The sequence below is a fragment of the Pseudonocardia sp. GCM10023141 genome, from assembly GCF_042653605.1.
Map to the genome: position 1 here is coordinate 1 of NZ_JBHSIR010000060.1, position 55,540 is coordinate 55,540.

Genomic DNA, 55,540 nt, shown 5'->3' on the forward strand with positions numbered 1-55,540 from the left:
TGATCAACGACCACCTGCAGCTACCAAAGCTGCCACGCCGTCACACCACCGGGTTCGACAACACCCTCTGAGCGCCGGTGCCCCGGGTCCCGTGATGGCAGGAGGCCACCACGGGGGTGCGTGCCGCGGGCCACACCACCCCGTTCCGTAGGCTGAACAGCTGTGACGTCCCTTTCCGCAGCCGTGCACGCCACCGACACGGTCGAGCGCGCCGCGCAGACCCCGGACCAGCCCCAGCCCTACCGTGAGCTGGGTCTCAAGGACGACGAGTACACGCGCATCCGGGAGATCCTCGGCCGCCGTCCCACCGACGCCGAGCTGGCGATGTACTCGGTGATGTGGAGCGAGCACTGCTCGTACAAGTCCTCGAAGGTGCACCTGGGCTACTTCGGTGAGACCACCACGCCGGAGATGCGCGAGAAGATGCTCGCCGGGATCGGTGAGAACGCCGGCGTCGTCGAGATCGGCGACGGCTGGGCGGTCACGTTCAAGGTCGAGTCGCACAACCACCCGTCCTACGTGGAGCCCTACCAGGGCGCGGCCACCGGCGTGGGCGGCATCGTGCGCGACATCATGGCGATGGGGGCGCGGCCCGTCGCCGTCGCCGACCCGCTGCGATTCGGCCCCGCCGATGCACCCGACACCCGCCGGGTGCTGCCCGGCGTCGTCGCCGGCGTCGGTGGCTACGGCAACTCGCTCGGCCTGCCCAACATCGGCGGCGAGGTGGTCTTCGATGCCGGATACGCCGGAAACCCGCTGGTCAACGCGCTGTGCATCGGGTCGATGCGGGTGGAGGACCTGCACCTGGCCTTCGCGTCGGGTGCCGGCAACCAGATCATCCTGTTCGGTGCGCGCACCGGTCTCGACGGCATCGGCGGCGTCTCGGTGCTGGCGTCGGAGACGTTCGCGGGTGACGCGGGCGGCGGCGGCAACAAGAAGCTCCCCGCGGTGCAGGTGGGCGACCCGTTCACCGAGAAGGTGCTCATCGAGTGCTGCCTCGAGCTCTATCACGCCGGCATCGTCGTGGGCATCCAGGACCTCGGTGGTGCGGGTCTGTCCTGCGCCACGTCCGAGCTGGCGAGCGCCGGCGACGGTGGCATGCGGATCGATCTCGATGCCGTGCCGCTGCGCGCCACCGGGATGACCCCGGCCGAGATCCTCTCCAGCGAGTCGCAGGAGCGGATGTGCGCGGTCGTGCGGCCCGAGGACGTCGACGCGTTCATGGCCGTCTGCCGCAAGTGGGACACGCTCGCGTCGGTGATCGGTGAGGTCACCGACGGCGACAACCTCGTGATCACCTGGCACGGCGAGACCGTCGTGGACGTGCCGCCGCGCACCGTCGCGCACGACGGTCCGGTCTACCGGCGCCCGGTCGAGCGTTCCGCGACACAGGACGTGCTGGTGGCCGACGGGCCCGACGCCCTGCCCCGGCCCGCCGCGCCCTCCGAGCTGCGCGACACGATCGTCGCGATGGCGGCGTCGCCGAACCTGTGCAGCCGCGCTTGGGTCACCGACCAGTACGACCGCTACGTCCGCGGCAATACCGCTTCGGCGCAGCCGGCCGACTCCGGCGTCGTGCGCATCGACGAGGAGACCGGTCGTGGCGTCGCCGTCGCCACCGACTGCAACGCGCGGTTCGTCGCGCTGGACCCGTACGTCGGTGCGCAGCTCGCGCTCGCCGAGGCCTACCGCAACGTCGCCACGTCGGGGGCCGTGCCCACCGCCGTCACCGACTGCCTGAACTTCGGCTCGCCGGAAGATCCCCACGTCATGTGGCAGTTCGAGCAGGCCGTGCACGGCATCGCCGACGGCTGTGCGCAGCTGGGCATCCCGGTCACCGGCGGCAACGTCAGCTTTTACAACCAGACCGGGGCCACCGCAATCCTCCCGACACCCGTGATCGGTGTGCTCGGGGTGCTCGACGACGTCGCCAAGCGGGTGCGCTCGGGATTCACCGCCGCGGGCGACACCGTGATCCTGCTCGGCGACACGCGCGACGAGCTGGGTGGCAGCGAGTGGGCCCATGTCGTGCACGGTCACCTCGGCGGTCGCCCGCCCGCCGTCGACCTCGCGGGGGAGCAGCGCCTCGGTGGGCTGCTCGCAGCCGCTGCGGCGAGCGAGCTGCTCACCGGTGCTCACGACCTGTCCGACGGCGGCCTCGCCCAGGCGCTCGTCGAGGCCTGCCTCGTCGGCGGCCACGGTGCCGAGGTCACGCTGCCACCCGCCCTCGACCCGTTCGTGGCGCTGTTCTCCGAATCCGCGGGCCGCGTGCTCGTGACGGTCGCACCGGATCAGGCCGACGCGGTGCTCGCGCTGGCCGGATCGGCCGGTGTTCCCGCCACCACCATCGGCGTCACCGGCGGCTCGGAGCTGGCGATCGGCGGCATTCCCGCACTTCCCCTGGACGAGGTGCGCATGGCCTGGGAGGCAACCCTGCCAGCGCTGTTCGGCTGAGCTGTTGCGGCACATGGCGTAAGGACCACCTGGCCTAAGGGACAGGTAGTCCACTCTGCGTTACCGTCGGTGTGGTGTCCGAGCAGAGTCACACCCCCACGAGCGAGCCGGGGATCGAAGCTGTGGTCGCCTGGCTGACCGGAGGTCCCGAGCCGGACCGATCGGTGCTGCGTGCGGCCGTGAAGGAAAGCCTTGCCGCACTCGTCGAGGCGGCCCCGGGCCGCAGCGTCGAGGTTCGCGTTCCGCCCTTCGGTGCGGTTCAATGCGTCAGCGGTCTCCACCACGGACGAGGCACCCCTCCGAACGTCGTCGAGGCCGACCCCCGTACCTGGCTCGCGCTCGTCACCGGGCAGCTGAGCTGGGAGGGAGCGCTCCGCACTGGGCGACTCGCCGCATCCGGCAGCCGCACCGGCGAGATCGCGCGGCTGCTGCCGTTGGGCTGACCGCGTCATGAGGCGGCTTCCGGTTGGAGGGTGAACACCCACACCTCGTGGTGGCGTAAACACTCGCGGAGACGGAAACTTGGTCCGAACAGGGCCCATCCGCACCGAACGGGCGACAGGATGAGGCAGCGTTGGTTGCTCCGCGCAGTCTGACCGAGCCTTCAGGGCGACAGCCCGTCGGGTCGGTGGGCGGGATCGTCGGAGAGCGCGCGGCCGCGGCTGATCGCCTCGCCCGGCTCGCCGTGCGCTGGGCCGCCCTCGCCCCGGCCGGTGACCCGTCGATGATCGGGAGGCTCAGCACCCTGCTGCGCCGGCTGGCCGCCATCGTGGTGTCCGAGCCGTTCTGGCCGCTCGCCGCCCGCGACCTCGGGGCCGAGCTGCTGGCGAGCGGCCTGTGCGGTGATACGGGCTCGCCGACCGTCGACGCGGAGGACGCCCTGCCACTCAGCCTTGGCCTGCTGCGCAAGGAGGGTCCGGCCGCGTTCGGGATCGCCGGCCCGGACGGGGAACGACGGGTGGCGATGGCTCTCGACGAGGTGGCCGCAGGTTTCGCGCGCGCACTGCACAGCCAGGGCGGCGAGGCGCGGGGCCGGAAGCCGGAGCACGGCCTCGACGGGGCGTCACGCGGATTCACCGTGCGTGACCTGCACTATCGCGCGGTCTACGACCATGCCGGCGTCGGCATCTGCATCTGCTCGCTCGACGGGTACCTGCTCGACGCCAACCCGGCGCTGAGCCGGATGTTCGGCATCACCGAGCCGCTCGACGAGCCGCGCCCGGTGTCGGACTTCATCCACCCCGACGACCTCGCCGACGTGATCGAGCGCCACCGCAGGCTCATCGTCGGGGAGCCGGACGTGATGCGCCTCGAGGTGCGGCTGGTGCGGCCCGACTCGGTGGTGCTCTGGGCGCACGTGGCCACGTCGCTCGTGCGGTCCGAGGACGGCACGGCGTCCCACATCATGGCGCTCGTCGAGGACGTTTCCGAGCGGCACCGGCTGCGGTCACGGCTGCAGCAGGCCACGAGCCTCGACCAGCTCACCCGGCTGCCGAGCCAGGCCCTCACCGACCAGTGGCTACACCGCGCGTTCGCCGGAGAAGCCACGCGGATCGGGATCTGCGCGATCGACCTGGACGGCTTCCACAGCATCAACGACACGCTGGGTGGGCAGGTCGGCGACCGGCTGCTGCTCGGCGTGGTCGGTCGCCTGCAGCTCGCCGCGGGCGACCACCTCGTCACCCGTACGGGAAGCGACGAGTTCACGGTGCTGGTGGGTGATCCGGAGAGCGCGGGCGAGGTCTGCCGCATCGCCGATCGGGTGCAGGCCGCGCTCGCCACGCCGTTCGACATCGGCGGGCACTCGGTGTCGGTCACGGCCAGCATCGGGGTCGCGGAGGCGGAGGTGGCGCGCAGCAGCGCCGCCGAGCTGCTCCGCGCCGCCGACATCGCACGCTCGTGGGCGAAGGCGCTCGGTGGCGCTCGCAGGGTGGTGTTCGACCACGAGCGCGACGCGGGTGAGGCGGCGCGGTTCGAGCTGCTCTCCGGGTTGCGCGGGGCCATCGACCGGGGCGAGTTCCGCCTCGCCTACCAGCCCCTCGTCAGCCTGTCCGACGGCAGGCTCCAGGGCGTCGAGGCGCTGATCCGCTGGCAGCACCCGGTGCAGGGCCTGATCGGCCCCGGCCGGTTCATCGAGCTGGCCGAGCACAGCGGCGCCATCGTCGCGCTGGGCCGCTGGGTGCTCGAGGTGGCGTGCGCGCAGGCCACCGCATGGTGGCAGCAGTTGGGCCCGGCCTCGCCCTACGTGAGCGTCAACGTGTCGCCCCTGCAGCTCGCCGAGCCCGGCTGGGTGCGCGAGGTCACGGATGTGCTGGCCGCCACCGGGCTTCCGCCTGACCGCCTGCAGCTGGAGATCACCGAGCAGGCGGTGCTCGGTGACGAGGCCACCGCACTCGACGCGCTCACCTCGCTGCGCGACGTCGGCGTCCGGTTGGCACTCGACGACTTCGGCACCGGATATTCGAGCCTTGCCTGGCTGCGCAGGTTGCCGGTGCACACGCTGAAGATCGACGGCTCGTTCATCGACGGTCTGCGCCACCCTGTCGCCGACCCCGTCGACTCGTCGATCGTCAAGGCGCTGGTGGAGATGGCCCACGCCCTCGGCCTCGAGGTCACGGCCGAATGGGTGGAGACGATCGTCCAGGCGGAGCGGCTGTCCGCGCTCGGGTGCGACACCGGTCAGGGGCGGTGGTTCGGTGACGCTGGTCCCGGAGAGTGGGTCCCGGAGCTTTACCGGCGTAGCATCGACCACTGAGTCAGCCTGCACGGAAACCGATCGTCGAGTGTTGCCGCCTGCGCTAGGAGCGTTGTTGTGCGCCCGAGTTCCTCTCGGAACAGCCGCCACCCCGTCACCGACCTGCACCCGGACTCCGCCGATCCGCTAGCCATCGATCCGTTGGCAGCTGATCCTCTCGCTCTCGATCCGCTCGCACCCGATGCCGCACCCGGTGAGGAATGCGGTGTGTTCGGGGTCTGGGCACCGGGCGAGGACGTCGCCAACCTCACCTACTACGGCCTCTACGCGCTGCAGCACCGCGGCCAGGAGGCGGCCGGCATCGCCGTGTCCGACGGCCGTCGCATGGTGGTCTTCAAGGACCTCGGGCTGGTCAGCCAGGTGTTCGACGAGCAGACGCTGTCCTCGCTCAAGGGGCACATCGCCGTCGGGCACTGCCGGTACTCCACCACCGGCGGCGTCACGTGGGAGAACGCGCAGCCCACGTTCCGCACCACGGCGGCCGGCAGTGGCATCGCGCTGGGCCACAACGGCAACCTCGTCAACACCGCCGAGCTGCGCGACGAGGTGGCCGCGTTGGGTCGGAGCACGTCCTCGGCCGGTCGGGCCCGGATGGAGTCCAGCACCGACTCCGACCTCATCACCGAGCTGCTGGCCGCCACCGCCGCCGACATCGGGGTCGAGGAAGCGGCCATGCGGCTGCTGCCCCGGGTCCGCGGCGGGTACTCGCTCGTGTTCGCCGACGAGCAGACGCTCTACGCGGCCCGCGATCCCCACGGGGTGCGCCCGCTCGTGCTGGGCCGCCTTGAGCGCGGCTGGGTCATCGCGAGCGAGACCGCGGCGCTCGACATCGTCGGCGCCTCGATGGTGCGCGAGGTCGAGCCCGGTGAGTTGCTCGCGATCGACGCCAACGGCCTGCGCAGCTCCCGCTTCGCCGCACCCGAGCCCAAGGGCTGCGTGTTCGAGTACGTCTACCTCGCCCGCCCCGACACCACGATCTCCGGACGTTCGGTGCACGCGGCCCGCGTCGAGATCGGCAGGCGGCTCGCCGACGAGTTCCCGGTCGAGGCCGATCTGGTGATCCCGGTTCCCGAGTCGGGCACACCCGCCGCCATCGGCTACGCGCAGGGTTCCGGCATCCCCTACGGCCAGGGCCTGGTCAAGAACCAGTACGTGGGGCGCACGTTCATCCAGCCGAGCCAGACCATCCGACAGCTCGGCATCCGCCTCAAGCTCAACCCGCTGCGCGACGTCATCCGCGGCAAGCGGCTCGTCGTCGTCGACGACTCGATCGTGCGGGGCAACACGCAGCGCGCACTGGTGCGCATGCTGCGGGAGGCAGGCGCACTCGAGGTGCATGTGCGCATCGCGTCGCCGCCCGTCAAGTGGCCGTGCTTCTACGGCATCGACTTCGCGACCAGGGCCGAGCTCGTGGCCAGCGGTGTCGACGCCGAGGGCGTGCGGCGGGCCATCGGGTCCGACTCGCTGGGCTACATCTCCCTCGAAGGGCTCATCGCCGCCACCGAGCAGCCGCGTTCGCGACTCTGCGCCGCCTGCTTCGACGGCGAGTACCCGATCGCGCTGCCCGACGAGGCCCGGCTCGGCAAGCACCTGCTCGAGAAGCTCTCGGTGACCCCGATCGACCGGCCCCCACTCGACCGGGCGGCCACCACCGCTACGGCCGAGCCGGAGCTCGAACCGGTCCTGCCCGCCGATCGGGCAGAGGCCCTGTTCGCCACCTACGGCGCCGCCGACGCCGTGGCGCGGCCCTGAACCCGCGTCACTTCCCCGCGTACCCGACCAGCGGCGGCGCAGCAGCGCGTCGCCAGACACCCGCCAGGAGCGAGACCGACCATGTCGCCGCACACGCCCGGATCTGAGGGGTCCGGCGCCAGCTACTCCTCCGCCGGGGTCGACATCGAGGCGGGCGAGCGCGCCGTCGATGCTCTGCGCCCGTTCGCGGAGAAGGCCACCCGGCCCGAGGTGATGGGCGGTATCGGCGGCTTCGCCGGGCTGTTCGCGCTCAAGTTCGGCAAGTACAAGGAGCCGGTGCTCGCCGCGTCCACCGACGGCGTCGGCACCAAGGTCGCGATCGCGCAGGCGCTCGACAAGCACGACACGATCGGGCTCGACCTGGTCGCGATGGTCGTCGACGACCTCGTCGTCTGCGGCGCCGAGCCGCTGTTCCTGCAGGACTACATCGCCGTCGGCAAGGTGGTGCCCGAGCAGATCGCCACGGTGGTCAAAGGCATCGCCGAGGGTTGCCAGCAGGCCGGTTGCGCGCTGCTGGGCGGTGAGACCGCCGAGCACCCCGGCCTGATGGAGGACGGCGGCTACGACATCTCGGCCACCGGCGTCGGCATCGTCGAGGCCGACGCCATGCTGCGCCCCGACCTGGTGCGCCCTGGCGACGTGCTCGTGGCGATGGCCTCGTCGGGCCTGCACTCCAACGGCTACTCGCTGGCCCGGCACGTGCTGCTGGACATCGCGCGGATGCCGCTGGAGGGCCACGTCGAGGAGTTCGGCCACACGCTCGGCGAGGAGCTGCTGGTCCCCACCACGATCTACGCGCGCGACTGCCTGACCCTCGCGGCGGAGACGAGCGTGCGCACCTTCTCGCACATCACCGGCGGCGGGCTGGCCCGCAACCTGGAACGCGTGCTGCCGCCCGGCCTCGATGCCGTCGTCGAGCGCAACACCTGGACACCGGCGCCGGTGTTCAAGCTCATCGCCTCGCGGGGCCGCGTCGAGCGGGCCGAGATGGAGAAGACGTTCAACATGGGCGTCGGGATGGTGGCCGTGCTGCCCGCCGACGACGTCGACCGGGCGCTCGCCGTGCTCACCGCTCGCCACGTTCGCTCGTGGGTGCTGGGTGAGGTGCGCCGCGCCGTGGAACCCTCGGCGAACCCGGAGATCGGGTCCCGGGTGCGGCTCAAGGGGGAGCACCCGCGGTTCTGAGGCTGCGCGCGCTGACATCCGGAGGCCGCAGGGTCAGGCTGGATCCCGCAGCATCGGTGGGTGCAGGCCGGTCGCCGGGCCCCGCTCGAACAGCTGCGCCGGGCGGCCGCGCCCGCTGCTGGTCATCTCCTTCGTGGGGATCAGGAAGCCGGGGGTGCTGGTGACCTTGCGCTGGAAGTTCCGCGGGTCCAGCGCGGTGCCCCACACGGCCTCGTAGACCCGGCGCAGCTGGGCCACGGTGAAGCGGGGCGGGCAGAACGTGGCGGCGAGGGTTGTGTACTCGAGCTTCGCGCGCGCTCGCTCGATGCCCTCGCCGAGTATCCGGCCGTGGTCGAACGCGAGCGCCCCGATCGCGGCCACCTCGTGCCAGGCGCTGGCGGCGGCGTCGGAGCCGGCTTCGGGGTCGGGGAGGTCGGGCACCAGCGCCAGGTGGCCGACCGACAGGACGCGGCCGCGAGGGTCCCGGTCGGGAGCGGCGAAGCTTGCCAGCTGTTCCAGATGGTGATCGCCCAGTGACAGCCCGGTCTCCTCGGCGAGCTCGCGGCGCGCCGAGTCGAGCAGGTCCTCGTGCGGGAGCACGAAGCCACCGGGCAGCGCCAGCTCGCCCTGGAAGGGTGGGATGCCGCGTCGGACCAGCAGCGCCGCGAGCCGGTCGGCCCGGACGGTGAGGATGACGAGGTCGACCGCCACCGCGAACAGGTTGCCACGCATATATGTCACCTTGACGAGAAGTAGGTTCCGGAATTATCGTCGCTGTGACGATAGCGGAGGCATCATGGCTGACATCACCCGAACCCTGTTCCTGCACCACCTGCGCAGTGGCCCGACGAGCTGGGTCCGCCACAGTGCGGGCGGCAAGGTGCGCCGCGAGGGCGTCGGGCTCTCGTTCCGGTTCCGGCCACGGACGGCGGTGCTGTCGGAAGTGCCCAGCGACGACCGCGAGCTCGCCCTCGTCTGCCACGCGCGCACGATCGACCACGCCGAGCTGAGCGTGCCGGTGGGCATCACCCACCGCATCGCCGAGCCGGGGCTCGCGGCGCAGCGGCTCGACTTCGGCATCGACCCGCGCACCGGTCGCTGGCGCGGCTCCCCGCTCGACGCGCTGGCGACGCTGCTGGGTGAGCTGGCCCAGCAGCCGGTGCTCGCGCTGCTCGCCGGCACGACGTTGCAGGCGGCGCTCGCGGCCGGCCCGGACCCGGTGCAGGCGGCGATCACCGCCCGCCTGGACGGGGCCGAGCGGCTCGCCGAACTCGGTGTCGCGGTGGTCGGGGTGCGCGTGCTCGCGGTGCGCGCCGCTCCCGACCTGGAGCGTGCCCTGCAGACCCCGACCCGGGAGGCCGCTCAGGCCGACGCCGACCGGTCCACCTACCAGCGTCGGGCCGATGCCGTGGAGCGCGAGCGCGCCATCGCCGAGAACGAGCTGCAGAGCAAGATCGAGCTCGCCCGCCGCGAGGAGCAGCTCGTCGAACAGCACGGCGTCAACGCGCGCAGGCGCGCCGAGCTGGACGCGGCGGCCGCGCTGGTGGCCGCGGAGGCGGAAGCGGGCCGGGCCGGGCTCGCCGCCACCGCGGAGGCCGATCGAACCCGCGTGCTGGCCGTTGCCAACGCCGAGCGCGTGCGGTCGATGGGCCTGGCGCAGGCGGCGGGGGAGGAGGCCCGGCTGGCTGCGCTGCGCGACCTGCCCCCTGCTGCGCTCGGGGCCGTCGCGCTGCGCGAGCTGGCCGGCAAGCTGCCGTCGATCGGCCAGCTCACGATCACCCCGGACGTCCTGACCGGCCTGGTCACCCAGCTGACGGCGCGGCCGGAAGGGTCGTGAGCACGCTCGAACCGCGCGTCGTCGTGGTGACGCGGCGCAGCGGCTATCGCGAGCTGCTGGATCGGCACGGCACACCGGGAGCCGTCGCGTTCTTCCTGCGTGACCGCGATCCCGGCGAGCTGGCGGCGCTGCGCGCGCAGGACGACGCGCTGACGGCGGCGCTGGAAATCGTGCGGTCGGCCGTTCCGGTGACCTGGCGGACCGGGCGGGCCGACCGCTCGGAGCTGGCGGCCTTCCCGTTCGCCGACGGCGATGTCGTGGTGGCGGTTGGCCCGGACGGGCTCGTGGCCAACGTCGCGAAGTACCTCGACGGCCAGCCGGTGATCGGAACGGATCCCCAGCGCGTCGGGGTGCTCGCCCGGCACCGGCCCGACGGGGTGGGGAGCGCGCTGCGCGCGGCGGTCGACGGGTCCGCCGTGGTGGAGGAGCGCTGCACGGTGGTGGCGGAGCTGGATGACGGGCAGCGGTTGCTCGGGCTCAACGAGGTGTTCGTCGGCGACCGCGGCCACCAGTCGGCGCGCTACCTGCTCCGCACGCCGGACGGGCGCGGTGAACAGCACAGCAGCTCGGGTGTGGTGGTCGGCACCGGCACCGGGGCCACCGGCTGGTGCGCGTCGCTCGTGCGGGCGGTGGCCGACCCGCCGCCGCTCCCCGCGCCCGGTGCGGCCGCGCTCGCCTGGTTCGTGCGCGAGGCGTGGCCGTCACCGACCACCGGCACGTCACTCGTGTCCGGAAGGCTCGACGGCGGGCAGCGCCTGGAGCTGACGGTCGGCTCCGACGCGCTGGTCGTCTTCTCCGACGGCGGCGAGGCCGACCGCCTCATGGCGGTGCGCGGCCAGCGCATCACGGTCGGGGTGAGCGAACGGCGGCTCCGGCTGGTCGTTCCGGCGTAGGTGCGCCGGATTGCAGGAAGCCCGTCATGGCCTACGGGGCGCCATGAAGGATGACCACCCGGCGTGCGCGAGCCGTCCACCAGGGGCCCTCGCGTTGCAGGAAAGCCACTTTCCTGCAATGTCGTTGCGGCAAAGTGGCTTTCCTGCAACGGGCGGCGGGCGGGCGGCTACCCCACCCTCCGCACCTCCTCGATCCGCACCGGCCGGTGCTCCTTCAGCGACAGGGTGGCGGCCTCCGCGATCCACGCCACCTCCAACGCGTCGTCGACCGTGCACGGCGCTGGCGCCCCGCCCACCACGTCGACGAACGCGGCCAGTTCGGCCCGGAACGCCGAGGCGAGCCGGTCCATGAAGAACCCGTGCGGCGGCCCGGCCGGGAACGTGACCCCGGGCTGCGTGGAGCGCAGCGGGAGCCCGTCGTCCAGGCCCGCGGCCACGCTGTCGAGCGCGCCGTGCACCTCGAGGCGCACGTCGTAGCCGCGCGCGTTGTAGCGGCTGTTGGAGACCACGCCGATCGTGGCGTCGTCGAGCGTGAGCAGCACCGACGCGGACGCGACGTCGCCGACCTCGGCGAAGAACGCTTCACCCCGGTTGGCCCCGACGGCGTAGACCTCGACGACCTCGCGGCCGGTGACCCAGCGCACGGCGTCGAAGTCGTGCACCGAGCAGTCGCGGAACAGCCCGCCCGAGCCTGCGATGTAGGCCGCGGGCGGCGGGGCCGGGTCGAGCGTGGTGGAGCGCACGGTGTGCAGCGCCCCCAGTTCCCCGTTCACGACGGCGGCCCTGGCGCCCAGGAACGCGGCATCGAAGCGGCGGGGGTAGCCGATCTGCACGCGCGCGCCGGCCACCTTGCCGGCCACGGCGATCGCGTCGGTGATGTCGGCCGCCAGCGGCTTCTCGCAGAAGGTCGGCAGCCCGGCGTCGACCGCCGCGAGCAGCAGTGCGGGATGGGTGACCGTGGCGGCGGCGATGAGCACCCCGTCGACCCCTGCCGCGAGGAGCTTCTCGACGGAGTCGACGCCCTGTGCGCCGACGCGGTCGGCAACGAGTGCGGTCACGCCGGGATCGGCGTCGTGCACGACGAGCGAGTCGACGGTGTCCAGGTCGGCGAGGGTCTGCGCGTGGAACGCGCCGATCCGGCCCAGCCCGATGAGTCCCAGCCGCAGTCCGTCGGCGCGCATCAGTCCAACCCTCCGAGCACGTTCTGGTCCCAGTCGATGACGGAGCCGGTGACGACCCCGCTGCGGTCCGACAGCAGGAAGGCGACGAAGTCGGCGATCTCGTCGACCTGCCCGAGCTTGCCCATCGGCACCTTCGCCGCCGCCTGCGCCAGCCAGGTGTCGTCGGCGTCGTGGAAGGTGCGCTGGGTGGCGTCCTCGCCCTCGGTCTCGGTCCAGCCGATGTCGAGGCCGTTGATCCGGATCCGGTCGAACCGGTGCGCGTGCGCCACGTTGCGGGTGAGCCCGGCGAGGCCGGCCTTGGCGGCCACGTACGGCGCGAGGAACGGCTGCCCGCCCAGCTCGGACGAGGAGATGATGTTGACGATCGACCCGGTCGCGGAGCGGCCGAGCATGTCGCGCACCACCGACTGCATGAGGAAGAACGGGCCGCGGAGGTTGATCGCGATGTGCCGGTCGAACAGCTCCGGGGTCGTGTCGATCAGCGTGCCGCGATCCGTCAGGCCCGCGGAGTTGACCAGCGCGTCGACGCGTCCGAACTCCGCGATGACGGCCGCGACCGACGCCTGTGCCTGCGCGACGTCGGCGACGTCGGCTGCCACGAAGAACGCGCCGATGTCCGCGGCCGCCTTCTCACCGATCTCCCGGCGGCGCCCGGTGATCGCTACCGTTGCGCCCTCCCGGACGGCGGCGCGGGCCACACCGGCGCCCACCCCCTGGGTCCCTCCACTGACCAGTACGACCCGGTCGTCCAGCAGTCCCATCAGCTCGTTCCCATCCGCTCGACATCATGTTGTCCACAGGGTTGTCCACATGTGGGTCAATCTCGTTCATGCAGGTCAGAGGCGTGTGTCCGCGTCACAGGTCGAGGACCAAGCGGAGGCACCGGGCCCGGGAGACGCAGATCATCATGCAGTCGCCGACAGCCTGTTCCGCGTTGGTCAGCACCGAGTCGCGGTGGTCGACCTCGCCCTCGAGCACCGGTGTCTCGCAGGTGCCGCAGGTGCCCTCGCTGCAGGACGAGAGCACGCCGACGCCCGCATCCTCGGCGACGTCGAGGATCGAACGGTCGGGCGGCACGGTCAGCGTGAGCCCGCTGCGCACCAGCTCCACCTCGAAGGACCCGCTGAGCACCGGTTCGGTCAGGGGTTTGGCCGTGAAGCGCTCGACGCGCAGTGACCCGGCCGGCCACGCGGTGCAGCGCTGCTCGACGGCGCCGAGGAGGGCCTCCGGCCCGCAGCAGTAGACGAGCGTGCCGGCGCGCGGCACGCCCAACAGCGCGTCCAGGTCCAGCAACCCGGTCTCGTCCTGCGGCCGGATCGCCACGCGCGGGTCGCGCAGCTCGTCGAGGAACGCCATCGACGTGCGGCTGCGCCCGCCGTAGACGAGCTCCCACTCCGCACCGGCGGCCTCGGCCGCGGCGACCATCGCCAGTATCGGGGTGATCCCGATGCCGCCCGCGATGAACAGGTACCGCGGCGACGGGGAGAGGGTGAAGTGGTTGCGCGGCCCGCGGACCTGCACCGATGCGCCGGGGTGCAGCTCCCGGTGGATGTAGCGCGACCCGCCGCGACCCGCGGGCTCATCGAGCACGCCGAGCCGCCAGCGGTGCGGGTCGGCCGGATCGCCGCACAGCGAGTACTGGCGGGCGGATCCGTCGGGCAGCACCACGTCGACGTGCGCCCCCGGTTCCCACTCTCGCAGCTCGCCGCGCAGGGTGAGCACGACAACGCCGTCGGCGGCGTCGTGGCGGCTCTCGACGACGGCGGTGGTCTCGATCTCCAGTGCGAGCGTCATGGCGTGGCCTCCGGGTTGAAGGAGATCGGGAGGCTGTCGAGCACGCGCATGTTGGGCGTGCTGCGGTACTGCCGGATCGGACCGGAGATCGTGTAGTCGCCCAGCCGGGGCAGTGCGACCTCCAGCGCGACGCGGGCCTCGAGCCGCGCCAGCGGTGCGCCGAGGCAGCCGTGCAGTCCCTCGCTGAACGACAGGTGCCGTTTCGGGGCCCGGCGGACGTCGAAGCGGTCCGGGTCGTCGAACTGGCGCTCGTCGCGGTTGGCGCTGCCGTGGATCAGGAAGACCCGGCTGCGCTCCGGGATCGTGACGCCGTGCAGTTCGACGTCGCGGGTGGTGGTGCGGCCCGACACCTGCAGTGGCGCGTCGAAGCGCAGCGCCTCCTCGACGGCCGCCGGGATCAGCGCCGGGTCGGCGGCCAGTGCGCTGCGCTGCTCGGGGTGCAGCGCGAGCTGGTGGAACGCCGTGGACAGCAGTGCCGACGTGCTCTCGACGCCCGCCATGAACAGCACGAAGGCCAGCCCGACGACCTCGGCGTCGCGGTCGATCACCGGCGGCGCGAACGGGGTGCCGCCGTGATCCTCGACGGCGACCGTGACCAGCGTGGAGAGCAGGTCCTCGCGGGGGTTGCGGCGACGCTCGGTGAGGATCGCGGCCAGGTAGTCCTTGGTGTTGTGCAGGGCGTCCCAGGCGACGGGCGTGAGGCGCGGGTCGTCGTTGTCGCGGTCCTTGAGTCCGTGCGACCAGCCGACGAGGTCCTCGCGGTCGGATCCGGTGGTCGGCAGCCCGAGCACGTCGAAGAACACGGCGTAGGGGATGGGCCAGGACAGGTCCTGGGCGATGTCCGAGTAGCCGGCGTCGGCGAATCGGTCCACGAGCCCGGTGATCACGCGCCGGACGTCGTCCTCCAGCTTCGCGATGGTGCGCGGCATGAAGCTGCGCTGCACGATCCGGCGCAGCTGGTCGTGGCGGGGGTTGTCGACGTCGGGCAGGAACCCGGGCGAGCTCATGTCCTTCGCGGTGTCGTCGATGTCGATGCCCTCGTAGGACAGGTACGTCTCGTGGTCGCGGGCTGCGGCGCGCACGTCCTCGAAGCGCGAGAGGGCGTAGAAGCCCCACTTCTCGCTGCGGTAGACCGGGGCGTCGGCGCGCAACCGCTGGTAGACGGGCCACGGGTCCGCCTTGAACGCGGCGGAGAACGGGTCGTAGACAACGGGCGGAGCGAGGGTTGCCATCGTTGGCCCTCCGGTTCTTAAAGCGCTTTAATGGCGAGTATGATCCGGTCCGGCAACGACTCGTGTCAAGGGGGAAATGTGGGCCGCAGGCCGCGTCTGGAGGATGTCGCCGCAGACGTCGGCGTGTCCACCGCATCCGTCTCCCTGGTGCTGCGCGGGGTGGCGGGACCGAGTGCGGAGACCCGGGAACGGGTGCTGGAGTCGGCCGCCCGGCTGGGCTACCGCGCTGACCGCACCGCGAGCCTGCTCGCTCGCCGCCGCACGCACCTCGTCGGTGTGCCGGTCGCGCTGCGCGACGCGTTCCGCGCCGAGCTGGCCGAGGAGGTGCAGCTGGCGGCGGACGCGCGCGGCTACACCGTGGCGCTGAGCGCGATCACGGCGGTGCACGACGAGGAACGGGTGGCCGAGACGCTGCTCGACCTGCGCTGCGAGGCGATCCTGCTGCTCTCACCGGATCTGGATGCGGCGACGCTCGACAAGCTCGGCGCGCGCGTGACGCTGGTGACGATCGGTCGCCACGTCGAGCCCACCACCTTCGACGTGGTGCGCGTGGCCGACGACGACGGCGTCGGGATGGCCGTGGAGCACCTCGTCGGGCTCGGGCACCGCCGGATCGTCCACGTCGACGGCGGTGCGGCCCCGATGGCCACCGACCGCCGTGCCGGCTTCCTCGCGGCGATGGCCCGCCACGGCCTGCCGACGGGGCGGATCCTGCCGGGCGGCTACGACGAGGAGGCGGGCGCGCAGGCCGCCCGCGTGTTGCTGCGCGAGGGGGAGCTGCCGACGGCCGTGGTCGCGGCCAACGACCGCAACGCCATCGGCCTGCTCGACGTCTTCCTGCGGGCCGGCGTGCGGATGCCCGAGGAGCTCTCGGTGGTCGGCTACGACGATCGCGAGCTCGCCCGCCTCGCGCACATCAACCTGACGACGGTGAGCCAGGAGGCGAGTGAGCAGGCGAGCCGGGCGGTGGAACTGGCGCTGGAACGGCTCGACGGGAACCGGACCGACCCTGTCGAGGTCGTCATCGCGCCGCGGCTGGTGGTGCGCGGCACCACCGGGCCGGCAGCGGGGTGCTGACCTTCGCCGCTGCCGACGAGACCATGCTCGCCTACCGCGTGACCGGTGTGGGCGAGCCGTTGCTGGTGCTGCCCGGCGGGCCGATGCGCGACGCCGCCTACCTCGGTGACCTCGGCGGACTCGGATCCCGGCGCACCCTGCACGTCCTCGACCCACGGGGTACCGGTGCCTCGGCCAGGTCCGCCGAGCCGGCCTCCTACCGCTGCGACCGGCAGGTGGCCGACGTCGAGGCGTTCCGCGAGCACCTCGGGCTGGAGCGGGTCGACGTGCTCGCGCACTCGGCAGCGGCGAACCTCGCCGTGCTGTACGCGGCGCGCCACCCCGAGCGCGTCGGCGCGCTGGCCCTGATCACACCGAACCTCGCTGCGCTGGGTGTCGACGTCCCGGTGGCCGATCGGCGCGCGGTCGCGGCCGCCCGCGCGCACGAGCCATGGGCCGCGGCTGCGATGGCCGGACTGGAAGCGTTGGCCGCGGGTGAGCTGGCCCCGCAGCACTGGGCGGCCACGACGCCGCTGCAGTACGGCCGCTGGGACCGGGTCGCGCAGGCGCACGCGGCGGCCGAGGACGCGCAGGCCCATCCGGACCTCGCCGCCCAGTTCTTCGCGCCGGGTGTCTTCGACCCCGCCGCCACGGCAGCGGCGGTGGCGACGTTCACCGCGCCGGTGCTGGTGCTCGCGGGCGAGCTGGACAGCGGCCCGACGCCGGTGGCCGCCGCGACGATCGCGCGGTTCTTCCCGGATGCCGTCGTCGCGGTGCAGGACGGCGGCGGCCACTTCCCGTGGCTGGACGATCCGTCCGCGTTCGTGCGGGTCGTGGCCGGGTTCCTGGGCTGAGGCTTCCTGGGCTGAGCGCGTCAGTCCTGCCGGGACGGGCGCTCGGCACGCTGGACGCGCCCGCGTCCGAGCTGGCGCATCTGCTCGGCGAGTGCCGCCTCGACGGCAGCGTGGACGGCCGCGGGCGAGACATCGGGATCCACCGACCGGGCCGCGGCCAACGATCGTGATGACACGGAGATGTTGACCATGCTGCTCGCCTCCCAAAGGCTGTCGGCCACAGTGTGAGCCATTCATGCTCCAGGAATCATCGCCGCGGCGGGCCGTCTCGTGTCACCTTCGGGTGAGGTGTACGTCACTTTCCCGAAACGTCACCGACGCATTGCACCCGCTCGCCCCCGGACGTCAGGAAGGACGCCCTCCTGACATCCGGGGCGGGGGCGGGCGGCGCTCAGGTCGCCGGAACCTCGCTGCGCGGCCGCGGGGCGAAACCGGCCGCCACGTACCCGTCGTCGATCAGCTCCGCCGTCGCCACGGCGTCGTCGAGGTCGACGGGGAACGGGGCGCCGTCTCGCAGGTGCGCCCGCAGCGCCTCCAGCTGGTAGACGTAGCTCGGGCGCGTGCCCAGGTGCTCGACGCGGGTGCCAGCCGCAGCCGTGATCTCCACGGTGTCGTCGTACTGGGGCAGCACGAAGTTGTTGGCCGTGACGGATCCCAGCTCGCCGGTGACCCGCAGCGTGATCGTCGAGTCGGGCGCACCCATGTGGCAGCGGGCCCGGCCGGTGACCCCGGACGGGAACACCAGCCGCGCGTCGATCCACTCGTCCACGCCGGGGTGCGGCGGGTGTTCGGCGCCCGTGGCGGACACGACCGACGGGGCTCCACCGGCCCACGGCGCGAGCATCCGGTGGGCGTGCAGCGCGTAGCAGCCGAGGTCCATCAGCGCGCCCCCGGCGAGCGGGAGCGACCAGCGCACATCCGTGTCGGGCGGCGCCGGGATGGCGAACACCGCCTCGACGCTGCGCAGCGCGCCGATCTCGCCGGAGTCGACGACCGCCAGCACCCGGCGCAGCACCGGGTGGTGGACGTAGTGGAACGCCTCCACCACCGTGACGCCGGCCTTGACCGCAGCGTCCCGCACCTCGCGGGCCTCCTCGGCGTTGCTGGCGAACGGCTTCTCGCTCAGCACGGCCTTGCCCGCCTCGATCGCACGGCGGTTCCACGGCCCGTGCAGCCCGTTGGGCAGCGGGTTGTAGACGAGGTCGATCTCGGGGTCGGTGACGAGCTCGGCGTAGCTCGCGACGATCCGCTCGACACCGTGCTCAGCGGCGAAGGCGGCCGCCCGCTCGGTGTCGCGGGCGGCGATCGCGACGAGGCGGTCACCGGTCTCGTGAGCAGGGGCGACGATCGCGCCGCGCGCGATGCGCGCGGCGCCGAGGATGCCGATCCGCAGTGGATCCGGGTGGGTCATGAGCCCATGATCGCGCGCAGCTGCTCCACGCTGGTCCGGACGTCGACGAGCGGGCCCTCACCCGCGGGCTCCTCGGTGAGGATCGTGTCCTGCTCCAGCACGTACCAGCCGTCGTAGCCGCTGGCCGTCAGGTCGCTGACGATCGAGGCGAAGTCGACGTCACCGTGCCCGACCGGCCGGTACATGCCCTCGCGGACGGCCTCGGTGTAGGTCCGGCGCCCGGACTGCACCTGCCTCGCGAGCCCGAGGTCGACGTCCTTGATGTGCGTGTGCGCGATGCGCTGCGGCGCCTGCCGGGTGAGCTCGGCCGGGTCGGTGCCGCCGATCAGCAGGTGGCCGGTGTCGAGGCACAGCGAGATCGCCGAGCCGTCGAGCACGTTCTGCACGTCGGTGCCGTTCTCCACCATCGTGCCGACGTGCGGGTGCAGCACCGCGCGCACACCCTGCTCGGCCGCGAGCGCCGAGAGCCGGTCCAGGTTGGCCAGCAGCGTCCGCCAGCCGTCGGCGTCGAGCTCGGGGCGGGCGTCGTAGCCGTCCTGCCCGGTGGCGGCCGAGAGCACGAGCACGTCGGAGCCGGTGGCCGCGTAGGTCTGCAGCACCTTCTCGATCTCCGGCAGCGGGTCGTGATCGGAGGCGTGCAGCACGACGGGGACGAAGCCGCCGATCGCGTGCAGGTGGTGCTCGGTGAGCACGGCGGCCATGGCGGCCGGGTCGGCCGGGAGGAACCCGTCGGGCCCCAGCTCGGTGGCGGCCAGCCCGACCGCGGTCATCTCGGCCAGCACGCGCGCGGGAGCGAGCTGGTAGCCCCAGCCGGGCACCTCGCAGACGCCCCAGGAGATGGGGGCTCCGGCGATCTTCTGCGCACTCATGGTTGGTCGTTCTTCCTCTCGGTGGCAACGGTCACGGTCTGCCCGGTGCGGTAGGACGTCTCGGCGGCGGCGGCCAGGTCGAACGCGGCCAGCGCGTCCCGCCCGCCGGCCCGCGGCGCGGTGCCGGTCTCCACGGCGTGGGCGAACGCCTCCAGCTCGGCCACGTAGGCCAGCCGGTGCCGCTCGCCGAAGTTGCTCAGCAGGTCCCGCGACGCCCAACCCGGGGTGCGCCACTCGTAGTTGTGGCGGTGCGCGCCGTCGACCTTGGCGGTGGCGAGCGTGCCCATCACCTCGGTGGAGCACTCGTAGCCGTAGCGGGCCGAGCGGCTGTTGTCGATCACGCCGAGCGCGCCGTTCTCGAACCGGAGCACGACCACCGCGGTGTCGAGGTCGCCGATCTCGGCGAACGCCGGGTCGGCCGCCGCGCCGTGCGCCGTCACCTCGACGACCTCACCCACGAGCCAGCGGGCGACGTCGAGGTCGTGCACCGTGACGTCGGCGAAGAACCCGCCGGAGTTCTTGAGGAACGCGGGGTTGGGCGGCGTCATGTCCCGCAGCGTGGTGCGGAACAGCGTGACCTCGCCCAGCTCGCCGGCGTGGATGCGCTCGGCGACCACGACCCAGTCAGGGTCGAAGCGCCGGTGGAAACCCACCTGCAGCACCACCCCCGCCCGTTCCGTCGCCTCGATGGCGTCGACGGCGGTGGCGCGGTCCATCGAGATCGGCTTCTCGCAGAACACGTGCCGGCCCGCGGCTGCGGCCGCCACGGTCATCTCGGCGTGGGTGCCGGTGGGCGTCGCGATAGCGACGGCGGGAGCGGCGTCGAGCAGCTCCTTGTACGTCGCCACCCACGGCACGCCGAGCTCCCCGGCAACGGTCCGCGCGACGTCGGGATCGGCGTCGTAGACCGCGGCCAGCCGGGTCGCGGCGCCGCGCGCGATGTTGTCGGCGTGGATCCGCCCCATCCGGCCGAGCCCGGCCAGTCCGACGTCGACCGTCATGAACCCACTCCGTACTTGGCCACGTACCCGGCCACCTTCTCCCTGTTGGCGATGAGCGACTGCCGCGCGCGGTCCTCCCACGCGAACACGCAGACGGTGGCGATCCCGTCGAAGCCGACCTCGGCGAGCGTGGCGAAGAACAGGTCCCAGTCGACCTCGCCCTGCCCGATGTCGAGGTGCTGGTGCACGCGCGCGGTGGATCCCGGCGGGTTGACGATGTAGCGCAGTCCCGACGAGCCGGTGTGGTCGAACGAGTCGGCCAGGTGCAGCTGCGTCAGCATCGGTCCGGCGTAGCGCAGGACGTCGGCGAGATCGCCGCCCTGGTGGAACGTGTGCGGCGCGCAGTAGAGGAACGACACGAGGTCGTTGTCGATCCCGCGGATGAGGTCGACGGCGCCGCGGCCGTCCTCCATGAAGTCGTCCGGGTGCGGTTCCAGTACCAGCCGCACACCCTCGGCCTCGAAGACGGGCAGCAGCTCCTCCATCGAGCGCCAGAACTGCGCCTCGCTCGCCGCAGCGGCCTCCGGACGGCCGTTGAGCTCGGAGTTCATGACGTCGCAGCCGAGGTCGACCGTGATCTGGATGGCCCGGCGCCAGTACCGCACCGCGGCCTGGCGCTCGGCCTCGTCGGGGCCCGACCACTTGTAGAGCGGCAGCACCGACGCGACCTCGACACCTGCCGCGTCCAGCTCGCGCTTGAAGGCCGTGATCTGGGCCCGGTTCGCCCGCGGATGCACGAAGAAGGGCATGAAGTCATCACGCGGGGAGAGCTCGATGTGCTCGTAGCCCAGCTCCGCGACCAGCCCCGGCAGCTCCAGCAGCGGGGTCGTGCGCAGCATGTACGGGTCGACCGCGACCTTCACCGCGTCACGCCTCCTTGTAGAGGTCGGGACGCTCGCGCAGCACCACCGGCTCACGCTGTCCGGAGTGCAACGCGGCGGCGGCCGTGTCGCAGGCGACCGTGGCGGCGTAGCCGTCCCAGGCGCTCGGTCCGGTGGTACCGCCCGCGGTGACGGCGGCGATCCAGGCGCGGAACTCCGTGTCGAAGGCCGGAGCGAAGCGCTCCGGCCAGCTCTGCGGCACCCGCCCGGCGAACTGCGCGGCGCTCTTGATGATCGCGCCGGCACTCTCCGACAGCTCGACGGTGCCGTCCTCGCAGACGACCTCGCCACGGATGTCGTAGCCGAACCCGGCGTTCACCGACGCCTCGACGTCGACGAGCACCCCGCTCGCCATCTCCATCAGCACGAACAGCGGGTCGTTGAAGCCCTCCCGGGCCTTGGTGCTGCGGCGCGGCTTCAGCACCGTGATGGCGGCGATCTCGTCGTCGAACATCCAGCGGGCCACATCGATGTCGTGCACGGTCGAGTCGTTGATGATCATGTCGCTGGTGTAGTGGTCGGGCACCGACGGGTTGCGGTGCGCGGCGTGCATGAGCAGCGGCAGCCCGATCGCGCCGCCGGTCACGGCCGCCTTCATGGCGCCGTACTGCGCGTCGTAGCGGCGCATGAAGCCGACCATCACCAGCCTGCGCCCGGCAGCGACCTCGGCGTCGACGATGCGCTCGCAGGCCTCCCGCGTGGTGGCCAGCGGCTTCTCGCAGAACACCTGCTTGCCCGCGGCGATCCCGGCCAGCACGTACTCCTCGTGCGTCGGGCCCCACGACGTGACGATCACGGCGTCGACACCCGCATCGGCGATGAGGGCCTGCCCGGTCTCGTGCACCACGGCACCGGGCAGGTCATCGGCCACCGTGCGGGCCCGATCGAGGTCCACATCGGTCACCGCGGCGACGCGGGCCCCCGACAGCACATGGGTGATCCGGCGGATGTGGTCCTGCCCGATCATCCCCGTGCCGATCACGCCGACGTTCAACGTCACGTCTTGTTCCTCTCCAGCTCGTGGGCGAGTTCCTCGAGCTCCTGACCGCCCGCCATCTGGGTGGTGAGCTCCTCGAGGGTGACCTCGGAACGCTTCTTGTCCAGGACGCAGCGGCCGAGCTTGAGGATGATGAAGTGGTTGCCCACCATGTAGGCGTGGTGCGGGTTGTGCGTGATGAACACGACGCCCAGGCCGGCGTCGCGGGCGGCGGCGGTGTACTTGAGCACCACCCCGGACTGCTTGACGCCCAGCGCCGCGGTCGGCTCGTCGAGGATCAGCACCCGCGCTCCGAAGTAGACGGCGCGGGCGATGGCGACGCACTGGCGCTGCCCGCCCGAGAGCGTGCCGATGGGCTGGTTGATGTCCTTGACGGTGATGCCCATCTTGCGCAGCTCTTCGTCGGCGATGCGGCGCATCGCCTTGATGTCGAGCGGGGCGAGAGGGTAGTTGCCCTTGCGCAGCTCGGAGCCGAGGAAGAAGTTGCGCCACACCTCCATCAGCGACACCACGGCGAGGTCCTGGTAGACGGTGGCGATGCCGTGGTCGAGCGACTCGCGCGGCGAGCCGAACTGCACCACCGCGTCGTCGACCTTCAGGACGCCCTCGGTGTGCGGGTGCAAACCAGAAATGATCTTGATGAGCGTGGACTTGCCCGCACCGTTGTCGCCCAGCACGCAGGCCACCTCGCCGGCGTTGACGGTGAGGTTGATGCCCTCCAGCGCGCGGATGGCGCCGTAGGCCTTGCCCACGTTCTCCATCTGGACGAGCGGGGTGCCGGCCTGCAGGTCGGGTGCCGCGTGTTCGGCGATCGTGTCGGTCATGGGGTCACCGCCTCTGGTTCGCGTACTTGCGGACGTACAGGTTGACCACGACGGCGAGCAGCAGCATCGCGCCGAGGAAGGCCTTGAACCAGTTCGGGTCCCAGCCGGCGTAGACGATGCCCTGGGTGACCATGCCGAAGATGAACGCGCCGAGTGCCGAGCCCAGCGCGGACCCGTAGCCGCCGGTGAGCAGGGCACCGCCGACGACCGCGGCGATGATGTAGACGAACTCGTTGCCGACGCCGAGGCCCGACTGCACGCTGTTGAAGTTGAAGAGCAGGTGCATCCCGAGGAACCAGCCCAGGAACGACACCCCCATGAACAGGCCGATCTTGACCTTGGGCACGGGCACGCCGACGGCGCGGGCGCTGTCGGAGTTGCCGCCGGAGGCGAAGATCCAGTTGCCGGTGCGGGTGCGCAGCAGGATCCAGGTGGCGAGCGCGACGAACAGCGCCCACCAGATCACCGTCACCTTGATCGTGATGAACCCGAGCGGGATGTCGGAGGCGAAGATCGCCTTGGCCGCGGCGAACCCGTCGAGCTGGTCCACGTTGGCGGTGGCGACGGTGCCGGTCACCAGCTTCGTGACGCCGAGGTTGATGCCCTGCAGCACGAAGAACGTGCTCAGGGTGATCAGGAAGCTCGGGATGCCGGTACGCACCACCAGGTACCCGTTGAGGAACCCGATGCCCAGCGCGATGGCCAAGCTGACGATGATGCCGACCCACATGTTCAGGCTGAACTGGTAGCTGATCATCGCCGAGGCCAGCGCGGCCGTGGTGACGGTGACGCCCGCGGAGAGGTCGAACTCCCCGCCGATCATCAGCAGCGCCACGCCCACGGCGACGATGCCGATGGTGGAGCTCGCGTAGAGCACGGTCGAGAACGCGGGCAGCGTGCGGAACGACGGGGCGACGGCGAAGAAGAAGATGAAGATCGCGATGGCCGCGGCGAGTGCGCCCACCTCGGGCCGGCCCAGAATCCGTGCCGTCAGTGACCGCTCGACACGCGCCGGTTCAGGGGCGGACGGCGGCGGTGACGTCGTCATGGTGAGACTCATGACTTGCTCCATGGGTTGAGCGGTGCGGGGGAGCCGGCAGACCTGCCGGCTCCCCCGCAGCGGGGCCTATCGGGTGTTGTTGGCCGCGTAGGTCGCGATCTTGTCGACATTGGACTTGTCCACGAACGACGGTCCGGTCAGCACCGGCTTGCCACCGCCGAGGTCGTTGCCGTTGGTGAGGTTGAGCCACAGCGACTGCACGGCCATGTAGCCCTGGACGTAGGGCTGCTGGTCGATCGAGAACAGGATCCCGCCGCTCTGGATCTGCTTCGCGACATCGGCATTGAGGTCGAACGTGGCGACCTTCGCCTTGCTGCTGCCGCCCTGGGCAGCCTGCAGCGCGGCGAGCGCGATGGGCGCGCCGAGTGTCACGACGTAGGCGATCGAGGGGTCCTGCTGCAGCTTCGCGCCGATCGTCTGCTGCACCGACGGCAGGTCGGTGCCGTTGACCTGCAGGTTCTCGGTGTTCGGGAACGTCGCCTTCACACCGGCGCAGCGCGCCTCCAGCGCGACGCTGCCCTGCTCCTGCAGCACGCAGATCGCCTTGCCGGGACCGGCGGCGGTGAGCTTCTGGCCCAGCGCCTGGCCCGCGACAGTCTCGTCGGAGCCGAAGTACATCGAGATGCCGTACTTCTGGTAGTCGTTGATGCCGGAGTTGAACGCGACGGTCGGGATCTTGGCGTCCACGGCCTTCTTGGCGGCGGGGCCGACCTGGTCGGCGTAGGCCAGCGTCACGGCCAGGCCGTCGACCTTGCTGTCGATCGCGTTCTGGATCAGCGTGGCCTGCTGGCCTGCGTCGTTGTTGTTGGAGTACTTCAGGTTGACGTTGAGCTCCTTGGCGGCCTGCTCGGCGCCCGCCCGGACCTTGTCCCAGAACGAGTCGCCGGGCGCCTCGTGGGTGACCATCGCGATCGTGTACTGCTTGCCGCCCGCGCTGCCGACGGCAGGAGCGCCGCTGCTCGGAGCGTTCTGCGCCGCACCGCCCTGGCTGCTGCAGGCCGCGAGGGCCACAGCCAGCGCGCCCGCTACGGCGAGCGCGCGCACCGCCTTCGGGGTACTCCTCATCGAGTATTTCCTCTCATCGGTGCAGCCGACCTGCGGGCAGCTGCGTGTTCTCGGGGGCGAACGGGTTCGGGCACGTCAGTAGGGCCAGCGCCGCGTCGGGCGCAGGCCGCATCCGGCGAAGTAGCCGGCCGTACGCGCCCCGATCGGGAGCGGGATGTGCGGCTCGACGGGGTAGAGATCCTGCTCGACCACGGTGAAGAGGTCGGTGTCGATCGCCGCCAGTGCATCCAGCAGCGGTGGCATCGCGGGGACGCCGTAGGGCGGCTCGCACATCACCCCGAGCGGCACGGCCTCGGCGAGCGAGAGCTTGTCCGCGGCCACGCGGGCCCGGATCGCGGGGTCCACCTGCTTGAGGTGCACGTAGCGGATCCGCTGCGGGAAGCGCTCGATGATGGCGATGTTGTCGCCGTCGCAGTAGGAGATGTGCCCGGTGTCGAGGCACAGGTTGACGTAGCGCGGGTCCGTGTCCTGCAGGAACCGCTCGACGCGCTGTTGCGTGTCGACGTGGGTGTCGGCGTGCGGGTGGAACACGAGGTCCACGCCGTGCTCCTCGAGCAGCACCTTGCCGAGCCGGTCGTAGCCGGTGGTGAGGTTCTTCCACTGTTCGGGATCGATGTCGGCGCTGGCCACCAGCGAGCCGCCGTGCATGTCGGTGTACTGCTCGGGCAGCAGCACCAGGTGCCGCGCGCCCAGCGCGGTGAGCAGGCGGGATTCCTTGCTGCAGGCCGCGATCGCGTCGTCGAGGGCCTCGGCTCCGCGGTGCAGGCCGGCGAAGATCGTGCCGCCGCACAGCTTCAGGTCGCGGGAGTCCAGCTCGTCGCGCAGCTGTGCGGGGTCCTGCGGCAGGAAGCCGGAGGGGCCGAGCTCGGTCCAGTAGTAGCCGGCCTGCGCGATCTCGTCGAGGTACTGCTGCCAGCCGACCTGGTGCTGGTCGGACGGGAACCAGACGCCCCACGAGTCCGGTGCGGTGCCGAGGGTGAGCCGGTCGATAGCGGCCATCTCAGGTGGCCGTCGGGAAGTGGAAGCTGGAGTCGCTGGCGGCCTCGACACGCGGCCACCGCGATGTCACGACCTTCGCGCGCGTGTAGAACGAGACGCCCTCCGGCCCGTGGATGTGCTTGTCCCCGAACAGGGAGTCCTTCCACCCGCCGAAGGAGTAGTAGGCCATCGGCACCGGGATCGGGACGTTGATGCCGATCATCCCGACCTTCACACCCCGCTGGAACCGCCGCGCCGCCTCCCCGGACGAGGTGAAGATCGCGGTGCCGTTGCCGTAGGGGTTGGCGTTGATGATCGCGATGGCCTCGTCGACGGAATCGGCGCGCACCACCGAGAGCACCGGGCCGAAGATCTCCTCCGTGTAGACGTCCATCGACGTCGTGACGTTGTCGATGACCGTCGGGCCGACGAAGAAGCCGTCCTCGTGGCCGGGCACGGTCAGGCCGCGACCGTCGACGGCCAACGTCGCGCCCTGCGCCTCGCCGGTACCGATCAGCCCGATGATCCGGTCGCGGGCGGCCGCGGTGATGACCGGTCCCATCTCGCTGGTGGCGTCCCGACCGGGGCCGACCTTGGTGGCGATCGCCTTCGCGCTGACGGCCTCGACGATCGCGTCGGCAGCCGAGCCGACGGCCACCGCCGCGGAGATCGCCATGCAGCGCTCGCCCGCCGAGCCGAACGCGGCGGCGACCAGGTGGTCCGAGGTGTAGTCGATACCGGCGTCGGGCATCACGATGGCGTGGTTCTTGGCCCCGCCCAGTGCCTGCACGCGCTTGCCCGCCGCGGTGCCGCGCTCGTGGATGTAGCGCGCGATCGGCGTGGAGCCGACGAACGACACGGCAGCGACACCCGCGTGGTCGAGCAGCGCGTCGACCGCGATCTTGTCGCCGTGCACCACGTTGAACACGCCGTCGGGCAGCCCGGCCTCGGCCCACAGCTCGGCCGCGAGCATCGATGCGCTCGGGTCGCGCTCGCTGGGCTTGAGCACGAACGTGTTGCCGCACGCGATGGCGACCGGGTACATCCACATCGGCACCATGGCCGGGAAGTTGAACGGGGTGATGCCCGCGCAGACGCCGAGCGGCTCGCGGAAGGAGAACAGGTCCACACCGCTCGAGACCTGGTCGGAGTACTCGCCCTTGAGCAGCGACGGGATACCGCACGCGAACTCGACGACCTCGAGCCCACGCTGCACCTCCCCGCGCGCGTCGGAGAGCACCTTGCCGTGCTCGTCGGAGATGAGCGCCGCGAAGTCGCCGATGCGGGCGTTCACCAGCTCGCGGAACGCGAAGAGCACCTTGACCCGCTGCGACAGCGACGACTGCGACCAGGTCTCGAAGGCCGCTGCCGCCGCGCTGACCGCCGCGTCGACCTCGGCCACGCTCGCGAGCGGCACCTCCGCCTGCTGCGCCCCGGTGGCGGGGTTCCACACCGGGCTGGTGCGCGCGGGGTCGCCCGTGACCGGCTTGCCGCCGATCCAGTGCGTGATGGTCCTCAAGGTCGGTCCTTCCCGATGAGCGGCCGCTGGGCCGCCTTGTGGGTCTCGTAGGTCTTGCGGGCCTGCTGCGTGCTGTCCAGCGACGCGACCTCCGACACCGGCACGTCCCACCAGCTCTCCGGCGACGGGACGGGCGCGAGCGGGTCGGTCTCGATGTGGATGGCGGTGGTGCGGCTCGACGCGCGCGACGTCGCGATCGCGGCCCGGAACTCCTCGATCGTCCGGACCTTGATCACGTCGGCGCCCAGGCTCGCGGCGTTGGCGGCCAGGTCGATCGGCAGCGTCGCGCCGTCGAGCTGCCCGTCGGCGCTGCGGTAGCGGTAGCTCGTGCCGAAGCGCTGGGAGCCCAGCGACTCCGAGAGCGCACCGATGGACGCGAACCCGTGGTTCTGCACGATGACGAGGTTGAGCTTGATGCCCTCGGAGACCGCCGTGACGATCTCGCTCGCCATCATCAGGTACGAGCCGTCGCCGACGAGCGCGAAGACCTCCCGATCCGGAGCGGCCATCTTGACGCCCATGGCACCGGCGATCTCGTAGCCCATGCAGCTGTAGGCGTACTCGACGTGATAGGCCTTGGCATCCCTTGCGCGCCAGAGCATCTGCAGGTCACCGGGCATGGAGCCGGCCGCCTGCACGACGACGTCGCGGGCGTCCATCTCCTCGTTGAGCGCGCCGAGCACCTCGGTCTGGGCGGGCAGCGGCTGGTGTCCGAGATGGAAGGACTCGTCCACCACCCGGTTCCAGTCCGTGACGTCCCAGGTCTGCTCGACGCGGTAGCCGTCGAGGGCCTCGGTGAGCGCGTCGAGGCCCTCGCGGGCGTCGGCCACGAGCATCTCGCCCGCGTGCTTGGCCGCGTCGAACGATGCGACGTTGAGGTTGACGAACCGCACGTCCGGGTCCTGGAACGCGGTGCGCGACGCGGTGGTGAAGTCGCTCCAGCGGGTGCCGACGCCGATCACGACGTCGGCGTCGCGGGCCAGGGCGTTGGCCACCGGGGAGCCGGTGGACCCGACCCCGCCGACGGCGTGGCTGTGGTCCCACAGCAGCGCGCCCTTGCCGGCCTGGGTGTCGGCCACCGGGATGCCGGTGGCCTCCGCGAACCGGCGCAGCGCCTCGGTGGCCTCGCTGTAGTGCACGCCGCCGCCCGCCACGAGCAAGGGGCGCCGCGCCGAGCGGATGACCGCGACGGCACGGGCCAGCGCAGCAGGTTCGGGTACCGGGCGCGCGAGGTGCCAGACGCGCTTGGCGAACAGCGCGTCTGGCCAGTCGTGCGCCTGCGCCTGCACGTCCTGGGGGAGCGCGATCGTGACAGCGCCGGTCTCGGCCGGATCGGTGAGCACGCGCATCGCGCCCAGCAGTGCCGAGGGCAGCTGCTCGGGCCGCCAGACCCGGTCGAAGAACTTCGACAGCGGGCGGAACGCGTCGTTGACGCTGACGTCGTAGCCGTACGGCTGCTCCAGCTCCTGCAGCACCGGGCTCGCCACGCGCGTCGCGAACACGTCCGAGGGCAGCAGCAGCACCGGGATCCGGTTGGTGGTGGCCAGCGCCGCACCGGTGAGCATGTTGGTGGAGCCCGGCCCGATCGACGCCGTGCACGCCAGCGCCTGGGTGCGGTTGCGCATCCGGGAGTAGCCGACAGCGGCGTGCACCATGCCCTGCTCGTTGCGCGCCAGGTGGTACGGCAGCTCGCCGGACTCGGCGACCTCCAGCAGCGCCTGGCCGACGCCGGCGACGTTGCCGTGGCCGAAGATGCCGAAGCAGCCCGGGATCAGGCGCTGCTCGATCCCGTCGCGCTCGCTGTACTGGTTGGCGAGGAAGCGGACCAGCGCCTGGGCGACCGTGAGTCTCACGACCGTTCCTCCGTGGTGGTGAGGGGGAGCCGGGGGTCGATCGCCTGGTCGTCCCAGGTGCCGCGGACCCAGCCGTGCGCCGGGTCGTCGCAGATCAGCCAGGCGCGATCGGGGCTCGGCCCGGCCATGACGTTGAGGTAGTAGAGGTGGTATCCGGGTGTGGCCATCGACGGGCCGTGCCAGCCGTGGGGGATGAGCACCGTGTCGCCGCTGCGCACCTCGGCGCAGACGTCGATCTCGCGGCCGGGACCGGAGGTGTAGACGCGCTGGAAGCCGGGTCCGTCGTTCTCGACCTCGAAGTAGTAGATCTCCTCGAGCTCGGCCTCGCCGTCTCGCTGCTCGTCGTGCTTGTGCGGCGGGAACGACGACCAGTTCGCGCCCGGCGTCAGCACCTCCACGGCGATCAGCTTCTCGGCCTCGAACGTGGCAGGCGTGCAGAAGTTGTTGACCTGGCGGCTCGCCTGCCCGGCGCCGCGCAGCTCGACCTGCACCCCGTCGGCAGGCCCGTACCGGGCGGTGAGGCGCTTCGTCGCGCGGGCCGCCGGGAGGGCGAACCGGCCGCCGTCGGCGGACGTGACGGTGACCGTCGCGTCGCGGGGGACGTAGGCGAAGTCGGTGACGCGGGTGAACACGCCGCGCCGCCCGGCCAGCTCGAACGTCTGGCCGTCGCACGCCACGGTGCAGGAACCCGACAGCGGCAGCACCAGCGTCTCGTCCTCGCCGGTGTCGAACGTGGCGCTGCCGCCGGCCGCCAGCTCCAGCACGCGCAGGCTGCTGTAACCCCAGCCCGCCGACTCGGGCGTCACGACCAGCTCGAACGTGCCGTCGGCGGTCTCGCCGCGACGCAGGACGTGCTTGCTCATCGTGCTGATGGGCGAACTCGCAAGCTCGTTCACAGGAGCCCCACCGCCGCATCCACCGCTGCCGCCACGTCGTCTTTCGGGGGATAGAGCAGCGATCTGCCGATCACCAGCCCCTGCACGGTCGGCAGCGCGAGTGCCTTGCTCCAGCTCGCGAACGCGGCGTCGGGATCGGCGGAGACCTCGCCGCCGAGTATCAGCGCGGGCAGTGTGGTGGCGGCCATCGCGCGCTCCATGTCGTCGACGATCGGGACCTTCAGCCAGGTGTGCGCCGACGTGCGGCCGAGCCCGGCCGCCACCGTCATCGCACGGATCATGGCGTCGGCCGTGAGCTCGTTGCGCACCCGGCCGTCGACGCGGTGGCAGATGAACGGCTCGACCATCGCCATCAGCCCGTGGCCCGAGAGGTCGCCGACGGCCTGGGCGCACGCCTCCAGCGTGGCGACGGTGGCGGGGTCCTCGGGGTCGATGCGGGTGAGCATCTTGCCGCCCTCGAAGCCCGAGGCCGCGATGCTGGGGGCGTCGTAGGCGGTGAACCGGTCGTCGATCTCGAACGCGGTGCCGGCCAGGCCGCCGCGGTTCATCGACCCGACCACGACCTTGCCGTCGAGCGCGCCGAGCAGCAGCAGGTCCTCGAGGATGTCGGGCGTGCCGAGCACCCCGTTGACACCCGGTCGCGACAGCGCGAGCACCAGCCGGTCGAGCAGGTCGGCGCGATCGGCCATCGCGAACGGGCGATCGCCCGCCCGCAGCGCGCCGCGGGCCGGGTGATCGGCGGCGATCATCATCAGCCTGCCGTGATCGCCCAGCAACGAGCCGGGCCGAGTGCGCGCGGCCGCCGCGGCGGCGACCGCGTCCGGGCGCCGGACCCGGGAGTCGATCAGGTGCTGCAGCTGGTCCTCACGCACGGGCGGTCTCCCCCAGTTTCGCCTCGACCTCATCGGCGGTGGGCATGGCGTCGGCGCAGGCCAGCCGGCCCGCCACGACGGCCCCGGCGGCGTTGCAGAAGCGCATCGAGCGCTCCAGGTCCCAGCCCGAGAGCAGGCTGTGGCACAGCGCCCCGCCGAACGCGTCCCCCGCGCCCAGCCCGTTGACCACCTCGACGGGTGCCGGTGGCACCTGCACCTCGGTCTTCCCGTCCGACGCGAGCACGCCGGCCGGGCCCTGCTTCACCACGGCCAGCTCGACACCCGCGTCGTGCAGCGCGCGGATGGCGGCGTGCGGCTCGCGCACCCCGACGGCCGTGTCGCACTCGTCGAGGTTGCCGACCGCGACCGTGACGTGCGGGAGCGCCTCGGCGTACCAGCGGCGGGCCTCCTCGCGCGACGACCAGAACATGTCCCGGTAGTCCAGGTCGAACACCGTGATGCCGCGCCTGCCCCGCTCGCGCAGCGCATCGAGCGTCGCGGTGCGGCTCGGCTCCTGCGAGAGGCCCGTGCCGGTGACCCAGAAGATGTCGGCGTCGCGCACCGCGTCCATGTCCAGCTCGGCGGTGCGGATCTCCAGGTCCGGTGCCTTGGGGAACCGGTAGAAGTACAGGGGGAAGTCGTCGGGCGGGAAGATCTCGCAGAACGCGAGCGGCGTCGGGAGGCCCTGGACCGCGGTGACGTAGCGATCGTCCACCCCGAAGCCGCGCAGCGCGTCGTGCAGGTACTCGCCGAACGGGTCGGCGCCGGTGCGGGTGATCACGGCGCTGCGGCGCCCGTAGCGCGCGGCGGCCACCGCCACGTTGGTCGGGCTGCCGCCGAGGTACTTCCCGAACGTCTCCACCTCCCGCAGCGAGACACCCACCTGCAGCGGGTAGATGTCCACACTGATGCGGCCCATGGTCAGCACCTCGGGCGGCCGGGCCAGCGACATCGCTTCACCTCTCGTCGATTGCAGGGGACAAGATGTACCCTCGTCCTACATGCACGTCAACACTTTGTCCTGACAAAGTGTGGAACTGGGGGTCACCGTGGTCGCGTTTCCACCCGGCGGGAACCTGGTGCCGGTCGTGCCGCTGGATCGCACCAGCCCGGTGCCCCTGTACTTCCAGGTGGCCACGAAGCTGCAGCAGCTGATCGAGGACGGCGACATGCCCGTCGGCGGGCGGCTGGAGAACGAGGTGGAGCTCGCCGACCGGCTCGGTGTCTCCCGCCCGACGATGCGCCGGGCCATCCAGTACCTGGTGGAGCGCGGCATGCTCGTGCGCAAGCGCGGCGTCGGCACGCAGATCGTGCATCCGAAGGTGCGGCGGCCCGTCGAGCTGTCGAGCCTGTACGACGACCTCGCGAAGAGCGGGCAGGAACCGCGCACGGAGATCAGGTCGTTCGAGCTGATGCCGGCGCCCGACCACATCGCCGAGGCGCTGGGGGTGCCGGAGGGCACCGAGGTCACCTGGCTGGAGCGGCTGCGCTACGCGGGTGGCGAGCCGCTGGCGATCATGCACAACGCCGTGCCCGTCGACCTGCTGCCCCTGCGCCGCGAGGATCTCGACGGTCGCGGCCTCTACGAGCTGCTGCGAGCCGCCGGGCACGTGCCGCGCATGGCCAACCAGGTGGTGGGCGCCAGGGCCGCGACCTCGGCGGAGGCGCGCGTGCTGGGTGACGCGCGCGGCGCCCCGTTGCTGACGATGACCCGCACGGCCTGGGACGCCGGTGGCCGGGCGGTGGAGTACGGCTCCCACATCTACCGGGCCAGCCGCTACAGCTTCGAGTTGACGCTCAGCAGCTGAGGCCGGCAGCGTCGCGAAGCCCGTTCCTGCAACGCGAGAGCCGGTGGCGCCGGGCGATCAGGCGGCCGGCTGCTCCTCGATCACGAAGCGGTCGGCGTAGAAGGCGACATGGTCCTTGATCTCGGCCACCGCGTCGTGCGGCGCCTCGTAGGTCCAGATCGCGTTGGTGAGCTTCTCCCCGCCGGACGGGACGCTGTAGTAGGACGCGTCGCCCTTGTACGGGCACCAGGTGGAGTGCTCGGTGTGCTCGATCAGGGACGCGTCGACGTCCGCGAGCGGCACGTACTGCACGGCGGGGTAGTTCGACTCCTGCAGGACGAGCGCCGCCGTGGTGTCGGCCACGACCTTCCCGTCGAGCTTCACCACCACCCGCGCCGGGTTCTGCTTGACGGTGATGGGGTGATCCGGGCCCGGGATCAGGATCTGCTTGTCAGCCATACCATGGCCAACCCCGTCCCGGTTGCCGGTGTTCCCCCCGGCGTCTGCCTCCGGCTCCGGATCGCAGCATGGTGGCCATCCTGCGATCTGACGCTGGGAAAGCCACCATGCTGCAGTCCGGGGCGGGGGGAGGTCGTCCTCGTCGAGCGGCTGCTCGATCAGCAGGAGGCCGAACTCGTCGAGCTTCGCCAGGTGCAGGGCGTCGGCCAGCGTGTACGCGGTGTTCGCGTCCACCTGCAGCGGGATGTCGCCGAAGCGCTCCCGCACCGCGCGCACCGGCTCGACGTCCCAGCCCGGCTTGATCTTCAACTTGATCCGGACGTAGCCCTCGTCGAGGAACCCGCCGACGGTGTCGAGCAGCTCCGGGATCGAGTCGGCGATCCCCACCGACACCCCGGACGGCACGAGGTCGTGCACCGAGCCCAGGTGCTGCGACAGCGGGATGCCCGCCGTGCGCAGCTCCGCGTCCAGCACGGCCAGCTCGACGGCGGCCTTGGCCATCCGGTGCCCCTTGACCGGCGCCAGCGCGGTGGCCACCCGCCCGGCGTGCAGGCCGGGGGACGCCACGAGCGCGGGCAGCAGGAACCGCTTGGTCACCTCGGCCGCCATGTCCGCGAACTCCGGGGAGTACAGCGGATCGGCCATGGCGACGCACTCGCCCCAACCCACGGCGCCGTCGGTCTCCAGCCGGACGAGCAGCACATCGCGCTCGTACTCGGTGCCGAACGACGTGGTGAACGGCGACTTCAGCGGCATCGCGAGCCGGATCAGCTCGGCTCCGTTGATCCTCACGGGTTCCTCTCCAGAACGTAGTGGCCGGGCCACGCCGGTGACGTGGAACCCGGAGGCGACGCGCAAAGGGCGTTCACGACGGTGCACCGGTGCGGTCGAGCACGGTGGCGACGATGCCGGCGAGCAGCGCGGCCCGGTCCGGGATCACCGCGACCGACGCCCACTCGCCCTCGGCGTGGGCGAGGTCGCCCACGGCGCCGAGTCCGTCGAGGGTGGGCGTGCCGACGCCCGCGGTGAAGTTGCCGTCCGATCCGCCGCCGACCGCCGCCGACGTCAGCGGCGGCAGCCCGACCCGCTGCGCGACGGCCTGCGCGGTGGCGTAGAGCCCGGCCGACGCCTCGACGTCGAGCGGTGGCCGGTTCGGGCCGCCGCCGATCTCGAGGGCGGCACCGGCCACGACCGGGCGCAGTGCCCGGAACGCCGCGTCCACTGCTCGGCGCGGGTGGTGGCCCGGACGTCGCAGCGCAGCCCGGCGTGCTCGGGCACCGTGTCGGTGGTGGTGCCGCCGCTGCACACCGTCGGGGTGACGGTGGTGCCGGCCGCCGGATCCGCGAACCGGGTGATGGCCAGTACCTGGTGCGCCAGCTCGACGGTCGCGTTGATGCCGCGCTCGGGCTCCAGTCCCGCGTGGGCCGCGTGGCCGCGCACCGTCAGCCGGTACCTCGACACGCCCTTGCGGCTGATCTTGAGCGCGCCGCCCGCGCTGGCCTCGGTCACCAGCGCTGCTCGGGCACCCCTGGCCTCGCGCTCGATCAGGCCGCGCGAGCTCGGTGAGCCCAGCTCCTCGTCGGAGGTGACCAGCACGGTGATGCCGGTCGGATCTTCGAGGGCGGCGAGCGCGTGGAAGATCTGCACCAGCCCGACCTTCATGTCGAACACGCCGGGGCCGGTGGCCGCAGGAGATCGGCGGCCAGCTCCATCAGCAGTTCCGCGCAGGCCGCGGTGGCCATCCGGTCGTCGGACGGCGACGCGCAACCGACCAGCGCGGCCAGGTCGTCGACCATCCGGCCGCAGGCGGCGCGCAGCCGCGGCAGCAGCGCGTCCGGCCGCGTCATCGCGGTCACGACGCCCAACTCGTCGGGCAGCAACCGATCGGCTCGGTCGGGGTGCCGGAGAGCTCGGCCAGCAGGCCCAGGGTCGTGGTCATGGGTCAGACGGTAGGCAGCACCCGGGCTCGGCCCCATGGTCGGCGCCGACGAAATCCGGACCGTGAACGTGTGCGACAACACACCAGAGACGCCCGCGGGCGCGTGCCCAACGACATGTGGACGCGCAGCTGCTGCTTCCCTCCGTCGACGACAGTCGCCGGAAGCGGGTGCCGAGCAGCGTCGACGGACATCGCATCGGTGTGGAGCACGATGTCGGCCACCCCGGATGGTCGGGGGCGACCCGGCAAACCGGAGATGACACGGCCGACCCCCGGTCCGCGAGTGCGGCACCGGGGGTGTCAGGACGATCGCAGGCCGTTAGCTCCTGCGGTACCCGTTGCGGCTGCCGCCGTCGTCGTCGTCCTCAACAGGGGCATACGGGTCGTCTTCGAAGTCGTCCTCAGCCTCCCCGTCGTGGAGCACCGTCCCACTGCCGATCTCACGCTGCAGCGCGTCGAGATCCATCGTGGGGGAGCTGTACTTGAGCTCTCGGGCCACCTTCGTCTGCTTGGCCTTGGCTCGTCCGCGCCCCATGGCTGGTCCCCCTTACAACAGGGAAGGGGCGGCCGGATGTTCGGCGGCCCCATTCATCTCATCAGTGTCCTGGTGCCCACCGTACATTGCGAACCGGTCGGAGTGCGACGTGGCACCACCGGTGTGACCACACGCGCCGTCCGATCATCCGGGCGAGCTGGCACCATCTCGCCCCATGCCGCCGCCGTTCCTGTCCTACCTGCGGGTCTACGAACCGCTGCGGGTGTTCGACGGCGCCACCGGCGCGCCTGTCCGGGAGGCGCTGGCCCGCGGACCGCTGACGCCGGAGTCGGCAGGGCCCCGAGACCGCGAGCTGTGCCTGCGGGCCCAGCTGCGCTCCCGGGCGCTGCCGGAGGGGTCCGTCGACGTGCTCTCGATCCCGGGGCCGGAGGGGAGCCCGCTGGTCTGCCCGCTCGACACCCGCCCGCGGGCCGGGGCGGCGCTGCTGGCGTTCCTCGACGGTGCCGCGCCGGTACTGCCGCCCGCCGCGCTCCCGGTGTCGGTGCGGACGGCGCGGCAACTCGCGACGGCCGCCGTCGCCGAGCTGGGTGACGCCGCTGCGCACGTGGTGTCGGCGAGCTGGACGGTCCCGCTGCCGTGGTTCGCGCTCGTCGAGCAGGACGGTCGGCAGTTCGGGCGCGACCCGCGGCGCGTCTGGTGGCACGTGCCGATGGCGGTCGCCCGCGCGCGGGCGACCGCTGCCGAGGCCGTGGTGCGCAGCGGGATCGGTGACGCCGGACCCGCCGAGATCCTCGCGGAGACCGCGGTCTGGCTGGAGCGGTTCGACCGCGACTCGGTGGTCGAGCTGGACTACGGCGGTCTCGTCGAGCTGTTCGACGACGACACGTTGCTCGGTGACGCCTCGGCGGCGGAGGTGCACGCGGCGCTCGCCGCGCTGGGCGAGGGCGACGGCGAGGCCGCGGGTGCCTGCTACGGGCGGCTGGTGGACTTCTGGTCGGTGGCCGCAGGCCGGGAGCGGGCCGGCTGAGCCGCCGGGGCCGGTCCGCCGGGCTCGGCGAGCCCGCGCAGCGCCACCCAGGCGCCGGCACCGGCCACCGCGCCCAGCGCGAGCATCGCGGGCCAGCCCGCCACCTGCGCGACGAACCCCCCGACCACCGGCGCGGCCGCCGCGGCCACGTAGTTGGCCGTGTTGGACACGGCCATCGCCGTGGCGGCCCGGCCGGGTGGCGCGAGCTCGCCTGCGGCGGTGAACACCAGCCCGTTCCAGCTGATGGCCAGTGCCGCCGCCGGGATCAGGACGGCCGCCAGCAGGGGCGCAGGCGCGTGCTGCAGCGCCGCCGCGAGCGCCCAGCCTGCCGCGATGGCGATCGCGATGATCCGTAGCGGCCCGAGCCTGCTCGCCGCGCGGTCCGACCACAGGCCGTTGCCCAACCGGCCCAGCGCGCCCAGCACCTGCGTCAGCGCGAGGAGACCGCCCGCGAGCGCGAGCGGCATCCCGGACCCCTCGTGCAGCACCTCGACGAGGAACACCGAGCCGAGGAACTGGGGGACGACCAGCAGCAACCCGGCGAGGCTCAGCCTCAGCAGCCTGCGGTCGGCCATCACCGTGCGCGCGCCCGTGCTGGGCTTGCGGGCGGCGGCCGGGTGTCCGGGTGGCTCGCGGATCCAGATGGTGACGGCGACCGCGGCGACGGCGCAGACCGCCGCCAGTACCGTGAACACCGCGGGGATGCCACCGGGACCACTCGCGACCGACGGGAGCACGGCTGCCGCGATGGCGGCCCCCACGGGCACGGACGTCTGGCGCACCGCCATGGCCATGCCCCGGCGTTCGGCGGGGAACCAGGTCAGCACGGCACGCCCGCTGGCGGCGTTGACGCTGGCCCCGGACGCGCCGGCGACCAGCAGCAGCGCACCCGCCGCGACGGGATCGCGGACCAGTGCGGTGGCGCCTAGCGCGATCGCCGCGCCCACGAGGCCCGCCGCCATGACGCCGCGTTCGCCGAACCGGTCGGCGGCGCCGCCCCAGGCGATGAGCGTGGCCATCAGCCCGACGGAGATCACGCCGATCAGCGCGCCGACCCCCGGGAGGCTCAGCCCGAAGTGGTCGCGCAGCGCGGGCGTGACGGCGGCGAGCCCGAGGAAGTACATGGCCGTCGCACCCTGCCCGGCCGTGCCGACGGCGAGCACGACCCAGCGATACCGAGGTCCTCTACCCATGCGACGACGGTACGACGGCTTCCCGCCATTCGGGAGGACTGTCTCAAAATATGGACAACATGTGAGATGCGTCCATCGCGGGAACAGCGGCTGTGATCGCCCGGATCAACCCCGCAGGCCGCCGCGGATCTGGGCGGCGCGGCCGGGAGGTGGGGTGCCGTCCTCCGGCTCCACCGACGACGGGTCGATCGCGGCGGGTGCGGCACGCTCGTCGACCCCGGCGACCAGCTCGCTCTCGATCGGCACCGAGCGCTTGACCAGCGCCAGTGCCACCGGTCCGAGCTCGTGGTGCTGCACCACGCTGCCCACCCGCCCGACCGTGCGGCCCTCCCGGACCACCGGGTCGCCCGGGATCGGGAGGTGCTCGTCGCCGGAGTCGAGGTGCAGCAGCACGAGCCGGCGCGGCGGCCTGCCCAGGTTCGCGACCCGGGCGACCGTCTCCTGACCGCGGTAGCAGCCCTTCGTCAGATGCACCGCCGAGCCGATCCAGCCCACCTCGTGCGGAATGGTGCGGTCATCGGTGTCGACGTGCAGGCGGGGGCGCAGCGACTCCACGCGCAGCGCCTCGAAGGCCATCGTGCCGGCCGGGCGGGCACCCGCGGCGGTGAGCCGGGCCCATACGGCGTCCTGGGAGTCGCGGGGGACCACGACGTCGGCGGCATCGGGAGCGGGCCACCGCATCCGCCGCACGAACCCGCCTCCGGGCAGCGCCGCGACGTCGCCGAGCGGGGGAGCGGGCAGCCCCGCAGCGGTCAGCACGGCCTCGGTGTCGGGTCCGACCACGCTCAGCACGGCCAGCTCGGCCGTGGCGTCGCGCGGCTCGACCTTGGCCCAGAACACCATCTTCTGCAGGTAGTCGAGCAGCGCGGGCACGTCGCCCGGCTCGGTGTCGAGGTAGACGACCTCACCGGCGTGCGCCACCACCATGTGGTGCAGCACGCGGCCGTTGAGATCGAGGATGAGCGTCTCGGTGCCGGTATCGGCCGGTAGTTCGCTGACGTGCTGGGTGAGCAGCAGGTGCAGCCAGCTGAGCCGCTCCTCGCCGGGCACGGCGATGACCCCGCGGTGGCTGCGGTCGACGACGGCGGCCGACCGCGCCATCGCGCGCTGCTCGGCGAACGGATCGCCGCGATGAGCGGGGACGGCTCGGTCCGGATCGGGGTTCGCATCCGTCAGGTGATCGATCTGTTCTGTCACTGGAGCTCCACCGCTGCAGCTTCCCTGCAGGAGGCGCATGCTCCCGACAGCGCGACGTGCGTCACGTCCAATTCGAAACCGTTCTGGGAGCGCAACCGGTCGGCGAGATCGTTCATGAGATCGAGCGGGACCTCGCTGACCTCGCCACATCCGTGACAGACCAGGTGCACGTGCTCGTGCTCACGCGCCGAGTAGCTGGGCGCGCCGTGCCCGAGGTGCGTGTGCCGGACCAGCCCGATGCGCTCCATCAGATCGAGCGTCCGATAGATCGTGGTGATGTTCACCGCCGGCGCGGAGCGCTGCACGTGGGTGCAGATCTGCTCCGGGGTGGCGTGCCCGAGTTCGTCGACGGCGGCCAGTACGAGCTGGCGTTGCGGCGTCATCCGCAGGCCACGTTGGTGCAGGGTGCTGCGCAGTGACGTCTCCACGGAACCGATGGTAGGCCGGTCGCCCTAATACCGCCCCAACCCTGCTCAGGGCGGGAGCAAAACACCGGCGAATGAGGGAATCCTTCACTTTCGGTATGCTCCGTCTGAGTGAACGACCCAGTTTGACCGCGACGATCTACCTACCCTCGGCGAAATGCAAGGGTGTGACGGTGCTCGGGAGGGCCAACGATGACGATTGACGCGGGCGCGCCTGGCGCCCCCCGTTTCGACGTCGTCCTCCGCGGTTACGACCGCCGGCAGGTCGATGAGCACGTCGCCCGCCTGCAGCGCGTACTGGCCAGGATGCGGTCGGATCTGGAGCTGGCCCGCAGCCAGCCCATCCCGCTGGTGCACTCCCCTGCTGCCGGCTTCCCGACGCCGGGCCAGTACCCGCCGCCCGGAGCCCGTCCCGGACCGCCCCCGCCCCGTCCGCGTCCCGGTGGTCCCGGTGACTCGCCAGACATGATCGACAGCTTCACCGGTCGGATGCAGAGCATCTTGCAGGCCGCCGAGGAAGAGGCCAACGAGATCCGGGGCAAGGCCCGCGCCGACGCCCGTGCCGAGCGGGAAGGGGTGCGCGCCGAGGTCGAGGACCTCACCCGGCAGCGCGACGCGCTCGTGGCCGAGCTGACCCGCATGCGCGGCCAGCTCCAGGGGATGCTCGCGGCACCGACGGCGCGGATCGCCGTGTCGCCGCGCGAGGGTGCCCCGTCGCCCGGCGTCCGCCCGCAGCCGCATCCGGGTGGGCAGCAGGCCCGGCCGCACCCGTCTCCGACGCCGCAGGGCTCCGGGCCCCGCCCGACGCCGTCGCCGAACAAGGCACCGTCGCCGGTCAAACAGCCTCCGGCCCAGCAGGCACCGGTGCCGCAGGGTTCCCAGCAGGGTTCTGGCCAGCAGGGTTCTGGCCAGCAGTCGCGGCCCGCGCCCCGCCCGGGCCAGCCCGGCACCGCCCAGCAGCACGGTGATGCCCCCCGTCCCGCGCCGCAGCAACCGGCCAACGGCGCCACGTCGCCGAAGCCGGCGGCGCAGGCCCCGGCCGCTACCCCGCAGCCCGCGTCCCAGTCGTCGGCACCGGGGTCGCAGCAGGTCGGGGCACCCAAGGTCGGTCAGTCCGCCATGGCGAACGGTGCGGTGAACAGCGGCGCCGTGAACAACGGCTCGGGAAGCGGCAGCACGGCTCAGGGCGGCGCGCCGTCGGGAGGGTCCGGGCAGAACGGATCCGGCCAGGCCCGTCCGGCTCAGGGGGGCTCCGCCAACGGCACGGCCCCTGCCCCGTCCGGCGCCGCCAAGTCGTCCTCCGGATCGTCCGGTTCTGGATCGTCCGGTTCTGGGGCGTCGACGGCGGCACCGCGCCCCGCCGCTGCGTCGACCGGTGGTGGCGACCCCAACAAGCACCGGCTGCCCACCGGTGCGTATCCGGCGGTGAACGAGAGCTCGTCCATGCGCCCGCGCGGAGAACCGGAGCCCGAGCCGGGCGACCTGTTCCGCCCGGTCTCCGACGACAGCAAGGCCGCAGGCTCCGGGGAGGAGCAGCGCACGGCGCTCGTGCCGGCCGTCACCCCGAAGGGTGACAAACCCGCGGCCCGGCCCGGCGATGTCGAGGCCACGGTCAAGGTGGGTGCGGTCCGGCCGGCGGTCGCGCCGTCGGACCCCACGGTGCTTTCTCCCACGCAGAAGCCGCCGAACGCGCGTCCGGACGGCGGCGACAAGCTCGCGGAGAAGGCTCCCGACAAGAATCCGGAAGCCAGCAGATCAACTTCGGCGTCACGCTCCGGATGATCCCGGTGGCGCACCGTTACGACATTTGGCGTACGGTGCCCATCCATGCAGCTGCCTCAATCGGCGGAAGTGCTGGTCCCGCTGGGTGCAGGCGTGGTGATCGTGATCATCGCGCTCGTGGTGCTCATCGTCCGTGCACGGCGTCGCCGGCCCGATAGCGGCGTCGTCGGGGAGCCCACCGCGGCCGACTGGACGGGCGAGGCCGCCGCAGGCCCGATCCCCGCTCCCGCTGCGGCCCCGGCGAGCACGCCGCCGCCCCGCCACACGGTCGCGGACGAGGTGTCGCACCGCGACGCCTCCCGGCGCGAAGCCGCGAAGCCCCTACCGCCCTCCCTCGACGCGATGCCCGCCCCGCAGGGGGCGACGGTGCGCGTCCCTGAGCAGCCCGTCGCGGTGCCGGTCCAGCGAGACCCCTCCGTACTGGGGCTGGCCGAGGCGGCCGCACTCCCGCTGTTCGCCGGACCCGGCGGTGAGCCCGTCGCGGCCGCCGCGAGCACCGCTTCGGGACCCGAGAACCGGCCCGCTGCCGCGCCCCTGCAGGACCAGCCGCTGAGCGCCACCCAGCCGATCTCTCCCCAGCCCGTGCCGACACCGGCCGGGGCGACCCCGCCGCCGGTGCAGCACCGGCCGTCGCCGATGCCGCCGGAGCCGGTCGCACCCGAGCCCGAGCGGGCTGCGGCAACCGAGCCCGAGCGGGCTGTGGCAACCGAGCCGTCCGACGCCGTCGAGGCGCGCACTGAAGCTACATCCGGATCGGAGGTGGCCGGGGAGCCCGAGGTGCCGATCCTGCACAACTTCGCGGCGCCGGAGCCGCCGGCGGACGAGGCGGCGCCCGTGCCGCAGCCGCGGCCGACACCACCGCGCCCCAGTCCCAGTCCCAGTCCCGGCACGTCGAGCTCGGAGCGGGCGCAGGAGGCCCGGATGCCGGCCTCGACGTCCGGTTCCAGCCGCACGGTGGCGGCGGCCGTCGCGCAGGCGCTCGCCGTGCGTGCTGCCGCATCGCGTTCCCCCGGTCAGCCGGCCGGTCCGACCGCGCCCGCGGAGCCCGGCACCGGGATGGAGCCACCCCGCGGTGATGCCCGCGACCGCCTGCTCGCGGTGCTGCTCAACGATCCGGTGCGGGCGGTGGGCGCCGCCGACGAGCTGGAAGCCTGCCGCGAGCAGCTGGAGCGGCTGACCCATGCCGTGCGGCACGAGCGCGGCCGCCTCGCCGAGGTGCTGGTCAGGCTGGCCGGCTCCGGCCTGCGCGAGGACCAGCTGGCGCGGCTGTCGGGCCTGCCTGCCGACGAGGTGCACGAGCTGATGGCGGGCACCCGCAGCCGAGCCGGCTGACGTCGGGCACGGGGCGTACCGGAGCCGGTGCGCTCCGTACCTCCGTACTGGGGCTGAGAGGCTCGCTCAGCCGGCGATGCGGCTCAACCGGGCCGAGAGATGGGGCTGCAGCGGCTGGCCCTCCATGGCGCGCTCGTCGACGTAGGCGAGGTCGCCGCCCTCGACGAGCCCGTAGAGCCGGTGCGATGCCGTGACGTCCTTCGCCGAGGCGGTGCGCACGACGGCATCGGTCTCGATCTCCCACGAGGTGAGGTTGCGGGCGCGGCCGTAGTAGATCTCGCTGACCCCGCTGGCGTGGGTGATGAGCACCTCGATCTCGCCGTCGGGCTGCGGACGCCAGAACCCGATCTCGCGGGCGGCCGGGCGCACGATCTCGCCATCGGGGCCCAGCAGCCACGAGCGGGACTCGTAGGAGACGAACGGGCGGCCGTCGTGGGCGAAGACGATCTGCTGGCCGAAGGCGTACGGCCCGTCGATCGTGGGGTACACGGCCTCGCCCGCGCCGCGCCACACGCCGATCAGGGGCAGCAGCCCGAGGCACTGGTCGTGCAGGCTCGGACCTTCGCGCAGGTTGGCCGTGTCGTCGGGGACCGGCAGGTCCTCGAACCGCGGACGGTTGCGCTGCGCCGAGTCGGGCGCCGCGTTGGCCGGCGGGCTGATCGTGGTGGGAAGGTCCGGGTCGGGCGTGGTCACGAGGTCGGCTCCATCGGTGCGTCGGGCTCGCCGGGCGGCGTGGTGAACAGCCGTCGCAGCAGGTATCCGGTGTACGCCAGGGTGCCGGCGCTGGCCGCGATCAGGAGGCCGGTGAAGAACCAGTGCACGGCCGGGAACCCTAGTCCCCGGGCGGCGTTCCCAGAATTCCGGAGGCCGCTACACGGAGAACGGGGCCGAGACGTCGACGACGTCCCGGCCCCGCTGCGTGCTGGTGATCGCTCAGGCGACGGCGACCTCGGCCTTGTGCAGGCCCGGACCGTCCACCTGGAGCACGGCCTGGCCGTTGCCGCTGCGCGAGAGCGCCCGCAGCGTCCAGGTGCCCGGTGCGGCGAAGAAGCGGAAGTCCCCGCTCGCCGACGCGACGACCTCGGCGGTGAACTCGCCGGTGCCGTCGAGCAGCCGCACGAACGCACCACCGACGGGCTCGCCGCCGGCCACGACGCGCCCGGTGAGCACGGTCTCCTTGGTCAGGTCGGTGCCGGCGGGCAGCGCGATCGACTGGTCAGGTGCGGCACACATCAGGCGCGCACCCCCAGCTCGATCGGCACGCCGACCAGCGAGCCGTACTCGACCCAGCTGCCGTCGTAGTTCTTGACGTCGCCGTGGCCGAGCAGCTCGTGCAGCACGACCCACGTGTGGGAGCTGCGCTCACCGATGCGGCAGTAGGCGATGGTGGCCTTGCCGCCGTCGAAGCCCTCGTCGCCGTAGAGCTTGGCGAGGTCCTCATCGGACTTGAACGTGCCGTCCTCGTTGGCCGCCTTGCTCCACGGGATGTTGATCGCCGACGGGACGTGGCCCGGCCGCTGCGACTGCTCCTGCGGCAGGTGTGCGGGCGCGAGGATCTTGCCGGAGAACTCGTCGGGCGAGCGGACGTCGACGAGGTTCTTGGTGTCGATCGCGGCGACGACCTCGTCGCGGAACGCGCGGATCGAGAGGTCGGCGTCCTTGGCCCCGGTGAACGTGGTGGCCGGGCGCTCGACCACGTCGGTGGTGAGCGTGCGGCCGTCGAGCTCCCACTTCTTGCGACCACCGTCGAGCAGCTTGACGTTCTCGTGGCCGTAGAGCTTGAACTGCCAGTACGCGTAGGCCGCGAACCAGTTGTTGTTGCCCCCGTAGAGGACCACGAGGTCGTCGTTGCTGACGCCCTTGGCGGACAGCAGCGCCTCGAACCCGGCCTTGTCGATCACGTCGCGGCGGACGGGGTCGCGCAGCTCGTCGGTCCAGTTGATGCGAACGGCTCCGGGAAGGTGACCGCCGTCGTACGCGGTGGTGTCCTCGTCGACCTCGAGGAAGACGATTCCCTCGGTGCCGAGGTTCTTCTCGGCCCAATCGGCGGTGACCAGGACGTCCTGGCGGCTCATGCGGTAGCTCCCTGCTGGTTGGACGGCTTACGGAAACGGTGGATGAGGGCGTACATCTCGCAGCCGAGGCAGAAGCCGAAGGCTGCGTTGAGGAATGCAGCCGCCAGCGCGAAGGCCGTGGCGACGATTCCCACTGTGGTGAAGCCCGTGAGGTAGGCAACGGCGCCGACCAGCGCGAACACGAAGCCCACCGTCTGGGAGAAGCGCACCGGAGCGGCGTCTTCCTTCTCCTTGGGCGGGCCCAGCCGCGGGGCGACGAAGGTGCGGTAGAGCACCGAGTACGGCGCGTACCGCAGGCCGACGAACGCGCCGAGCGCGAAGACCACGGCCTGCGCGGCCAGCAGCCACCCGCTGCCCGAGAGCAGGACCAGCGCGACCACGACGGTGGTCAGTGCGGCGTTGAACCGGACCCCGCGGGGATCGACAGCGGGGTCAGCGGCGCGTGCAGGCGTGATGGCGTCGGGACCGGACATGGAACGGCTCCTGAGGGGACGAACGGGTGCGCACTGCCCGGACGGGCGTGCAGCGAGGGCTCAGGAGGCCCGACACAGGCTGCTGCCGACGCGGCACAGGTCTACTGCGCGTCGTCGGGTCAGCGGCCAGTTCACAGAGGCGATGCTAACCGAGTATCCGAGGTTGTGGGAGGTCATGGCCGACACAGATGTCGTCCACACCGGTGACGGCGTCATGCGAGGCCGAGCGCGGGGGCCAGCGCGAGCTCCAACTCGGCGGCCCTCGGCACGCCGGACACGCGCAGCAGCTCGGCGCCGGCACGGTCGAACGCGACCACGGTGGGAGTGCGCATCACGCCCAGCTCGCGGGCGACGTCGGGCTGGTCGGCCACGTCGATCTCGCGGTGGACGATGCCCTGGCTGCGGTCGGTGAGCTCGCCCAGCACCGCCGCGGTCTGGCGGCAGGGCGCACAGATGGGTGAGGACAGCTGCAGCAGCAGCACCTGCTCGTCGGTGGCGGGAGCGAGCCCGGCCAGCGCCCAGCCGCCTGCGGCGCCGCCGCCGGTGCGCAGCCGCCCGGCCCGGGCGCGCATCACGAGCCCGGCGGCGGTGGCCAGCACCAGCACAGCCAGCACGACGAGCAATCCCGTGACACTCACGCCGTGCCCAACACCGACGGGGGCGAGATCCTTCCCCGCGGCTCAGGAATCCCGATCAGGGAGCGACGGTTCCCGCGCCGAGCACGAGGTCGTGAGCCGTGCCGCTGATCTCGAGCTGACCGTCCTTGGCCTGCAGCGAGGTGGGCGTGACCTTGAGCGGCAGCGATCCCGGGTCGACGCGCACGGTGAACATCTGCTGCAGCGGGCGCTGGGCGTAGGACGGCAGTGCCGTGCCGCCGTCGCCCCCGAGCCGGATGTCGCGCGGCACGATCTGGGCCTGGCCGTCGACGAGCTCCAGGACCGCGATCACCGACACGTCCAACTTCTGCGTCAGAATCGTGGCGGTGCCGCCCAGGCGGACGGCGTTCTTCGGGTCGATCTGGGCCAGCGAAGCGTCGCCGGACGTGGTGGCCGCCTTCTGCAGCGCGGTGGCGTCGATGTTGTCGATGCGCAGGTCGGTCAGGCTGGGCACGAGTCGCTGCAGGTCCTTCGCGGAGATGCGTGCCGTGCCCTGCATGTCCTTGACCTGCAGGGTCTTCGGGCCGGAGCCCAGCAGCATCGACAGCGGGGCCGTCACGTCGCGCAGCTGGGCGGAGATCGAGACCTCCTGGAGCCGGCCGACGGTGAGCCGCGTCGCGTCGACGTCGACGCTGCCGTACTGGCCGGAGATCGCCTGGGTGAGGAACGGGAACCCGTTGATGCGCACCGAGGGGTCGTCGGCGAGGCCGATCTGCTGGCGCATCTGCTTCGACACCGCCGACTCGGCGAGCGCCGCCGCACCGAAGTCGGCGGCCACGAGCAGCACTATCAGCACGAGCGCCGCGATGATCACGCGCCTCATCCGACCTCCGACCCTGCGCTCCGGCCCGGTGCCGGTGCGAGATGTCCGACCGTAGAGAAGGGGCCCACGCAGGTGTCGACGGGGGGCGGTGCCGGGCGCTCAGCCCACCGCCGCCAACCCCCACCTTGCGATCAGGGCAGCGATCGCCGGATCCGTGCCACTCTCGCCGTGCCCCTCGACGGCCTTCGTCCACTGCTCGGCGTGCCCGCCGGACGCGGCGACGAGCGCGTCGGAGTGCGCCGCGGTGAAGTAGGGGTCGCCGGTGAAGTGCACCAGCAGCAACGGTGTGGGGGCGATGTCCGCCACGACCTCCACCGGCGAGGCGGGCACCGGGTCCCAGGTGCCGCCGAGGCGCACCTTGAGGAGCCGGGCGGCGAGCCGGCCGTGCGGTTGCTCCAGCAGCCAGTGCACGCGCCGCATCGGCGCGGTCTCGCGGGAGTACCAGCGGGCGGGCGGGCTCACCGCGACGATCGCGTCCGGCCGCTCGGCACCCAGCGCCGCGTGGCGCAGCGCCACCGCGCCACCCAGCGAGAACCCGACCGTGACGATCCGCACGTACCCGGCGGCGCGAGCGGCACCGACGGCGGCGTCGAGATCGAGGATCTCGCGGTCACCCACGCTGCTGCGGCCTCCGGAGCGGCCGTGCCCGCGCATGTCGACGGCGACGACGGGGGCGTGCCGCGCGAAGGCGGTGAGGACGGAGCGGCTGGTCGGATGGCCGGTGTGGTGGGTGAACCCGTGACAGACGACGAGCGCGGTGCCTGCGGAAGGGTCGCCCGTCGGGAGGTGCACGCCGTGCAACCGCACCCCGTCGGCGCTGGTCAGCGTCAGCCGCTCCGGCGCCGGGAGACGCACTCCGATCGGGTCTGTGTCGAAGCGCGCTCCCTCTTCGCTCACCGTTGTGTCGTCCACCCGGTTATCCTGCATCGATCCGCGTGAAGGTTCCGACCGGGTCACGCGGGTGTGAACGGTGTGTCAGCGACGCCCGCCGTGTCGCTACCGGGGCGCGCCGATCCAGGACGCTCCCGGGCCCCGGGAGAGGAGGCACCACGTGGAGCTCCTTCTGCTGACGGCCGATCCCGATCCAGGATCGGTGCTGCCGGCTCTGACACTGCTGTCCCACGGCGTGCGCACGGCCGCACCCGAGGTGGCCGCGCTGCTCGACGCCGGGCCGCACGACGCCGTGATCGTCGACGCTCGTACCGACCTGGTGGCCGCCCGCAGCCTGTGCCGGCTGCTCGGCAGCACCGGAATGGATTCACCGGTCATCGCGGTGCTCACCGAGGGTGGGCTCGTCGCGGTGTCGGGGGAGTGGGTCGTCGACGAGATCCTGCTGCCCGGTGCCGGCCCCGCCGAGGTGGACGCGCGGCTGCGGCTGCTCAAGTCCCGGCCGGGTGCCGACGCCGGTCGCGACGGGGGCGCGCTCGTGCTCGGCGAGCTGGTGATCGACGAGGCCACCTACGCCGCCCGGCTGCGCGGCCGGCTGCTCGAGCTCACGTACAAGGAGTTCGAGCTGCTCAAGTACCTCGCGCAGCACGCAGGCCGGGTGTTCACCCGCGCGCAGCTGCTGCAGGAGGTGTGGGGCTACGACTTCTTCGGCGGCACCCGCACCGTCGACGTCCACGTGCGACGGTTGCGCGCGAAGCTCGGCACCGAGCACGAGCAGATGATCGGCACGGTGCGCAACGTCGGTTACAAGTTCGTGCGGCCCAGCCGCGGCGGGCTGGCCGCGGCGGCCGCCTCCGACGACGGTGGCGACGACACCTCCGACGACAGCGACCGAAGCCGCCCGCAGGTCGCCGGCTTCGTCTGAGCCACCGCGCCCGACTCGCCGCGCCCACGCGGTAGCCACGGCGCCGACGTCTCGACATGGGCGCGGTGGCCATCGGGTCGGCGCGGTGGCGACGTAGGGTCGAGCCGTGATCGAGACGTCGTGGCGCGCAGGGCTCACCGGGGCCGAGGCCGACGAGGTGCGGGCGCTGGCCGCCGCGGCCACGGAGGTCGACGGCACCGAGCCGGTGTCGGAGGACGTGTTGCTGCACCTGGCGGGCGGCGACGCGCAGCACCTGCTCGCCCGTGACGGCGCCACGCTCGTCGCCTTCGCGAGCCTGGACGTGCCCGCCGACGCCGCTGCGGCCGCGGGCGGCGAACTCGTGGTGCACCCGGAGCGCCGCCGGGCCGGGATCGGCAACCAGGTGGTCACGGCCCTGATCGAGCGGGCGGCCGGGCACCGGCTCAACATCTGGGCCCACGGCGCGCACCCCGGCGCGGTGGCGCTGGCCGCGCGCCTCGGTTTCGCCGAGACCAGGCAGCTGTGGCGGATGCGGCGCAGCCTGCTCGAGCCCGCGATCGCGGAGCCGCAGCTCGCTCCAGGCGTGCGGTTGCGCCCGTTCGTCGTCGGCGCCGACGAGGCCGAGTTCCTGCGCGTCAACAACGCCGCGTTCGACTGGCACCCCGAGCAGGGCGGCTGGGACGTCGAGCAGGTCACGGTCCGCGAGTCGGCAGGCTGGTTCGACGCGGCCGGGTTCCTGCTCGCCGTCGACGCCGACGACCGCGTGCTCGGGTTCCACTGGACGAAGGTGCACGCGGCATCGGGCTCGCAGCCCGCCATCGGTGAGGTCTACGTGCTGGGCGTCGATCCGTCGGCCCGTGGTCTGCACCTCGGCACGGCACTCACCCTGGCCGGGCTGATCCACCTGCGCGACCGCGGCCTGAGCGACGTCATGCTCTACGTCGAAGGCGACAACCATGCCGCCATCCGGGTGTACGAGGATCTCGGATTCACCCGTTGGGACACCGACGTTTCCTATCTGCACTGAGGTCCGTTCACCCACCCGCAACCGGACGGGCGATGGTCCTGATCACATCCCCGCAGGTCACGGCTAGGTCACGGCCTTTGCCCGAATAAGTGTGCTGCCTCACCTCCGCGGACCTGTTCATTTCCCGTTTACCTGATCGGGGGGGTCCGTCCACCGTCACTACCTACCGTTCCTCGGCGTGCGGCCACCCCGAGCCGCGTGGCCCGTCGGCGAGTCCGCTCGCTGCGGGAACTGCATGACGGAGGACTACACGTGAAGACCGTGCGGCACAGCACTCGTGCCCGAATCGCCGCGGTGGCAGTGGTTGCCAGCGGCACGCTGCTGCTCGCCGCGTGCGGCGCGGCAAACGAAGCCGCGGCGCCGGCGACCGGTGGCTCCGGCAGCACCGGGGCAGCGAAGGTGTCCGGCACGATCTCCGGCGCCGGCGCGAGCACCCAGCAGGCCGCCACGCAGGCCTGGGTCGCGGGCTTCCAGGCAACGAGCCCGGACGCCACCATCAACTACGACCCGAGCGGATCCGGTGCCGGGCGCACCCAGTTCGAGGGCGGCGGCGTCGACTGGGCAGGCAGCGACGCCTACATCACCGGCGACGAGATCGCCAAGGCCAAGTCGCGCTGCGCAGGCGACTACGTCGAGGTCCCGGTCTACGTCTCGCCGATCGCGATCGTCTACAACTTGCCGGCCGTCCCTGACCTGCAGCTCACGCCGTCCACCATCGCCAAGATCTTCAGTAAGAAGATCACGAAGTGGAACGACCCGGCGATCGCGGCCGACAATGCCGGCAAGACGCTGCCGGACCAGGCCATCGCGCCGGTCAACCGCTCCGACAAGTCGGGTACCACGCAGAACTTCACCGACTACCTGAGCCAGGCGGCGCCCGCCGACTGGACGTCCAAGGCCAGCGACACCTGGCCGCTGCAGGGCGGCGAGGCGGCCCAGGGCACGTCCGGCGTCATCGGGGCGGTCAAGGCGGGCGCGGGCACCATCGGTTACGCCGACGAGAGCCAGGCCGGCACGCTGGGCAAGGCCAAGATCAAGGTCGGCGACACGTTCGTCGCTCCGACCGCCGACGGCGCCGCCAAGCTGGTGGCCGCGTCCACCCGCGTGACCGACGGCGGCGCGAACTCCTTCGCCTACAAGCTGGCGCGCACCACCACCGACCCGACGGTGTACCCGATCACGCTCGCCTCGTACTTCATCGCCTGCTCGAAGTACACCGACGCCGCCAAGGGCAAGCTGGTCAAGGCGTACCTGAGCTACATCATCAGCGCCGACGGCCAGGCCGCCGCGGCGAAGGCCGCGGGTTCGGCGCCGCTCAGCGACACGCTGCGCACCGCCATCACCCCGGCTGTGAACGCCATCTCCTGAATGCCCAGCACCTAGCCGCCGGGGCCGGTCGGTCGTCATCATGGATGACGAGCGACCGGCCCCGTCGGTGCGGTTCCCGTCCGATCGTCGCCTCCTCCACATGACAGAGAGGACGCCGTGAGCGCCCCACCGGTCACGACCTCCACGCCCACGACGCGTCCGCCGAAAGCGGTTCAGCAGCGCGGCGACCGCCTCTTCGCCGGTGCGGCCCGGGGTGCGGGCATCTTCATCCTCGTCGTGCTCGCGGGGGTCGCGGCCTTCCTGGTGATCCAGGCGATCCCCGCGATCGTCGCACCCGCCGCGAGCCTCCCCGGCGGTCTCAGCCTCTTCGCCTACATCGGCCCGCTGGTTTTCGGCACGCTGCTGTCGGCGCTGATCGCGCTGGTCATCGCCACGCCGCTGGCCGTCGCCGTCGCGCTGTTCATCACGCACTACGCCCCGCGCAAGCTGGCGCAGGGCCTCGGTTACCTGATCGACCTGCTCGCCGCCGTCCCCAGCATCGTCTACGGCCTGTGGGGCGTAGCCGTGCTGGCGCCGGCCTCGCTGCCGCTGATGGGCTGGCTCAACAACTACTTCAGCTGGATCCCGCTGTTCGCGGGCCCCGTCTCGGCCACCGGCCGGACGATGCTGGTGGTGAGCGTGACGCTGGCCGTCATGATCCTGCCGATCATCACCGCCGTCTCCCGCGAGGTCTTCCTGCAGACCCCCAAGCTGCACGAGGAAGCGGCGCTGGCGCTCGGCGCCACCCGGTGGGAGATGATCCGCATGTCGGTCCTGCCGTTCGGGCGCTCCGGCATCATCAGCGGCGCGATGCTCGGCCTGGGTCGCGCGCTCGGCGAGACGATGGCCGTGGCGATCATCCTGTCCGGCTCGGGAATCATCACGTTCAACCTGATCAGCTCGTCGAACCCGTCGTCGATCGCGGCGAACATCGCGCTGCAGTTCCCCGACTCCACGGGGCTCGCGGTCAACACGCTCATCGCGTCCGGCCTCGTGCTGTTCATCATCACGCTGCTGGTCAACTCGATCGCCCGCTACATCATCAACCGCCGCCGCGAGTTCTCGGGAGCCAACTGATGACCATCGACACGGAGCAGGCCCAGGAGGGTCGGGTGGAGCAGCCGTCGGAACCGGTCTCGCTGGTCCGTGCCGAGCTGCCGCGCTGGGCACCGTGGGGCATGTTCGTCGGCGCGTTCGTCGTGGTCGGGGTGCTGCTCGCGGTCACGGGTGGTTTCAGCATCGGGCTGCTGGTGTTCCTCGGCGCTGTCGTCTTCGGCCTGGCCACCTACCTGACCTCACGGTTCGTCGAAGGTGGTCGCAAGGCCACCGACCGGCTGGTCACGATCGTGGTGACCGTGGCATTCCTGATCGCGCTGATCCCGCTGGTCTCGGTCGTCGTCACGGTGGTGGGCAACGGGTTGGCCCGGTTCGACGGCGCGTTCTTCGGCGAGTCGATGCGCGGTGTGGTCGGCGAGGGCGGCGGTGGCTACCACGCCATCGTCGGCACGCTCATCGTCACGGCGCTGGCTACGCTGATGTCCATCCCGATCGGCGTGCTCACCGCCATCTATCTGGTCGAGTACGGCAAGAACCGGCTCGCCCGCGCCATCACCTTCTTCGTCGACGTCATGACGGGCATCCCGTCGATCGTGGCAGGTCTGTTCGCGTTCGCGCTGTTCGCGCTGATCTTCGGTCCGGCGATCCGGCTGGGCTTCGCCGGTTCGGTGGCACTGAGCGTCCTGATGATCCCGGTGGTGGTGCGCTCCACCGAGGAGATGCTCAAGATCGTGCCGAACGAGCTGCGCGAGGCGGCGTTCGCGCTCGGCACGCCCAAGTGGCGCACGATCATGAAGGTCGTCATCCCGACGTCGATCGCCGGCATCGCCTCGGGCATCACGCTCGCGATCGCCCGCGTCATCGGGGAGACGGCCCCGCTGCTCATCGTCGCCGGGCTCACCACCGGGCTGAACTTCAACCCGTTCTCCGGCCGCATGACCACGCTGCCGGTGTTCGCCTACAACTCCTACGCGGCGCCCGGTGTGCCGCGCGAGCCCTTCATCGACCGGGCGTGGACCGCCGCGCTGGTCCTGATCATCATCGTGCTGGTGCTGAACCTGGTGGCCCGGCTGATCGCGCGCGTCTTCGCGCCGAAGACCCGATAAGGAACCCCGATGGGTAAAGCGATCGACGCCAAGAACCTGAACATCTACTACGGCTCCTTCCTGGCCGTGGAGGGTGTCAACATGGCGATCCGCCCCAAGACCGTCACCGCCCTGATCGGCCCGTCGGGCTGTGGCAAGTCGACGTACCTGCGCTCGATCAACCGCATGCACGAGGTCATCCCCGGCGCGCGCGTCGAGGGGAAGATCGAGCTCGACGGCAAGGACCTCTACGCCCCCGGCGTCGACCCGGTCGGCGTGCGTCGCCAGATCGGCATGGTCTTCCAGCGGCCCAACCCGTTCCCCACGATGTCGATCTACGACAACGTGATCGCGGGCCAGCGGCTCAACAACAAGCGCATGCGCAAGGACGCCACCGACACGCTCGTCGAGCAGTCACTGCGCGGTGCGAACCTCTGGAACGAGGTGAAGGACCGGCTCGACAAGCCGGGCTCCGGCCTCTCCGGTGGGCAGCAGCAGCGCCTCTGCATCGCCCGCGCGATCGCGGTGCAGCCCGACGTGCTGCTGATGGACGAGCCGTGCTCGGCGCTCGACCCGATCTCCACGCTCGCGATCGAGGACCTGATCAACGAGCTGAAGATGGACTACACGATCGTCATCGTCACCCACAACATGCAGCAGGCCGCGCGGGTCAGCGACTTCACGGGGTTCTTCAACATCGAGGGCACCGGTAAGCCGGGCCACCTCGTGGAGATGGACGAGACCAAGACGATCTTCTCCCAGCCGAAGGAGAAGGCCACGGAGGACTACGTCTCGGGACGTTTCGGCTGACGACATGCCGCCGGGCCGCTCCTGAGGGGGAGGAGCGGCCCGGCGGCTGCGTTTTCAGCGGCTGGGTGTCAGAGCGCCAGCGCTTCCGGGGTCTGACCCGTCACGGCGTAGACGGTCTCCCGCGCCACGGCCACGGCGTGGTCGGCGAAGCGTTCGTAGTAGCGCGCCAGCAGCGTGACGTCCACCGCCGTCGGCACCCCGTGCGGCCACGCATCGTCCATCAGGACGCCGAACATGTGCTCGTGCAGCACGTCCATCGCGTCGTCGTCGGACTCCAGCCCCACGGCCATGACGACGTTGCGGGTGCGGGCCACCTCCGCGGCCTTCCGGCCGAGCTGCACGGCGAGCCTGCCCATCTCGGCGAAGTCGCCGCACACCTCGGGTGGCAGCCGCCTGCCCCGCTCGACGACCTGCGCGACGTGCAGTGCGAGGTCTCCCATCCGCTCGATGTCACCCGCTGACCGGATCGCGGAGACGACCGTGCGCAGATCGCCCGCCACCGGCGCGTGGAACAGCAGCGCGTCGGTGGCGATCCCTTCGACGCGCGCTCGCAGCGCGTCGACGGCGACGTCACCGATGATCACCTGCTGGGCCAGCCGCTCGCGGTTGTCGAGCAGCGCCGCGGTGGCCCGGTACAGGGCGTTGGCGACGGTGGTGCACATCTGCCCGAGCAGCTCTGCGAGCTCGTCGAGCAGCTGTGGCAACGGTGCGGGTGGCATGGGTCGAGCGTAAGGAACGCAGGTCGAGGAAGCGTCTGGACAGGATGAACGCAGGATGAACGCCCGACCGGCTCAGACGGTGAGCGGTCCCGGCATCTGCCCGGTGACGACGTAGACGATGCGCCGAGCGACCGCGACGGCGTGGTCGGCGTAGCGCTCGTAGAACCGGGCGAGCAGCGTGATGTCGACGGCCGGACCGACGCCGTGGGCCCAGTCGCGGTCCATGAGCACGGAGAACATGTGCTTGTGGAGATCGTCCATGGCGTCGTCGTCGGTCTCGAGCTCGTTGGCCCGCGCGAGGTCCCGCGTGCGGATCACCTCGCCCGCCTTGATCGCCAGCGCGACCCCGACCCGGCCCATCTCGGAGAAGTAGGGCGCGACCTCGGCGGGCAGCACCGGCTGCGGGTGGCGCCTCCGGGCGGCCTGGGCGACGTGCAGGGCGAGGTCGCCCATGCGCTCGATGTCGCCGGCGCCGTGGATGGCCGACACGACGATCCGCAGGTCGGTGGCCACCGGGGCCTGCAGGGCGAGCAGCGCGAACGCGTTCTCCTCCGCCGCCGCGCGCGTGTCGTCGACCAGCGCATCCTCGGAGATGACCTCCTCGGCGAGCTGCAGATCCGCCTCCAGGAGTGCCCTGGTGGCCTTCTCCATCGCGGACGCGACCTGGGTGCACATCGCGGCGAGGGATTCGGCCAGCTCATCGAGCTGGTCCTGGTAGGCGTCACGCATGGGACGAGAGTAGTCGAGCTGTCCGGATCGAGCCCGATGAGCAGATGAACCGGGGGTGAACGCTTCGCGGATCCACCCTTCTCAGCTGCAGG

The 55,540-nt window shown here is 71.9% G+C and carries 58 protein-coding genes (1 of these 58 cut by a window edge); 19 read left to right on the forward strand and 39 right to left on the reverse strand.

What is annotated here, in order from left to right:
• Positions 1–162 precede the first annotated feature (162 nt).
• The 5 genes from purL to purM all read left to right on the forward strand — a co-directional run bounded on the left by purL (position 163) and on the right by purM (position 8,146).
• Positions 163–2,454: a phosphoribosylformylglycinamidine synthase subunit PurL gene (gene purL, locus ACFPFQ_RS33825; protein WP_379626254.1), complete on the forward strand. Its 2,292-nt coding sequence runs from the start codon at positions 163–165 to the stop codon at positions 2,452–2,454.
• A gap of 71 nt (positions 2,455–2,525) precedes the next feature.
• A complete protein-coding gene (locus tag ACFPFQ_RS33830) occupies positions 2,526–2,897 on the forward strand; it encodes a sterol carrier family protein (protein WP_379626256.1) in 372 nt (123 codons plus the stop codon).
• 185 nt (positions 2,898–3,082) lie between these two features.
• On the forward strand, positions 3,083–5,209 hold the full coding sequence (locus tag ACFPFQ_RS33835) for a putative bifunctional diguanylate cyclase/phosphodiesterase (RefSeq protein WP_379626258.1): 2,127 nt from the start codon (positions 3,083–3,085) through the stop codon (positions 5,207–5,209).
• Positions 5,210–5,350: 141 nt separating this feature from the next.
• The gene (purF, locus tag ACFPFQ_RS33840) at positions 5,351–6,961 is read left to right on the forward strand and encodes an amidophosphoribosyltransferase (protein WP_379626260.1); all 1,611 of its coding nucleotides are present in this window, start codon (positions 5,351–5,353) and stop codon (positions 6,959–6,961) included.
• A gap of 81 nt (positions 6,962–7,042) precedes the next feature.
• Positions 7,043–8,146 (forward strand): phosphoribosylformylglycinamidine cyclo-ligase, encoded by a 1,104-nt coding sequence (gene purM / locus ACFPFQ_RS33845; protein ID WP_379626262.1) that lies wholly within the window; start codon positions 7,043–7,045, stop codon positions 8,144–8,146.
• Positions 8,147–8,179: 33 nt separating this feature from the next.
• Here purM and ACFPFQ_RS33850 read toward each other — a convergent pair whose 3' ends face one another.
• On the reverse strand, positions 8,180–8,857 hold the full coding sequence (locus ACFPFQ_RS33850; RefSeq protein WP_379626264.1) for an NUDIX hydrolase: 678 nt from the start codon (positions 8,855–8,857) through the stop codon (positions 8,180–8,182).
• A gap of 64 nt (positions 8,858–8,921) precedes the next feature.
• Here ACFPFQ_RS33850 and ACFPFQ_RS33855 point away from each other — a divergent pair, with 64 nt between their 5' ends.
• Together ACFPFQ_RS33855 and ACFPFQ_RS33860 are read left to right on the forward strand one after the other, a co-directional pair.
• The gene (locus ACFPFQ_RS33855) at positions 8,922–9,962 is read left to right on the forward strand and encodes an SPFH domain-containing protein (protein ID WP_379626266.1); all 1,041 of its coding nucleotides are present in this window, start codon (positions 8,922–8,924) and stop codon (positions 9,960–9,962) included.
• Positions 9,959–10,855 (forward strand): hypothetical protein, encoded by an 897-nt coding sequence (locus ACFPFQ_RS33860; RefSeq protein WP_379626268.1) that lies wholly within the window; start codon positions 9,959–9,961, stop codon positions 10,853–10,855. The genes ACFPFQ_RS33855 and ACFPFQ_RS33860 overlap by 4 nt, the downstream gene beginning before the upstream one ends.
• 167 nt (positions 10,856–11,022) lie before the next feature.
• On the opposite strand, the gene ACFPFQ_RS33865 is transcribed toward ACFPFQ_RS33860, so the two are convergent.
• The 4 genes from ACFPFQ_RS33865 to ACFPFQ_RS33880 form a co-directional block, all read right to left on the reverse strand.
• Complete coding sequence (locus ACFPFQ_RS33865; protein ID WP_379626467.1) at positions 11,023–12,021, reverse strand: Gfo/Idh/MocA family oxidoreductase; 999 nt, start codon at positions 12,019–12,021, stop codon at positions 11,023–11,025.
• A gap of 14 nt (positions 12,022–12,035) precedes the next feature.
• Positions 12,036–12,797, reverse strand: coding sequence for an SDR family oxidoreductase (locus ACFPFQ_RS33870; protein WP_379626270.1), 762 nt, complete (start codon positions 12,795–12,797; stop codon positions 12,036–12,038).
• A 94-nt stretch (positions 12,798–12,891) separates the two neighbouring features.
• A complete protein-coding gene (locus tag ACFPFQ_RS33875; RefSeq protein ID WP_379626272.1) occupies positions 12,892–13,830 on the reverse strand; it encodes a PDR/VanB family oxidoreductase in 939 nt (312 codons plus the stop codon).
• Positions 13,827–15,062 carry a cytochrome P450 gene (locus tag ACFPFQ_RS33880; protein WP_379626274.1) on the reverse strand — a complete coding sequence of 412 codons (1,236 nt, stop codon included), beginning with the start codon at positions 15,060–15,062 and terminating at the stop codon, positions 13,827–13,829. Before ACFPFQ_RS33880 ends, ACFPFQ_RS33875 begins: the two co-directional genes overlap by 4 nt.
• A gap of 39 nt (positions 15,063–15,101) precedes the next feature.
• Between ACFPFQ_RS33880 and ACFPFQ_RS33885 the strand changes: the two genes are divergently transcribed.
• Complete coding sequence (locus tag ACFPFQ_RS33885) at positions 15,102–16,139, forward strand: LacI family DNA-binding transcriptional regulator (RefSeq protein WP_379626469.1); 1,038 nt, start codon at positions 15,102–15,104, stop codon at positions 16,137–16,139.
• Entirely contained in the window at positions 16,133–16,972 is an 840-nt protein-coding gene (locus ACFPFQ_RS33890) for an alpha/beta fold hydrolase (RefSeq protein WP_379626276.1), read from the forward strand. Before ACFPFQ_RS33885 ends, ACFPFQ_RS33890 begins: the two co-directional genes overlap by 7 nt.
• Positions 16,973–16,992: 20 nt before the next feature.
• Here the strand turns inward: ACFPFQ_RS33890 and ACFPFQ_RS33895 are convergent, their stop codons facing one another.
• The 15 genes from ACFPFQ_RS33895 to iolC all read right to left on the reverse strand — a co-directional run bounded on the left by ACFPFQ_RS33895 (position 16,993) and on the right by iolC (position 32,150).
• Positions 16,993–17,205 (reverse strand): hypothetical protein, encoded by a 213-nt coding sequence (locus ACFPFQ_RS33895; RefSeq protein WP_379626278.1) that lies wholly within the window; start codon positions 17,203–17,205, stop codon positions 16,993–16,995.
• A gap of 158 nt (positions 17,206–17,363) precedes the next feature.
• Positions 17,364–18,383 carry a Gfo/Idh/MocA family protein gene (locus tag ACFPFQ_RS33900; RefSeq protein WP_379626280.1) on the reverse strand — a complete coding sequence of 340 codons (1,020 nt, stop codon included), beginning with the start codon at positions 18,381–18,383 and terminating at the stop codon, positions 17,364–17,366.
• Positions 18,380–19,252: a sugar phosphate isomerase/epimerase family protein gene (locus tag ACFPFQ_RS33905; protein ID WP_379626282.1), complete on the reverse strand. Its 873-nt coding sequence runs from the start codon at positions 19,250–19,252 to the stop codon at positions 18,380–18,382. The genes ACFPFQ_RS33900 and ACFPFQ_RS33905 overlap by 4 nt, the downstream gene beginning before the upstream one ends.
• Positions 19,249–20,253, reverse strand: a complete 1,005-nt coding sequence (locus tag ACFPFQ_RS33910) for a Gfo/Idh/MocA family oxidoreductase (RefSeq protein WP_379626284.1) — start codon at positions 20,251–20,253, stop codon at positions 19,249–19,251. Before ACFPFQ_RS33910 ends, ACFPFQ_RS33905 begins: the two co-directional genes overlap by 4 nt.
• A complete protein-coding gene (locus ACFPFQ_RS33915) occupies positions 20,250–21,116 on the reverse strand; it encodes a sugar phosphate isomerase/epimerase family protein (protein WP_379626286.1) in 867 nt (288 codons plus the stop codon). Before ACFPFQ_RS33915 ends, ACFPFQ_RS33910 begins: the two co-directional genes overlap by 4 nt.
• 4 nt (positions 21,117–21,120) lie before the next feature.
• On the reverse strand, positions 21,121–22,134 hold the full coding sequence (locus ACFPFQ_RS33920; protein WP_379626288.1) for a Gfo/Idh/MocA family oxidoreductase: 1,014 nt from the start codon (positions 22,132–22,134) through the stop codon (positions 21,121–21,123).
• Entirely contained in the window at positions 22,131–22,955 is an 825-nt protein-coding gene (locus ACFPFQ_RS33925) for an ATP-binding cassette domain-containing protein (protein WP_379626290.1), read from the reverse strand. The genes ACFPFQ_RS33920 and ACFPFQ_RS33925 overlap by 4 nt, the downstream gene beginning before the upstream one ends.
• A gap of 4 nt (positions 22,956–22,959) precedes the next feature.
• Positions 22,960–24,015 carry an ABC transporter permease gene (locus ACFPFQ_RS33930; protein WP_379626292.1) on the reverse strand — a complete coding sequence of 352 codons (1,056 nt, stop codon included), beginning with the start codon at positions 24,013–24,015 and terminating at the stop codon, positions 22,960–22,962.
• 66 nt (positions 24,016–24,081) lie between these two features.
• Positions 24,082–25,080, reverse strand: a complete 999-nt coding sequence (locus tag ACFPFQ_RS33935; RefSeq protein WP_379626294.1) for a substrate-binding domain-containing protein — start codon at positions 25,078–25,080, stop codon at positions 24,082–24,084.
• Positions 25,081–25,155: 75 nt separating this feature from the next.
• Positions 25,156–26,079 carry a TIM barrel protein gene (locus tag ACFPFQ_RS33940; RefSeq protein ID WP_379626296.1) on the reverse strand — a complete coding sequence of 308 codons (924 nt, stop codon included), beginning with the start codon at positions 26,077–26,079 and terminating at the stop codon, positions 25,156–25,158.
• Position 26,080: 1 nt separating this feature from the next.
• Entirely contained in the window at positions 26,081–27,577 is a 1,497-nt protein-coding gene (locus tag ACFPFQ_RS33945) for a CoA-acylating methylmalonate-semialdehyde dehydrogenase (protein WP_379626298.1), read from the reverse strand.
• A complete protein-coding gene (iolD, locus tag ACFPFQ_RS33950) occupies positions 27,574–29,430 on the reverse strand; it encodes a 3D-(3,5/4)-trihydroxycyclohexane-1,2-dione acylhydrolase (decyclizing) (protein ID WP_379626300.1) in 1,857 nt (618 codons plus the stop codon). Before iolD ends, ACFPFQ_RS33945 begins: the two co-directional genes overlap by 4 nt.
• Complete coding sequence (iolB, locus tag ACFPFQ_RS33955) at positions 29,427–30,293, reverse strand: 5-deoxy-glucuronate isomerase (RefSeq protein ID WP_379626302.1); 867 nt, start codon at positions 30,291–30,293, stop codon at positions 29,427–29,429. The genes iolD and iolB overlap by 4 nt, the downstream gene beginning before the upstream one ends.
• 29 nt (positions 30,294–30,322) lie before the next feature.
• Complete coding sequence (locus tag ACFPFQ_RS33960) at positions 30,323–31,198, reverse strand: Cgl0159 family (beta/alpha)8-fold protein (protein WP_379626304.1); 876 nt, start codon at positions 31,196–31,198, stop codon at positions 30,323–30,325.
• Positions 31,191–32,150: a 5-dehydro-2-deoxygluconokinase gene (iolC, locus tag ACFPFQ_RS33965; protein ID WP_379626306.1), complete on the reverse strand. Its 960-nt coding sequence runs from the start codon at positions 32,148–32,150 to the stop codon at positions 31,191–31,193. Before iolC ends, ACFPFQ_RS33960 begins: the two co-directional genes overlap by 8 nt.
• Positions 32,151–32,286: 136 nt before the next feature.
• Here iolC and ACFPFQ_RS33970 point away from each other — a divergent pair, with 136 nt between their 5' ends.
• Complete coding sequence (locus tag ACFPFQ_RS33970; protein ID WP_379626308.1) at positions 32,287–33,006, forward strand: GntR family transcriptional regulator; 720 nt, start codon at positions 32,287–32,289, stop codon at positions 33,004–33,006.
• Between the two features lie 57 nt (positions 33,007–33,063).
• Here the strand turns inward: ACFPFQ_RS33970 and ACFPFQ_RS33975 are convergent, their stop codons facing one another.
• The 5 genes from ACFPFQ_RS33975 to ACFPFQ_RS33995 all read right to left on the reverse strand — a co-directional run bounded on the left by ACFPFQ_RS33975 (position 33,064) and on the right by ACFPFQ_RS33995 (position 35,918).
• Positions 33,064–34,236 carry a DUF427 domain-containing protein gene (locus ACFPFQ_RS33975; RefSeq protein ID WP_379626310.1) on the reverse strand — a complete coding sequence of 391 codons (1,173 nt, stop codon included), beginning with the start codon at positions 34,234–34,236 and terminating at the stop codon, positions 33,064–33,066.
• A 73-nt stretch (positions 34,237–34,309) separates the two neighbouring features.
• A complete protein-coding gene (locus ACFPFQ_RS33980; protein ID WP_379626471.1) occupies positions 34,310–34,612 on the reverse strand; it encodes a M20/M25/M40 family metallo-hydrolase in 303 nt (100 codons plus the stop codon).
• Positions 34,510–35,106: a peptidase dimerization domain-containing protein gene (locus ACFPFQ_RS33985; protein ID WP_379626473.1), complete on the reverse strand. Its 597-nt coding sequence runs from the start codon at positions 35,104–35,106 to the stop codon at positions 34,510–34,512. Before ACFPFQ_RS33985 ends, ACFPFQ_RS33980 begins: the two co-directional genes overlap by 103 nt.
• Positions 35,103–35,300: a hypothetical protein gene (locus ACFPFQ_RS33990; RefSeq protein ID WP_379626312.1), complete on the reverse strand. Its 198-nt coding sequence runs from the start codon at positions 35,298–35,300 to the stop codon at positions 35,103–35,105. The genes ACFPFQ_RS33985 and ACFPFQ_RS33990 overlap by 4 nt, the downstream gene beginning before the upstream one ends.
• Positions 35,301–35,702: 402 nt before the next feature.
• Complete coding sequence (locus tag ACFPFQ_RS33995; protein ID WP_379626314.1) at positions 35,703–35,918, reverse strand: DUF3073 domain-containing protein; 216 nt, start codon at positions 35,916–35,918, stop codon at positions 35,703–35,705.
• Positions 35,919–36,093: 175 nt separating this feature from the next.
• Here ACFPFQ_RS33995 and ACFPFQ_RS34000 point away from each other — a divergent pair, with 175 nt between their 5' ends.
• Positions 36,094–36,906, forward strand: coding sequence for a hypothetical protein (locus tag ACFPFQ_RS34000; protein WP_379626316.1), 813 nt, complete (start codon positions 36,094–36,096; stop codon positions 36,904–36,906).
• Here the strand turns inward: ACFPFQ_RS34000 and ACFPFQ_RS34005 are convergent.
• The 3 genes from ACFPFQ_RS34005 to ACFPFQ_RS34015 all read right to left on the reverse strand — a co-directional run bounded on the left by ACFPFQ_RS34005 (position 36,849) and on the right by ACFPFQ_RS34015 (position 39,679).
• Positions 36,849–38,099 (reverse strand): MFS transporter, encoded by a 1,251-nt coding sequence (locus ACFPFQ_RS34005; RefSeq protein WP_379626318.1) that lies wholly within the window; start codon positions 38,097–38,099, stop codon positions 36,849–36,851. The genes ACFPFQ_RS34000 and ACFPFQ_RS34005 overlap by 58 nt on opposite strands.
• A 105-nt stretch (positions 38,100–38,204) precedes the next feature.
• Positions 38,205–39,296: a YgfZ/GcvT domain-containing protein gene (locus ACFPFQ_RS34010; protein ID WP_379626320.1), complete on the reverse strand. Its 1,092-nt coding sequence runs from the start codon at positions 39,294–39,296 to the stop codon at positions 38,205–38,207.
• Entirely contained in the window at positions 39,293–39,679 is a 387-nt protein-coding gene (locus ACFPFQ_RS34015; RefSeq protein WP_379626475.1) for a Fur family transcriptional regulator, read from the reverse strand. Before ACFPFQ_RS34015 ends, ACFPFQ_RS34010 begins: the two co-directional genes overlap by 4 nt.
• Before the next feature lie 234 nt (positions 39,680–39,913).
• Here ACFPFQ_RS34015 and ACFPFQ_RS34020 point away from each other — a divergent pair, with 234 nt between their 5' ends.
• On the forward strand, positions 39,914–41,503 hold the full coding sequence (locus tag ACFPFQ_RS34020; RefSeq protein ID WP_379626322.1) for a hypothetical protein: 1,590 nt from the start codon (positions 39,914–39,916) through the stop codon (positions 41,501–41,503).
• A gap of 45 nt (positions 41,504–41,548) precedes the next feature.
• Complete coding sequence (locus ACFPFQ_RS34025; protein ID WP_379626324.1) at positions 41,549–42,835, forward strand: hypothetical protein; 1,287 nt, start codon at positions 41,549–41,551, stop codon at positions 42,833–42,835.
• Positions 42,836–42,901: 66 nt separating this feature from the next.
• Here ACFPFQ_RS34025 and ACFPFQ_RS34030 read toward each other — a convergent pair whose 3' ends face one another.
• The 8 genes from ACFPFQ_RS34030 to ACFPFQ_RS34065 all read right to left on the reverse strand — a co-directional run bounded on the left by ACFPFQ_RS34030 (position 42,902) and on the right by ACFPFQ_RS34065 (position 47,774).
• Entirely contained in the window at positions 42,902–43,495 is a 594-nt protein-coding gene (locus tag ACFPFQ_RS34030) for an FABP family protein (protein ID WP_379626476.1), read from the reverse strand.
• A gap of 29 nt (positions 43,496–43,524) precedes the next feature.
• Entirely contained in the window at positions 43,525–43,656 is a 132-nt protein-coding gene (locus ACFPFQ_RS34035) for a hypothetical protein (protein ID WP_379626326.1), read from the reverse strand.
• A gap of 112 nt (positions 43,657–43,768) precedes the next feature.
• Positions 43,769–44,068: a DUF1416 domain-containing protein gene (locus ACFPFQ_RS34040; RefSeq protein WP_379626328.1), complete on the reverse strand. Its 300-nt coding sequence runs from the start codon at positions 44,066–44,068 to the stop codon at positions 43,769–43,771.
• Positions 44,068–44,910 (reverse strand): sulfurtransferase, encoded by an 843-nt coding sequence (locus tag ACFPFQ_RS34045; protein ID WP_379626330.1) that lies wholly within the window; start codon positions 44,908–44,910, stop codon positions 44,068–44,070. The genes ACFPFQ_RS34040 and ACFPFQ_RS34045 overlap by 1 nt, the downstream gene beginning before the upstream one ends.
• Complete coding sequence (locus ACFPFQ_RS34050) at positions 44,907–45,383, reverse strand: DUF4395 domain-containing protein (RefSeq protein WP_379626332.1); 477 nt, start codon at positions 45,381–45,383, stop codon at positions 44,907–44,909. The genes ACFPFQ_RS34045 and ACFPFQ_RS34050 overlap by 4 nt, the downstream gene beginning before the upstream one ends.
• A gap of 212 nt (positions 45,384–45,595) precedes the next feature.
• The gene (locus tag ACFPFQ_RS34055) at positions 45,596–46,021 is read right to left on the reverse strand and encodes a thioredoxin family protein (RefSeq protein WP_379626334.1); all 426 of its coding nucleotides are present in this window, start codon (positions 46,019–46,021) and stop codon (positions 45,596–45,598) included.
• A gap of 55 nt (positions 46,022–46,076) precedes the next feature.
• On the reverse strand, positions 46,077–46,862 hold the full coding sequence (locus ACFPFQ_RS34060) for a DUF2993 domain-containing protein (protein ID WP_379626336.1): 786 nt from the start codon (positions 46,860–46,862) through the stop codon (positions 46,077–46,079).
• A gap of 99 nt (positions 46,863–46,961) precedes the next feature.
• On the reverse strand, positions 46,962–47,774 hold the full coding sequence (locus tag ACFPFQ_RS34065) for an alpha/beta hydrolase (RefSeq protein WP_379626338.1): 813 nt from the start codon (positions 47,772–47,774) through the stop codon (positions 46,962–46,964).
• Between the two features lie 139 nt (positions 47,775–47,913).
• Here ACFPFQ_RS34065 and ACFPFQ_RS34070 point away from each other — a divergent pair, with 139 nt between their 5' ends.
• From ACFPFQ_RS34070 to pstB, 6 genes are all read left to right on the forward strand, one after another.
• Positions 47,914–48,675, forward strand: a complete 762-nt coding sequence (locus ACFPFQ_RS34070) for a winged helix-turn-helix transcriptional regulator (protein ID WP_379626340.1) — start codon at positions 47,914–47,916, stop codon at positions 48,673–48,675.
• Positions 48,676–48,781: 106 nt separating this feature from the next.
• On the forward strand, positions 48,782–49,681 hold the full coding sequence (gene mshD / locus ACFPFQ_RS34075; RefSeq protein ID WP_379626342.1) for a mycothiol synthase: 900 nt from the start codon (positions 48,782–48,784) through the stop codon (positions 49,679–49,681).
• Positions 49,682–49,975: 294 nt separating this feature from the next.
• On the forward strand, positions 49,976–51,049 hold the full coding sequence (pstS, locus tag ACFPFQ_RS34080; protein WP_379626344.1) for a phosphate ABC transporter substrate-binding protein PstS: 1,074 nt from the start codon (positions 49,976–49,978) through the stop codon (positions 51,047–51,049).
• Between the two features lie 117 nt (positions 51,050–51,166).
• Positions 51,167–52,126, forward strand: a complete 960-nt coding sequence (pstC, locus tag ACFPFQ_RS34085; protein ID WP_379626346.1) for a phosphate ABC transporter permease subunit PstC — start codon at positions 51,167–51,169, stop codon at positions 52,124–52,126.
• On the forward strand, positions 52,123–53,211 hold the full coding sequence (gene pstA / locus ACFPFQ_RS34090) for a phosphate ABC transporter permease PstA (protein ID WP_379626477.1): 1,089 nt from the start codon (positions 52,123–52,125) through the stop codon (positions 53,209–53,211). The genes pstC and pstA overlap by 4 nt, the downstream gene beginning before the upstream one ends.
• Before the next feature lie 9 nt (positions 53,212–53,220).
• Positions 53,221–54,000, forward strand: coding sequence for a phosphate ABC transporter ATP-binding protein PstB (gene pstB, locus ACFPFQ_RS34095; protein WP_379626348.1), 780 nt, complete (start codon positions 53,221–53,223; stop codon positions 53,998–54,000).
• Positions 54,001–54,068: 68 nt separating this feature from the next.
• Here the strand turns inward: pstB and phoU (ACFPFQ_RS34100) are convergent, their stop codons facing one another.
• The 3 genes from phoU (ACFPFQ_RS34100) to ACFPFQ_RS34110 all read right to left on the reverse strand — a co-directional run.
• Positions 54,069–54,719: a phosphate signaling complex protein PhoU gene (gene phoU / locus ACFPFQ_RS34100; protein WP_379626350.1), complete on the reverse strand. Its 651-nt coding sequence runs from the start codon at positions 54,717–54,719 to the stop codon at positions 54,069–54,071.
• 72 nt (positions 54,720–54,791) lie between these two features.
• Entirely contained in the window at positions 54,792–55,448 is a 657-nt protein-coding gene (gene phoU, locus ACFPFQ_RS34105) for a phosphate signaling complex protein PhoU (RefSeq protein WP_379626352.1), read from the reverse strand.
• A gap of 81 nt (positions 55,449–55,529) precedes the next feature.
• On the reverse strand, positions 55,530–55,540 hold the 3' end of the coding sequence (locus tag ACFPFQ_RS34110; RefSeq protein WP_379626354.1) for an LCP family protein. It continues 2,440 nt past the right edge of the window; 11 of the gene's 2,451 nt are visible here — the last part of the coding sequence; its start codon lies off the right edge, out of view — the gene reads right to left on this strand; the stop codon is at positions 55,530–55,532.

Excerpts from the sequence above, each read along its gene's own strand:
- purM (WP_379626262.1), top strand. The coding sequence starts at position 7,043 with ATGTCGCCGCACACGCCCGGATCTGAGGGGTCCGGCGCCAGCTACTCC.
- ACFPFQ_RS33850 (WP_379626264.1), bottom strand. The coding sequence starts at position 8,857 with ATGCGTGGCAACCTGTTCGCGGTGGCGGTCGACCTCGTCATCCTCACC.
- ACFPFQ_RS33855 (WP_379626266.1), top strand. The coding sequence starts at position 8,922 with ATGGCTGACATCACCCGAACCCTGTTCCTGCACCACCTGCGCAGTGGC.
- ACFPFQ_RS33870 (WP_379626270.1), bottom strand. The coding sequence starts at position 12,797 with ATGGGACTGCTGGACGACCGGGTCGTACTGGTCAGTGGAGGGACCCAG.
- ACFPFQ_RS33875 (WP_379626272.1), bottom strand. The coding sequence starts at position 13,830 with ATGACGCTCGCACTGGAGATCGAGACCACCGCCGTCGTCGAGAGCCGC.
- ACFPFQ_RS33880 (WP_379626274.1), bottom strand. The coding sequence starts at position 15,062 with ATGGCAACCCTCGCTCCGCCCGTTGTCTACGACCCGTTCTCCGCCGCG.
- ACFPFQ_RS33885 (WP_379626469.1), top strand. The coding sequence starts at position 15,102 with ATGATCCGGTCCGGCAACGACTCGTGTCAAGGGGGAAATGTGGGCCGC.
- ACFPFQ_RS33895 (WP_379626278.1), bottom strand. The coding sequence starts at position 17,205 with ATGGCTCACACTGTGGCCGACAGCCTTTGGGAGGCGAGCAGCATGGTC.
- ACFPFQ_RS33900 (WP_379626280.1), bottom strand. The coding sequence starts at position 18,383 with ATGACCCACCCGGATCCACTGCGGATCGGCATCCTCGGCGCCGCGCGC.
- ACFPFQ_RS33905 (WP_379626282.1), bottom strand. The coding sequence starts at position 19,252 with ATGAGTGCGCAGAAGATCGCCGGAGCCCCCATCTCCTGGGGCGTCTGC.
- ACFPFQ_RS33910 (WP_379626284.1), bottom strand. The coding sequence starts at position 20,253 with ATGACGGTCGACGTCGGACTGGCCGGGCTCGGCCGGATGGGGCGGATC.
- ACFPFQ_RS33925 (WP_379626290.1), bottom strand. The coding sequence starts at position 22,955 with ATGACCGACACGATCGCCGAACACGCGGCACCCGACCTGCAGGCCGGC.
- ACFPFQ_RS33930 (WP_379626292.1), bottom strand. The coding sequence starts at position 24,015 with ATGAGTCTCACCATGACGACGTCACCGCCGCCGTCCGCCCCTGAACCG.
- ACFPFQ_RS33935 (WP_379626294.1), bottom strand. The coding sequence starts at position 25,080 with ATGAGGAGTACCCCGAAGGCGGTGCGCGCGCTCGCCGTAGCGGGCGCG.
- ACFPFQ_RS33940 (WP_379626296.1), bottom strand. The coding sequence starts at position 26,079 with ATGGCCGCTATCGACCGGCTCACCCTCGGCACCGCACCGGACTCGTGG.
- iolB (WP_379626302.1), bottom strand. The coding sequence starts at position 30,293 with ATGAGCAAGCACGTCCTGCGTCGCGGCGAGACCGCCGACGGCACGTTC.
- iolC (WP_379626306.1), bottom strand. The coding sequence starts at position 32,150 with ATGTCGCTGGCCCGGCCGCCCGAGGTGCTGACCATGGGCCGCATCAGT.
- ACFPFQ_RS33985 (WP_379626473.1), bottom strand. The coding sequence starts at position 35,106 with ATGAAGGTCGGGCTGGTGCAGATCTTCCACGCGCTCGCCGCCCTCGAA.
- ACFPFQ_RS33995 (WP_379626314.1), bottom strand. The coding sequence starts at position 35,918 with ATGGGGCGCGGACGAGCCAAGGCCAAGCAGACGAAGGTGGCCCGAGAG.
- ACFPFQ_RS34000 (WP_379626316.1), top strand. The coding sequence starts at position 36,094 with ATGCCGCCGCCGTTCCTGTCCTACCTGCGGGTCTACGAACCGCTGCGG.
- ACFPFQ_RS34005 (WP_379626318.1), bottom strand. The coding sequence starts at position 38,099 with ATGGGTAGAGGACCTCGGTATCGCTGGGTCGTGCTCGCCGTCGGCACG.
- ACFPFQ_RS34015 (WP_379626475.1), bottom strand. The coding sequence starts at position 39,679 with ATGACGCCGCAACGCCAGCTCGTACTGGCCGCCGTCGACGAACTCGGG.
- ACFPFQ_RS34020 (WP_379626322.1), top strand. The coding sequence starts at position 39,914 with ATGACGATTGACGCGGGCGCGCCTGGCGCCCCCCGTTTCGACGTCGTC.
- ACFPFQ_RS34025 (WP_379626324.1), top strand. The coding sequence starts at position 41,549 with ATGCAGCTGCCTCAATCGGCGGAAGTGCTGGTCCCGCTGGGTGCAGGC.
- ACFPFQ_RS34040 (WP_379626328.1), bottom strand. The coding sequence starts at position 44,068 with ATGTGTGCCGCACCTGACCAGTCGATCGCGCTGCCCGCCGGCACCGAC.
- ACFPFQ_RS34045 (WP_379626330.1), bottom strand. The coding sequence starts at position 44,910 with ATGAGCCGCCAGGACGTCCTGGTCACCGCCGATTGGGCCGAGAAGAAC.
- ACFPFQ_RS34050 (WP_379626332.1), bottom strand. The coding sequence starts at position 45,383 with ATGTCCGGTCCCGACGCCATCACGCCTGCACGCGCCGCTGACCCCGCT.
- ACFPFQ_RS34060 (WP_379626336.1), bottom strand. The coding sequence starts at position 46,862 with ATGAGGCGCGTGATCATCGCGGCGCTCGTGCTGATAGTGCTGCTCGTG.
- pstB (WP_379626348.1), top strand. The coding sequence starts at position 53,221 with ATGGGTAAAGCGATCGACGCCAAGAACCTGAACATCTACTACGGCTCC.
- phoU (WP_379626350.1), bottom strand. The coding sequence starts at position 54,719 with ATGCCACCCGCACCGTTGCCACAGCTGCTCGACGAGCTCGCAGAGCTG.
- phoU (WP_379626352.1), bottom strand. The coding sequence starts at position 55,448 with ATGCGTGACGCCTACCAGGACCAGCTCGATGAGCTGGCCGAATCCCTC.